The sequence below is a fragment of the Aeromonas sp. QDB54 genome (genome assembly GCF_027707385.1).
In the GTDB taxonomy this organism is placed as follows: domain Bacteria; phylum Pseudomonadota; class Gammaproteobacteria; order Enterobacterales; family Aeromonadaceae; genus Aeromonas; species Aeromonas hydrophila.
This window is the reverse complement of sequence record NZ_JAPCIT010000010.1, coordinates 57,672-115,342: the sequence shown is the minus strand read 5'-3', so window position 1 is coordinate 115,342 and position 57,671 is coordinate 57,672. Positions and strand designations below refer to the sequence as shown.

General features: G+C 61.2%; 52 protein-coding genes, 1 tRNA gene and 1 riboswitch (1 of these 54 only partly in view). Of the genes, 17 read left to right on the top strand and 36 right to left on the bottom strand.

The features are described from left to right. Positions 1-62 precede the first annotated feature (62 nt). A complete protein-coding gene (locus tag PG881_RS12155; protein ID WP_162901866.1) occupies positions 63-902 on the top strand; it encodes a sterol desaturase family protein in 840 nt (279 codons plus the stop codon). An 87-nt stretch (positions 903-989) separates the two neighbouring features. Here the strand turns inward: PG881_RS12155 and PG881_RS12150 are convergent, their stop codons facing one another. The 9 genes from PG881_RS12150 to tadA form a co-directional block, all read right to left on the bottom strand. Beyond that, positions 990-2,390 (bottom strand): basic amino acid/polyamine antiporter, encoded by a 1,401-nt coding sequence (locus PG881_RS12150; protein WP_118880864.1) that lies wholly within the window; start codon positions 2,388-2,390, stop codon positions 990-992. Positions 2,391-2,399: 9 nt separating this feature from the next. Next, positions 2,400-3,302 (bottom strand): homocysteine S-methyltransferase family protein, encoded by a 903-nt coding sequence (locus PG881_RS12145; protein WP_118880863.1) that lies wholly within the window; start codon positions 3,300-3,302, stop codon positions 2,400-2,402. A 269-nt stretch (positions 3,303-3,571) separates the two neighbouring features. Continuing rightward, positions 3,572-4,114 carry a hypothetical protein gene (locus PG881_RS12140; RefSeq protein WP_017409856.1) on the bottom strand — a complete coding sequence of 181 codons (543 nt, stop codon included), beginning with the start codon at positions 4,112-4,114 and terminating at the stop codon, positions 3,572-3,574. 19 nt (positions 4,115-4,133) lie between these two features. Continuing rightward, positions 4,134-5,453: a hemolysin family protein gene (locus PG881_RS12135; protein ID WP_011706614.1), complete on the bottom strand. Its 1,320-nt coding sequence runs from the start codon at positions 5,451-5,453 to the stop codon at positions 4,134-4,136. Positions 5,454-5,645: 192 nt separating this feature from the next. Further along, positions 5,646-6,356: a phosphate signaling complex protein PhoU gene (gene phoU / locus PG881_RS12130; protein ID WP_005334097.1), complete on the bottom strand. Its 711-nt coding sequence runs from the start codon at positions 6,354-6,356 to the stop codon at positions 5,646-5,648. 179 nt (positions 6,357-6,535) lie between these two features. Continuing rightward, positions 6,536-7,354 (bottom strand): phosphate ABC transporter ATP-binding protein PstB, encoded by an 819-nt coding sequence (pstB, locus tag PG881_RS12125; protein WP_011706615.1) that lies wholly within the window; start codon positions 7,352-7,354, stop codon positions 6,536-6,538. A gap of 109 nt (positions 7,355-7,463) precedes the next feature. Continuing rightward, a complete protein-coding gene (gene pstA / locus PG881_RS12120; protein WP_077095386.1) occupies positions 7,464-9,113 on the bottom strand; it encodes a phosphate ABC transporter permease PstA in 1,650 nt (549 codons plus the stop codon). Positions 9,114-9,145: 32 nt separating this feature from the next. Then, positions 9,146-11,383, bottom strand: a complete 2,238-nt coding sequence (locus tag PG881_RS12115; RefSeq protein ID WP_118880862.1) for an ABC transporter permease subunit — start codon at positions 11,381-11,383, stop codon at positions 9,146-9,148. Positions 11,384-11,589: 206 nt separating this feature from the next. Further along, the gene (gene tadA / locus PG881_RS12110; RefSeq protein WP_017409854.1) at positions 11,590-12,129 is read right to left on the bottom strand and encodes a tRNA adenosine(34) deaminase TadA; all 540 of its coding nucleotides are present in this window, start codon (positions 12,127-12,129) and stop codon (positions 11,590-11,592) included. 273 nt (positions 12,130-12,402) lie between these two features. Between tadA and PG881_RS12105 the strand changes: the two genes are divergently transcribed. The 4 genes from PG881_RS12105 to aceA all read left to right on the top strand — a co-directional run bounded on the left by PG881_RS12105 (position 12,403) and on the right by aceA (position 16,626). Next, positions 12,403-12,479, top strand: a tRNA-Pro gene (locus PG881_RS12105). Between the two features lie 286 nt (positions 12,480-12,765). Further along, a complete protein-coding gene (locus tag PG881_RS12100) occupies positions 12,766-12,912 on the top strand; it encodes a hypothetical protein (RefSeq protein ID WP_162901865.1) in 147 nt (48 codons plus the stop codon). 717 nt (positions 12,913-13,629) lie between these two features. Beyond that, entirely contained in the window at positions 13,630-15,237 is a 1,608-nt protein-coding gene (aceB, locus tag PG881_RS12095) for a malate synthase A (RefSeq protein ID WP_011706619.1), read from the top strand. Positions 15,238-15,312: 75 nt separating this feature from the next. Next, positions 15,313-16,626 (top strand): isocitrate lyase, encoded by a 1,314-nt coding sequence (aceA, locus tag PG881_RS12090; protein ID WP_011706620.1) that lies wholly within the window; start codon positions 15,313-15,315, stop codon positions 16,624-16,626. A 249-nt stretch (positions 16,627-16,875) separates the two neighbouring features. On the opposite strand, the gene hda is transcribed toward aceA, so the two are convergent. The 3 genes from hda to upp form a co-directional block, all read right to left on the bottom strand. Further along, complete coding sequence (hda, locus tag PG881_RS12085; protein ID WP_005320168.1) at positions 16,876-17,577, bottom strand: DnaA inactivator Hda; 702 nt, start codon at positions 17,575-17,577, stop codon at positions 16,876-16,878. Positions 17,578-17,792: 215 nt separating this feature from the next. Next, positions 17,793-18,821: a DUF2066 domain-containing protein gene (locus tag PG881_RS12080; protein WP_270800240.1), complete on the bottom strand. Its 1,029-nt coding sequence runs from the start codon at positions 18,819-18,821 to the stop codon at positions 17,793-17,795. A 143-nt stretch (positions 18,822-18,964) separates the two neighbouring features. Next, complete coding sequence (upp, locus tag PG881_RS12075; RefSeq protein WP_005302745.1) at positions 18,965-19,591, bottom strand: uracil phosphoribosyltransferase; 627 nt, start codon at positions 19,589-19,591, stop codon at positions 18,965-18,967. 175 nt (positions 19,592-19,766) lie between these two features. Between upp and purM the strand changes: the two genes are divergently transcribed. Together purM and purN are read left to right on the top strand one after the other, a co-directional pair. Next, positions 19,767-20,804, top strand: coding sequence for a phosphoribosylformylglycinamidine cyclo-ligase (purM, locus tag PG881_RS12070; RefSeq protein WP_073350871.1), 1,038 nt, complete (start codon positions 19,767-19,769; stop codon positions 20,802-20,804). A 32-nt stretch (positions 20,805-20,836) separates the two neighbouring features. After that, positions 20,837-21,475: a phosphoribosylglycinamide formyltransferase gene (gene purN / locus PG881_RS12065; RefSeq protein WP_162901864.1), complete on the top strand. Its 639-nt coding sequence runs from the start codon at positions 20,837-20,839 to the stop codon at positions 21,473-21,475. A gap of 117 nt (positions 21,476-21,592) precedes the next feature. Here purN and PG881_RS12060 read toward each other — a convergent pair whose 3' ends face one another. The 5 genes from PG881_RS12060 to PG881_RS12040 all read right to left on the bottom strand — a co-directional run bounded on the left by PG881_RS12060 (position 21,593) and on the right by PG881_RS12040 (position 27,618). Next, complete coding sequence (locus PG881_RS12060) at positions 21,593-22,354, bottom strand: Nif3-like dinuclear metal center hexameric protein (RefSeq protein ID WP_016351311.1); 762 nt, start codon at positions 22,352-22,354, stop codon at positions 21,593-21,595. A gap of 147 nt (positions 22,355-22,501) precedes the next feature. Beyond that, the gene (locus tag PG881_RS12055; RefSeq protein WP_264098286.1) at positions 22,502-23,845 is read right to left on the bottom strand and encodes a sigma-54-dependent transcriptional regulator; all 1,344 of its coding nucleotides are present in this window, start codon (positions 23,843-23,845) and stop codon (positions 22,502-22,504) included. Positions 23,846-23,906: 61 nt separating this feature from the next. After that, entirely contained in the window at positions 23,907-24,941 is a 1,035-nt protein-coding gene (locus PG881_RS12050) for a sensor histidine kinase (RefSeq protein ID WP_264098287.1), read from the bottom strand. A 106-nt stretch (positions 24,942-25,047) separates the two neighbouring features. Next, a complete protein-coding gene (locus PG881_RS12045) occupies positions 25,048-26,469 on the bottom strand; it encodes a sigma-54 dependent transcriptional regulator (protein ID WP_017409846.1) in 1,422 nt (473 codons plus the stop codon). 279 nt (positions 26,470-26,748) lie between these two features. Continuing rightward, on the bottom strand, positions 26,749-27,618 hold the full coding sequence (locus tag PG881_RS12040; RefSeq protein ID WP_043162497.1) for a DUF2726 domain-containing protein: 870 nt from the start codon (positions 27,616-27,618) through the stop codon (positions 26,749-26,751). 211 nt (positions 27,619-27,829) lie between these two features. Here PG881_RS12040 and PG881_RS12035 point away from each other — a divergent pair, with 211 nt between their 5' ends. The 3 genes from PG881_RS12035 to ppx all read left to right on the top strand — a co-directional run bounded on the left by PG881_RS12035 (position 27,830) and on the right by ppx (position 31,967). Then, complete coding sequence (locus tag PG881_RS12035; protein ID WP_016351315.1) at positions 27,830-28,342, top strand: glycine cleavage system protein R; 513 nt, start codon at positions 27,830-27,832, stop codon at positions 28,340-28,342. Between the two features lie 75 nt (positions 28,343-28,417). Beyond that, positions 28,418-30,487 (top strand): polyphosphate kinase 1, encoded by a 2,070-nt coding sequence (gene ppk1, locus PG881_RS12030; RefSeq protein ID WP_219253510.1) that lies wholly within the window; start codon positions 28,418-28,420, stop codon positions 30,485-30,487. Then, positions 30,477-31,967 (top strand): exopolyphosphatase, encoded by a 1,491-nt coding sequence (ppx, locus tag PG881_RS12025; protein ID WP_270800228.1) that lies wholly within the window; start codon positions 30,477-30,479, stop codon positions 31,965-31,967. The genes ppk1 and ppx overlap by 11 nt, the downstream gene beginning before the upstream one ends. A gap of 77 nt (positions 31,968-32,044) precedes the next feature. Here ppx and mgtE read toward each other — a convergent pair whose 3' ends face one another. From mgtE to PG881_RS11955, 14 genes are all read right to left on the bottom strand, one after another. Next, complete coding sequence (gene mgtE, locus PG881_RS12020) at positions 32,045-33,388, bottom strand: magnesium transporter (protein ID WP_270800226.1); 1,344 nt, start codon at positions 33,386-33,388, stop codon at positions 32,045-32,047. Between the two features lie 120 nt (positions 33,389-33,508). Beyond that, a riboswitch (M-box (ykoK) riboswitch) is annotated at positions 33,509-33,678 on the bottom strand. A 214-nt stretch (positions 33,679-33,892) separates the two neighbouring features. Beyond that, positions 33,893-35,101, bottom strand: a complete 1,209-nt coding sequence (gene flgL / locus PG881_RS12015) for a flagellar hook-associated protein FlgL (protein ID WP_270800224.1) — start codon at positions 35,099-35,101, stop codon at positions 33,893-33,895. A gap of 4 nt (positions 35,102-35,105) precedes the next feature. Further along, on the bottom strand, positions 35,106-37,106 hold the full coding sequence (locus PG881_RS12010) for a FlgK family flagellar hook-associated protein (protein WP_270800222.1): 2,001 nt from the start codon (positions 37,104-37,106) through the stop codon (positions 35,106-35,108). Positions 37,107-37,109: 3 nt separating this feature from the next. Then, positions 37,110-38,201 (bottom strand): flagellar assembly peptidoglycan hydrolase FlgJ, encoded by a 1,092-nt coding sequence (gene flgJ / locus PG881_RS12005; RefSeq protein ID WP_024944830.1) that lies wholly within the window; start codon positions 38,199-38,201, stop codon positions 37,110-37,112. A gap of 44 nt (positions 38,202-38,245) precedes the next feature. Further along, entirely contained in the window at positions 38,246-39,343 is a 1,098-nt protein-coding gene (locus PG881_RS12000) for a flagellar basal body P-ring protein FlgI (protein ID WP_043163375.1), read from the bottom strand. Positions 39,344-39,351: 8 nt separating this feature from the next. Then, positions 39,352-40,023, bottom strand: coding sequence for a flagellar basal body L-ring protein FlgH (gene flgH, locus PG881_RS11995; RefSeq protein WP_011706638.1), 672 nt, complete (start codon positions 40,021-40,023; stop codon positions 39,352-39,354). Between the two features lie 14 nt (positions 40,024-40,037). Beyond that, positions 40,038-40,826 carry a flagellar basal-body rod protein FlgG gene (gene flgG, locus PG881_RS11990; RefSeq protein WP_270800220.1) on the bottom strand — a complete coding sequence of 263 codons (789 nt, stop codon included), beginning with the start codon at positions 40,824-40,826 and terminating at the stop codon, positions 40,038-40,040. Between the two features lie 14 nt (positions 40,827-40,840). Continuing rightward, on the bottom strand, positions 40,841-41,587 hold the full coding sequence (gene flgF, locus PG881_RS11985) for a flagellar basal-body rod protein FlgF (RefSeq protein WP_011706640.1): 747 nt from the start codon (positions 41,585-41,587) through the stop codon (positions 40,841-40,843). Positions 41,588-41,722: 135 nt separating this feature from the next. Next, complete coding sequence (gene flgE, locus PG881_RS11980) at positions 41,723-43,057, bottom strand: flagellar hook protein FlgE (protein WP_016351321.1); 1,335 nt, start codon at positions 43,055-43,057, stop codon at positions 41,723-41,725. 10 nt (positions 43,058-43,067) lie between these two features. Then, positions 43,068-43,796: a flagellar hook assembly protein FlgD gene (locus PG881_RS11975; RefSeq protein ID WP_011706642.1), complete on the bottom strand. Its 729-nt coding sequence runs from the start codon at positions 43,794-43,796 to the stop codon at positions 43,068-43,070. 15 nt (positions 43,797-43,811) lie between these two features. Next, complete coding sequence (gene flgC, locus PG881_RS11970) at positions 43,812-44,231, bottom strand: flagellar basal body rod protein FlgC (RefSeq protein WP_011706643.1); 420 nt, start codon at positions 44,229-44,231, stop codon at positions 43,812-43,814. Then, a complete protein-coding gene (gene flgB / locus PG881_RS11965; protein WP_011706644.1) occupies positions 44,231-44,629 on the bottom strand; it encodes a flagellar basal body rod protein FlgB in 399 nt (132 codons plus the stop codon). The genes flgC and flgB overlap by 1 nt, the downstream gene beginning before the upstream one ends. Before the next feature lie 63 nt (positions 44,630-44,692). Next, complete coding sequence (locus PG881_RS11960) at positions 44,693-45,517, bottom strand: CheR family methyltransferase (protein ID WP_011706645.1); 825 nt, start codon at positions 45,515-45,517, stop codon at positions 44,693-44,695. A gap of 18 nt (positions 45,518-45,535) precedes the next feature. Beyond that, the gene (locus PG881_RS11955; RefSeq protein WP_011706646.1) at positions 45,536-46,447 is read right to left on the bottom strand and encodes a chemotaxis protein CheV; all 912 of its coding nucleotides are present in this window, start codon (positions 46,445-46,447) and stop codon (positions 45,536-45,538) included. A gap of 222 nt (positions 46,448-46,669) precedes the next feature. On the opposite strand from PG881_RS11955, the gene flgA reads away from it, so the two are divergent. The 3 genes from flgA (at position 46,670) to PG881_RS11940 (ending at position 48,099) form a co-directional block, all read left to right on the top strand. Beyond that, complete coding sequence (gene flgA / locus PG881_RS11950; RefSeq protein WP_016351323.1) at positions 46,670-47,275, top strand: flagellar basal body P-ring formation chaperone FlgA; 606 nt, start codon at positions 46,670-46,672, stop codon at positions 47,273-47,275. A 90-nt stretch (positions 47,276-47,365) separates the two neighbouring features. Then, on the top strand, positions 47,366-47,686 hold the full coding sequence (gene flgM, locus PG881_RS11945; RefSeq protein WP_011706648.1) for a flagellar biosynthesis anti-sigma factor FlgM: 321 nt from the start codon (positions 47,366-47,368) through the stop codon (positions 47,684-47,686). Continuing rightward, on the top strand, positions 47,686-48,099 hold the full coding sequence (locus tag PG881_RS11940; protein WP_011706649.1) for a flagella synthesis protein FlgN: 414 nt from the start codon (positions 47,686-47,688) through the stop codon (positions 48,097-48,099). The genes flgM and PG881_RS11940 overlap by 1 nt, the downstream gene beginning before the upstream one ends. 57 nt (positions 48,100-48,156) lie before the next feature. On the opposite strand, the gene yfcE is transcribed toward PG881_RS11940, so the two are convergent. Next, positions 48,157-48,699, bottom strand: coding sequence for a phosphodiesterase (gene yfcE, locus PG881_RS11935; protein WP_247141211.1), 543 nt, complete (start codon positions 48,697-48,699; stop codon positions 48,157-48,159). 10 nt (positions 48,700-48,709) lie between these two features. After that, complete coding sequence (locus PG881_RS11930) at positions 48,710-50,347, bottom strand: peptide ABC transporter substrate-binding protein (protein WP_270800216.1); 1,638 nt, start codon at positions 50,345-50,347, stop codon at positions 48,710-48,712. A gap of 225 nt (positions 50,348-50,572) precedes the next feature. Here PG881_RS11930 and PG881_RS11925 point away from each other — a divergent pair, with 225 nt between their 5' ends. After that, positions 50,573-51,478: a DMT family transporter gene (locus PG881_RS11925; protein ID WP_029299790.1), complete on the top strand. Its 906-nt coding sequence runs from the start codon at positions 50,573-50,575 to the stop codon at positions 51,476-51,478. 11 nt (positions 51,479-51,489) lie between these two features. Here PG881_RS11925 and rsuA read toward each other — a convergent pair whose 3' ends face one another. Continuing rightward, positions 51,490-52,182 carry a 16S rRNA pseudouridine(516) synthase RsuA gene (gene rsuA, locus PG881_RS11920; RefSeq protein WP_016351327.1) on the bottom strand — a complete coding sequence of 231 codons (693 nt, stop codon included), beginning with the start codon at positions 52,180-52,182 and terminating at the stop codon, positions 51,490-51,492. A 174-nt stretch (positions 52,183-52,356) separates the two neighbouring features. Here rsuA and PG881_RS11915 point away from each other — a divergent pair, with 174 nt between their 5' ends. Further along, positions 52,357-53,553 carry an HD-GYP domain-containing protein gene (locus PG881_RS11915; protein ID WP_041217325.1) on the top strand — a complete coding sequence of 399 codons (1,197 nt, stop codon included), beginning with the start codon at positions 52,357-52,359 and terminating at the stop codon, positions 53,551-53,553. Here the strand turns inward: PG881_RS11915 and PG881_RS11910 are convergent. Both PG881_RS11910 and fsa read right to left on the bottom strand, forming a co-directional pair. Then, complete coding sequence (locus tag PG881_RS11910; protein ID WP_024942451.1) at positions 53,550-53,738, bottom strand: hypothetical protein; 189 nt, start codon at positions 53,736-53,738, stop codon at positions 53,550-53,552. The genes PG881_RS11915 and PG881_RS11910 overlap by 4 nt on opposite strands. Before the next feature lie 99 nt (positions 53,739-53,837). Next, a complete protein-coding gene (gene fsa, locus PG881_RS11905) occupies positions 53,838-54,488 on the bottom strand; it encodes a fructose-6-phosphate aldolase (RefSeq protein ID WP_024944821.1) in 651 nt (216 codons plus the stop codon). A gap of 128 nt (positions 54,489-54,616) precedes the next feature. Between fsa and PG881_RS11900 the strand changes: the two genes are divergently transcribed. Both PG881_RS11900 and PG881_RS11895 read left to right on the top strand, forming a co-directional pair. Next, on the top strand, positions 54,617-55,513 hold the full coding sequence (locus PG881_RS11900) for a glycyl-radical enzyme activating protein (protein WP_270800207.1): 897 nt from the start codon (positions 54,617-54,619) through the stop codon (positions 55,511-55,513). Positions 55,514-55,577: 64 nt separating this feature from the next. Further along, positions 55,578-57,671: the 5' portion of a formate C-acetyltransferase/glycerol dehydratase family glycyl radical enzyme gene (locus tag PG881_RS11895; RefSeq protein ID WP_270800204.1), read on the top strand. Its footprint extends 339 nt past the window's final position; only the first 2,094 of its 2,433 coding nucleotides appear in the window; its start codon is at positions 55,578-55,580; its stop codon lies beyond the right edge, outside the window.

The window sequence follows — 57,671 nt, the reverse complement described above, 5'->3', positions numbered from 1 at the left end:
TTAATGAAAGATTAAATTCATCCTTTATGCTGGAGAGCAATTGCTCTGACTGGATACCCGACATGGATGTGCAACTGATCCTGCTCTACCTCTCGCCGCTTTTTCTGGCCTTCATCGGCTGGGAAATGCTCTACCTGCGCAAACATGGCGCCGCCTATCCCACCGCCGGCTACCAGTGGAAGGATCTCTTCGCCAACGCCACCCTGGCGCTGATGCATCAGGGGGGCGACGCGCTGACGGCCATCGCCATCGCCTATCTCTACGACGCCCTCTGGGGCTGGCGGCTGCTGGATATCGATCTCAACCTCTGGAGCCTGTTGCTGCTTTTTCTGTTGCAGGATCTCTGCTACTGGCTGTTCCACTTCGCCAGCCACCACGTGCGCTGGTTGTGGGCCTCCCACGTGGTGCACCACAGCTCGGAGCGGCTCAACCTCTCCACCGCCTTTCGCCAGAGCCTGATGTACCCGGTCTCCGGCATGTGGCTGTTCTGGATCCCGATGATCCTCATCGGCTTCCCCCCCGAGGCGGTGGTGGCCACCGTGCTCTTGAGCCTGGGTTTTCAGTTCTTCGTCCACACCCAGGTGGTGGGCAAGCTTGGCTGGCTGGAGTGGATCTTCAACACCCCCTCCCACCACAGGGTGCACCACGCCAGCAACGCCAAATATATCGATCGCAACTTCGCCGGGGTGCTCATTATCTGGGACAGGCTGTTTGGCACCTTCGTGGAAGAAGACTTAGGCGAGCCGTGTCGCTTCGGCATCACCAAGCCCGTCCACAGCTTCAACCCCCTCACCCTCACCTTCCACGAGTGGCGCGACATGCTGCGGGACGCCCGCGGCCTGCCCTGGCGGCAAAAGCTCGCGGTGCTGTTTGGCAAGCCGGCCGGTCCCGCCAGCCGCTAAGTCCTTGCCGCCGCTAAAACAAGTGCATGTCGCAGACAAAAAAAGAGCGCCCCTAGGCGCTCTCTTGCATTGCCGGTCACAACCCGGTCAGACGTGAGCAAAAGACCAGATGGCGGGGATCAGGCTCAGCAGCGTCACTCCGGCCAGCAGCCGCTCGCGCCCGCTGAGTCGCAGCTCCGCCCCCAGCTGGCGGCGGCTGTAGAGAAACAGCAGCAGACCCGGCCCGTACAGCAGCAAGGAGAGCAGCAGGTACTCCACCCCGGCGGCGTAGAGCAGCCAGAGGCCGTAACCACTCGACACCAGCGCTACCGCCCGCATCAGGCCATTGCCCTCCCCACGCAAGGAGAGCTTGAGCAGGAACAGACCGATCAACAGGTAGGGCACCAGGATCATCGAGGTAGAGATGAGCAGCAGGTTGGTGTAACCCTTGCCGAGCAGCCACACCAGCAGCAGGCAGCCCTGCACCGTCAGACTGGTGAGCCACAGCGATGCGATGGGGGTGCCGTTGCGGTTCTGGCGCTGGAAGATGGCCGGGAAGGCGCCGTGGCGCGCCGCGCTGAACGGCACCTCGGCCGAGAACAGGGTCCAGCTCACGTAGGAGGCCAGTACCGAGACGATAAGGCCGACACTGATCAGCAGCTTGCCCCAGGAGCCCGTCATCTGGGCCATCAGCCCCGCCATGGAGGGGTTGGGCAGGGCCGCGAGCTCGGGGCGGCTCAGGATCCCCAGCGCCAGCACCGAGATGAGCACATAGAGCAGCAGCGCCAGCACCACCCCAAGCACGGTAGCCGTGCCCACGTCCCGCTTGTTTCTGGCCCGGGCCGACAGCACCGCCGCCCCCTCGATGCCGGTGAAGACCCAGAGGGTGATGAGCATGGTGTTGCGTACCTGCTCGGAGACCGGCGTCGCCAGGGTGCTGCCCTGCTGATCCGCCGCGAAGGTGACCGGGTCGAACCAGTAGCAGGCAAACAGGATGAACAGCAGCAGCGGCAGGCTCTTGGCCAGGGTCGCCACCAGGTTGAACAGGGCCGCCTGTTGCACGCCGCGGGCCACCAGCAGGTGTACCGCCCAGAGGATGCAGGACTCGCCGATGAAGGCCGCCAGGGTGTTGCCCTCGCCAAACCAGACCTGCTGCGGGGTGTCGGCGAAGCTGCCCAGCGCCGCGAAGGCGATCACCAGATAGCCCACCACGCCGATGGTGGCGCAGAGCCAATAGCCCCAGGCGGAGAAAAAACCCACCAGATCGCCGAAACCGGCGCGGGCATAGCTGTAGATGCCGCCATCGAGATCCGGCCTTAATCGCGACAGATACAGGAAACTCATGGCCAGCGCCAGTATGCCCACCCCGGTGACGCCCCAACCGATCAGCACGGCGCGCGCGCCAGCCACCTCGGCCATGTTCTGCGGCAGGCTGAAGATCCCCGCCCCCACCATGGAGCTGAACACCAGCGCGGTGAGGGACCAGAGCCCGATCTTGCTCTCTTTCATGGGCTCTCCTTAGCGCAGCCGACTGGCCAGGGCCTGAATGTGTTCCGGCCCGATGCCGCAGCAACCGCCGATAAGGTTTGCCCCGGCGGCGCGCCAGCGCTCGGCCCAGCCGAGGTAATCCAGCGGTCCCAGATCGGTGCGGATCTCGTCCAGCCCGTCGTTGGCGGTGGCCTCCTTGGGCTGGGGCGGGAAGGCGTTGGCATAGGCGCCGAGCCGAATGTCGCTGCGACCCAGCGCCTGCAAGCTAGCACCGGCCACCCTGAGCGCCCCTTCGATCACCTCGGGCTGACAGCAGTTGAACAAGATGGCGTCCACCCCGGCCGATGCCAGCGCGGTAACCGCATCGGCCACTCGCTCGCCGGAGCGCAGGGTCGGCTCGCTGCCTGGCGCCTCGTCTTCCAGGGTGAAGGAGACCCAGAACGGCTTGCCGTCCTCGGGCAGCAGGGCCCGGATGGCCAGCGGCTCGGCAATCAGGCTCATGGTCTCCGCCAGCCAGAGATCCACGTGGGGGGAGAGCGCTCGAATAAGCGGGGTCGCCAGCTCGCTCGCCCTGCCTGCGTCGAACAGGTCGGCGCGGTAGGATCCAAACAGCGGCGGCAAGGAGCCGGCCACCTGCACGCTGCCCGGTTGCTCATCGGCCACCTCGCGGGCCAGCTGACCGGCCAGCGCCGCAAGTGCCTCCCCCTGGGCGACAAAGCGCGTGTCACCGATATGAAACGGCACCAGCGCATAGCTGTTGGTGGTGATGACCCGGGCCCCACTCGCCACGTAGGCCTGATGCACCTCGCGTACCGTCTCGGGGGCCTCCATCAAGGCCAGCGCCGACCACTCCGGCTGGCGAAACGGCGCACCCCGCCGTGCCAGCTCGCGTCCCATGCCGCCATCCAGTACCCACAAATCCTTTTTATCCATCTCTGTCTCTCTGCGTGTCCCCGTCGTGACGGGTATTTATTGTGTTGAGTCAAAAAAGGCCATCAAAACATCTAGACGGCTATAACGCCTTTTCATCATGACCCAAAGTAGAACAAGAGGCAATCGGGTGCTACGAACAAATCCGAACAAGCTCAGGGAGATAACGGCAAAGGAAGGGAGGTATGGCTGTTGAAGGCTCAACACCAGGATGAGAAACGACAAGAGGCCACCCTAAGGTGGCCTCTTGTGGCGACAGGTGCACTGGCGGCTCAACGTCCGGCCAGTACCCGCTTGGTCTGCTTGACCCAGTCGGACACCCGACCCTGCTGGGGATACCCCTGCCAGATCTGCTCCCACTGGGCGGGGCTGAGCGGGCGACCCAACCGGCGTTGCACCCCGGCATAGAGGTAGTCGTGAGCCGTGGTGCGAGCCTGGGCGGAGGTAAGGAACTTGGCCACCGGATCGGTCAGGCGCACGTCCCGCATGCCGAGCAGCGGGTAGTCGCTGTGCACCGCCGCCAGCATGGTCTCGCGCATGGCCGATTCGATGTAGCCGCGGGCAAACAGGGCGGTCACCGACTCAAGCGATCCTTGATCCGGGCCGTGATATTCCTCGTCGAACACCGGACTCGGCTCCGCCACGGCGCTTTGCACCACCGCATCCGGGTCCTGCTGCGGCACCACCACGGCCGCCTTGGGGGCAACCGGTTTGGCGACTGTGGTGGCCTTGCGCGGTGCGCTCTGGCTGCAGGCACCGAGTGCCAGGGCGAGCGCCACACAGGCCAGCGCACGGGAATGAGACTGCATCTTCATGATTGCTAACTAGCTCCTTTTACGATTCCTGAGCGGGTTTCTCGGCCGGCGTGGGCTCGACCCGGGTGACCAGCAGCTGGTCAATCTTGTAGCTGTCGATGTCCACCACTTCGAACTTGTAACCGGCGTATTTGACCGAATCGGTTCGCTTGGGGATCTTGCGAAGCATGTACATGATGAAGCCGGCGATGGTTTCATAATTCTGGTTTTCCGGGAACTCCTCGATGTCGAAGGCGCGCATCACGTCGGAGATGGGGGTCACCCCGTCCACCAGCCAGGAGTTCTCGTCCCGCTGCACGATCTGCTCTTCCACCACGTGGGTAGCCCACTCGCCCATCACGGTGCTCATCAGGTCGTTCATGGTGACGATCCCCACCACCAGGGCATACTCGTTCATCACCACGGCAAAGTCGCCCCTGTGGTTCTTGAAGTACTCCATCGCCTCGTAGAGGTTGAGGGTGTCGGGGATGATGATGACGTTCTGCACCAGCGAGCCGCTGTTGAGATCGATGCTCTGGCCGCTGATGACCCGGATCAGCAGCTCCTTGGAGTCGACGAAGCCCTTGATGCTGTCGAGGTTGTGATCACACACCAAGAACTTGTTGTGGGGGTGTTCGGCAATTTTGGCCTTGATGCTCTCCTCGCCCTCTTGCAGGGTGAAGTAGATGAGGCTCTCGCGCGCGGTCATGGCGGAGGTGACGCCGAGGGATTGCAGCTCGAACACGTTCTCGATGAGCTGGTGCTCCTCGCGCTGGATGACGCCCGCTTCGGCGCCCGCATCCATCACCGCATAGATATCGTCGGAGGTGATCTCGTCGTTGCGCACCATGGAGATGCGCAGCAGGCGGAACAGGCCGTTGGCCATGCCGTTGAACAGCCACACCAGCGGCATCAGCAGGGTGACACACAGCAGCATGGGGCGCACCACCACCACGGCGATCCGCTCCGGCATGGTCATGGCGAGGCGCTTGGGCATCAGATCGGCGATCAGGATGAACATGCCGGTGACGAACACGAAGGAGGCTGCCGAGCTGATCTCGCCCAGCCAGGGCCCCTGATAGAACTCGGAGATGAACTCCTTGATGGCCGGGTTCAGGGCAGACTCGCCCAGGATACCGCCCAGGATGGCGACGGTGTTGAGCCCGATCTGCACCACGGTAAAGAAGTTGCCCGGCTGGGCCTGCAGTGCCAGTACCTTTTCGGCATGGCGGTTGCCCTCATCGGCCATCACCTGCAACTTGATCTTGCGGGAGGCGGCGAGGGAGATCTCGGAGAGAGAGAAGAACACGCTGCCGGCGACCAGCAGCATCAGGAAAAATAAACTATCGGCAAAACTCATGATTAACCTATTGCAACAGCCGCCTTAGCACAAGACGGCAAACTGGGTCCGGGAGACCGGACCGTGAGTCAATCCGGGACTCACACAGGGGGCATATTCTAGCAGAAAAGCGCCAAGCGGGTGGCGATATCTTGCACTGACTGAAAAGGCAACAAAAAAGGCGCTCAAAGCGCCTTTTTATTCATCTCAGACTCACCCTTTCCCCAGCAGGGTGCCCAGATCGTCCGCCTTGGTGTGGCGCACGTCCTTGCCCTTGACGTAATAGACGATGTACTCGCAGATGTGCTGGCAGCGATCCCCCACCCGCTCGATGGCCCGCGCCGCCCACAGCACGTTGAGTACCTGGGGTATGGTGCGCGGATCTTCCATCATGTAGGTCATCAGCTCGCGGATGATGGACTCGTACTCCCGGTCCACCTTGTCATCTTCCTTGTAGACCGCCAGTGCCGCGTCCAGATCCATGCGGGCGAAGGCGTCCAGCACGTCGTGCAGCATCTTGATGGTGCGGCGCCCCATGTTCTCCAGCGACACCAGCGGTGGCTGCGGCTTGTTGGCGTTGTCGGTCAGCATGCGGGCGATCTTGTCCGCCACATCGCCGATGCGCTCGAGATCGGTGATGGTCTTGATGATGGCCATCACCAGCCGCAGGTCGGAGGCGGTGGGCTGGCGCTTGGCGATGATGCGGGTGCACTCCTCGTCGATCGCCACTTCCATGGCGTTGACCTTGTGGTCGTTGGCGACGATCTTGCGCGCCGCGTCCAGATCCTGATCGTGGATCGCCGCGATGGCGTCGGTCAGCTGCTGCTCTACCAGCCCGCCCATTACCAGCACCTGGTTGCGCACGCTCTCGAGCTCGGCATTGAACTGACCGGAGATGTGTTTGTTGAGGTTCATATTGTCCATACAAATAATCCTTGATGCTCCGAGTATGCCTTAGTCGTTGAACTGACCGGTAATCTGTTTGTTGATGCCCATCTTGCTCATCTCAATAACCCTTGTTGCACCAACACGCCTTAATCGTTGAACTGACCGGTAATCTGTTTGTTGATGCTCATCTTGCTCATCTCCATCGCCAACATCCCTTAGCCGTAACGACCGGTGATGTAGTCTTCGGTCTTCTTCTTGGCCGGGGTGGTGAAGATGGTGTTGGTGTCCGAGTACTCGATGAGCTCGCCCATGTACATGAAGGCGGTCTGATCCGAGACCCGCGCCGCTTGCTGCATGTTGTGGGTCACGATCACCACGGTGAACTGGCTCTTGAGCTCGTTGATCAGCTCCTCGATGGTGAGGGTGGAGATGGGGTCGAGCGCCGAGGTCGGTTCATCCAGCAGCAGCACTTCCGGCTCGATGGCGATGGCACGGGCAATCACCAGTCGCTGCTGCTGACCACCGGAGAGACCGAAGGCGTTGTCGTGCAGGCGATCCTTCACCTCGTCCCACAGGGCCGCGCCGCGCAGAGAGCGCTCGGCCGCCTCGTCCAGGGTGCGACGGTCGTTGATGCCCTGCAGACGCAGGCCATAGACCACGTTCTCGTAGATGGATTTGGGGAAGGGGTTGGGACGCTGGAACACCATGCCCACCTGACGACGCAGGGCGGATACATCGACGCTCTTGTCGTAGATGTTGTGTCCGTGCAGCTGGATTTCGCCCTCGATGCGGCAGATCTCCACCAGATCGTTCATCCGGTTGATGCAGCGCAGCAGGGTGGACTTGCCGCAGCCGGAGGGGCCGATGAAGGCGGTGACCTGGCCCTTGGGGATCTTCATGTTGACGTTGAACAGCGCCTGCTTGTTGCCGTAGTACAGGTTGAGATCCTTCACTTCCAGCGCGGTCTGCTCCGGGCTCAGGTTGAGCAGGTCGGTCGCGGTGTGCTGGCTGGATGCGGTCGTTACGTTGATCATCTGTTACCTCAAAATCTGTCGGTGGCGGCGGGCACTCTCATTGCCCGCGGCCGGAACGCTTGGCTGGCAGGGAACCCCGTTCCCTACCCGTCTCTGTGGTGCTGGTCTATCAATGTTCCAGCGACCGGAATTTCTCACGCAAGTGGTTGCGGATCCCGATGGCCGTCAGGTTGAGGCCGACGATCACCGTCACCAGCAGGAAGGAGGTGGCGTAGACCAGCGGGCGCGCCGCCTCGACGTTGGGGCTCTGGAAGCCGACGTCATAGATGTGGAAGCCCAGGTGCATGAACTTGCGCTCCACGTGCAGGTACGGGAAGTTGCCATCCATCGGCAGGGTCGGCGCCAGTTTCACCACCCCCACCAGCATCAGCGGCGCCACTTCACCGGCCGCGCGGGCGATGGCCAGGATGAGGCCGGTCATGATGGCCGGGCTAGCCATCGGCAGCACGATGCGCCACAGGGTCTCGGCCTGGGTGGCCCCCAGTGCCAGCGAGCCCTGGCGGATGGTGCTCGGGATCCGGGCCAGCCCCTCTTCGGTGGAGACGATCACCACCGGCAGGGTCAGGATGGCCAGAGTCAGCGCCGACCAGATGACGCCAGGGGAGCCAAAGGTCGGGCTCGGCAGCGCTTCGGGGTAGAACAGCTGGTCCAGCGAACCACCGAGGGTGTAGACGAAGAAGCCCAGACCGAACACGCCGTACACGATGGAGGGCACACCCGCCAGGTTGATCACCGCGATGCGGATGATCTTGGTCAGGCTGTTCTTGCCCGCGTATTCGTGCAGGTAGACCGCCGCCACCACGCCGAGCGGGGTCACGATGATCGCCATCAGGAACACCATGAACACGGTACCGAAGATGGCCGGGAACACCCCGCCCTCGGTGTTGGCCTCGCGCGGATCGTCGGAGACGAACTTGCCGATCTGGTGGAACCAGTAGCCCACCTTGGCCGGCAGACTCATGTCGTTGGGCCACACCACATCCAGCACCTTGGACATGGGCATGGTCACCAGTTCGCCACGCATGTCCTTGACCGTGATGCTGTCTCTGTCCGCCTGGGCACGCAGGGAAAAGAGTTCTTTTTCCAGCACCTGATAATGGTCGTTGAGGGCCTGACGCTCGCTCGCCAGCTCGGCTTTAAGCTGATCGGTCAGCTTGTCGTCCAGCTCGGCCTTGCGCTCTTTGAGTCGCAGCCGCTCCAGCTGATAGTTGATGCTGCCGATGTCGCCTTTCTGCAGATCGTCGGCCTGCTCGGAGAGACCGTTGGCCCGTGCCAGCACCCGCTGCAGGGCAGGATGCAGGTTCTCGGTCAGCGCCTTGCCATCCTCTTTCACCCCGACGATGTAGCCGTAGAAGTTGCCGTTGGTGGCACGCTCCACCATGGCCAGCTCGGTCGGCAGGCTCTGGGACTTGATGTCGGTCTCCAGTACCCAACGGAAGTCCAGGTCGACGAACTCGCGGTTGCCGGTCTTGACCAGATAGCGGGTCAGCAGCTCGCGCTCTTCCCCCTCCAGCGGCAGGCCGGCGGCTCGCAGCCGCTCTACCGGCACCAGCTCGCGGTCGTTGATTTCGCCGATCAGCACGCTCTTGTTGCCCTGGGCGTCTTCCAGTTGCCACTCATAGATGGGATGGGGCCAGAAGTAGACCAGACCACGCCAGCCGATCAGCAGCAGCAGACCCAGTACCGCTACCAGACTCAGGCTGACGGCGCCGCCGGTCATCCAGATCCAGGGGGCCCCCGATTTAAACCACTTACCCATTGTCGATTCCTCGGTCCTTTCAGAGCAGCCCATCACAGAGAGCTGTATTTTTCACGCAACCGCTGACGGATGAACTCGGCCAGGGTATTGAACAAGAAGGTGAACACGAACAGCACGAAGGCAGCGAGGAACAGCACTCGATAGTGCGAGCTGCCCACTTCCGATTCCGGCATCTCCACCGCGATGTTGGCGGCCAGGGTGCGCAGCCCCTGGAACATGGAGAAGTCCATGATGGGCGTGTTGCCGGTGGCCATCAGCACTATCATGGTCTCGCCCACGGCGCGGCCAAGGCCCATCATCACCGCCGAGAAGATGCCCGGGCTCGCGGTGAGGATCACCACTCGGCTCAGGGTCTGCCACGGGGTGGCCCCCAGTGCCAATGAGCCCTGGGTAAGGTGCTTGGGCACCGAGAAGACCGCGTCTTCGGCGATGGAGAAGATGGTCGGAATGACCGCGAAGCCCATGGCGATGCCCACCACCAGCGAGTTGCGCTGGTCGAACTTGATGCCCATCTCGTGAGTCAGCCAGATGCGCGAATCCCCATGCATGAAGGCGTTCTCGATGAGCGGGCTCACCGCGAAGGCGCCCCAGCCAATCAGCAGCAGCACCGGGATCAGCAAGATGGCGTGCCACCCTTCCGGCAACCAGGATTTGCCGCGCTCCGGCAGGTAGTTCCAGATCAAGGCGGTCAGCAGCATTCCCATCGGCAGCAGGATCAACAGCAGCACCACCCCGGGCAGCGCCCCTTCGATGATGGGGGCCAGCCACAGACCGGCTAGGAAGCCGAGGATAACGGTCGGCAGCGCCGCCATGATCTCCACCGTCGGCTTGACGTATTTGCGCAGCCCCGCCGACATGAAGTAGGCGGTGTAGATGGCGCCAGCGACGCCGAGCGGCACCGCAAACACCATGGCATAGAAGGAGGCCTTGAGGGTGCCGAACACCAGCGGCACCAGGCTCAGCTTGGCTTCGAAGTCGTTGCTGGCGGAGGTGGACTGCCACACGTACTGGGGCTCGGGATAGCCTTCATACCACACCTGTTGCCAGAGGGCCGACCAGGTCACCTCAGGGTGCTCGTTCTCCACTGCGAACAGCTTGAAGGTATCCCCCTGCTGCATCAGCAGCACGTTGTGACGGGGGGAGATGGCCAGGGCCGACAGCGCGCCGCCCTCCACCTTCTCGCTCAGCAGCTTGGTCTCGCCGGTGGCGTGGAAGAAGCTGACGGTGCCCTCTTTGTCGGCACTGATGAAGCCCTTGCGAAAGTGCTCCGGGGTCAGCTGCGCCACGGCACCATCGCCCTTGAAGTCACGGATCTGGGTGAACTGGCGCTTGCCATCCCGGGCCACTTCGAACCACTGGGAGATGACGCCGTTGTCGTTGCCCACCAGCAGGGAGGAGGCGCCGGAGAGCAGCTCGACCCGGGTCACGTTGGCGTTGGGGGCATTGATCTCCATGACATCACGCAGGGAGATGTCATTGAGGTTGTGAATGTCATAGACGGAGAGGCGGTTGCCTTCGCGTACGAACAGAATGCGCAGGTTGGGGGTCAGCAGCATCTGATCCACATGACGCGGCAGGGACGGGATGCTGTAGTTCTGGGCGCTCCACTCGATGTCACCGGAGAGGAAGTTCTCCTCGCCGCTCATCACCGCCATCACGCCACGACCATCGGCGGTCACGGCGGCGGTGGCCATCTTGTCCTTGGTGGCTTCAAACACCATGAGCGTCAGCGCCTTGCCCTGGGGGTCCACCACTACCGGCTCTTCGCCGAAGGGGGACTGCAGGCTGGGCTCGATGACCCGCACATCGTTGGGATAGGAGACCTTGAAATAAGGCTGCACCACCTGGGCCTTGCCGTCGGCAAAACCATAGGCGATGAGCTTCTGGCCTGGCGCAGGAGGGGCGACGGCGGTGATGTCACCCTTCACCTGCGCCTGACCCAGCACCTGGCCCACCTTGACTTTGCCATCCCCCTGGACGGAGAAGAAGTTGACCTGGCCTTTGTCGCTGAAGCGATAGCCAATCTCGTTCTGCTCTTCCACCCCAAGCCAGGCGGTCTTGCCCGCCACGGGCAAGGTAAATGACGCGGTCGGCTCCATCGTGGCGCCATTGAAGATGGGTTTCACCACATAGAGCAGGTAGAAGAAAATGAGCAACAGGGCAACCAGCACCAGAGCACCACCCGTGGTGACCCCGTACTTGGCCAACTTATCCTTGATACGGCGCTTTCTGCTGCCCGCCATACCTAAGTTTATCGATTCCGATGACATGCAAAACCTCAATGTGAGCTAGGCTTGGCGGCATTATATGGCGGTTGCATGACAGTTTTGTTACATCAAGGCCCTCTGGGAAGAGGTTATTTTGAAGGGGAATTCAGACCAGAACTCGCTGGCGGACAGCATTGCCAACCATCTGTTTTACAAGAAGATACAGGAAAATATAACGCGCGAAGGCGGCCTCGTCGATTTCGCCGTTCTCAGTCGGCGGGACCGCCGCTTTGTTGCAGTGCCAATCTGGCGGCCTTTTTCTCGGCGCGCCGCCGCCGGAAGAAATCCGACAGCTGGGCCGAGCACGCATCGGCCAGCACACCGCCAGTCAGTTCAACCCCGTGGTTGTGACGCGGGTCCTGCAGGATCTCGAACACTGAGCCCGCCGCGCCGGTCTTGAGATCACGGGCGCCATAGACCACTCGTTTGACCCGGCTGTGGATGAGGGCACCGGCGCACATGCAGCAAGGCTCCAGCGTCACATAGAGGGTGGTATCGAGCAGACGGTAGTTTTGCAGCCGAACGCCGGCGGCCCGGATCGCCATCACTTCGGCATGGGCACAGGCATCGTGCTCGCTGATGGAGCGGTTCCAGCCCTCCCCCACGATCTCGTCACCCAGTACCAGCACGGCCCCGACCGGAATCTCGCCAATCCCCTCCGCCCTTTCGGCCAACGCCATGGCATGGCGCATCCAGCGTTCATCCTGCTCGCGCTGGCTCACTGATTCTGTGACGTCTGATGGTTTCACACCCTGGTTCCTCTCTGTGACGGGTTGCCGGCGATGCACTTGCAGCTTGATTGCCTGCCGCTCATTGCCCGCAACCGGGTAGCGCAGCCAAACAACATGATGACGGGCTCCCCGGCAATACGGGGCGGCGATTATGCCAAATCTGCGCCACAGCCCCAAGTCGCATCTTGCCTGCACAATAAAGAAGCAGTCAGCATCTCTCTGATAAAAAAGGAGTTGCACCCATTTGCTCAGATCATTAGACTTCCCTCCGTCAGCTCGAACTGACCTCGTCGGTGTGTAGCGCAGCCAGGTAGCGCATCTGCATGGGGTGTAGAGGGTCGGAGGTTCGAATCCTCTCACACCGACCAATTTCCCCGAAAATAGCCCAGTCTCGCGACTGGGCTATTTTTTTGCCTGCTTTATATTTATGCCGCCACTGTCGTAGCGCATCAGCAGACCGTCTGAATGCTCTTCCTGGGTGAACCTGTCGCAGAGTCACCACTCAGCTGTGGTACAAATTTCATTCAGAATCGCTTGAAACCTTTCAAGAGTCCCGCTAGGATACGCAACTTTTCCGCCGGCAGTTCAAACAGGGAGGTGGGAGCGCGGGTGATGGAGTCACCGACCGGCTTGCAATCAATGAGGCAAGCACCCATGACCAAAGCAGTTGACACACAGCCAGAGTACGTCCCCCTGCCCCAACCGGCTACCGAGTCGGCAACCAATCAGTATGCCACCGAACACGGCCCGGTGGTGCGGCTCGATGTCGTCGATCTGGCGGCACCGGACGATGATTACTGAGCCGACGGCGCAGACATGTCGCTCTTGAACTACCGGGAAAAAATGGCAGTGGCACTGAAAATGGCGCCCCGTTTTACCTCCTTTGAGGGCTAGGATGGCCCGCAGGCACAAATAACAATAAAATGCTACAAAACTAAACAACAGTAGTCATATCCACTACTACATCCCCTCCCTGCCCCCAGGCACCTCATCCACCCAAGTGATACAAACCTACGTTATTGCGCCTCACTTTCTCCTCTTCTGCCGACCAGATCCCATTCGACCCCTTTTAACCATAATTGTTTTAAACAATCGTTCTCTCCTTAACACCAGCAGGAGTTATATGCCTGCTGGGTTTACACCTTTCATTTCATACATGTGTTTTTGAGAAGCTTGGAGTTAGGTCGGGATTTGTTTTTGCATTTGTAATTTTATTACGTAATAACTTACACAACTGCGTCCCTATCCCCCCTCATCATCCGCCACCGGCAGGGGATGAAAAACAAGAGCATAACCATCTGCATAGAGTTTTTACGCTAATCACATAAATGCTTTATAAACATCAACTTAACATCATGACCAAAACGTGCGTTTTAAAAAACCTGTTGACGAATAGAGCAATATTTCGCACCTTATGAATCGTGTTACCCCGTTGTTACGGGAAGTTTGAAAAAAACAGGGATCGACTTTAGTCGTAGTTAATTAGTTCAAAATGTAATTCTCAAAGGAGTGAACCCTATGTCGGCACCGGCCCAGACCCACTGCAGCGCTCGTCTGCGCATCCAGGGCGAGACGCATCCCGATTACGCGCAAATTCTGACGCCGGATGCGGTGGCCCTGGTATCCGAACTGGTGGAACGCTTTGCTCCCCAACGGGACGAATTATTGAAACAACGTGTGGCGCGCCAGGCCCGCATCGACGGCGGCGAGCTGCCCGATTTTCTGCCTGAAACCGCCCACATCCGCGCCGGAGACTGGACGGTGCGCGGCATTCCCGCCGACCTGCAAGATCGCCGCGTGGAGATCACCGGCCCGGTCGAGCGCAAGATGGTGATCAACGCCCTCAACGCCAACGTCAAGGTGTTCATGGCGGACTTCGAGGATTCACTGGCACCGGCCTGGAACAAGGTGATCGAGGGTCAGATCAACCTGCGCGATGCGGTCAACGGCACCGTCTCCTACACCAGCCCGGAAGGTAAGGCTTATACCCTGAACGCCGATCCGGCCGTACTCATCTGCCGGGTGCGCGGTCTGCATCTGCCGGAAAAACATGTCACCTTTGATGGCGCTCCCATACCCGGCGGCCTGTTCGACTTCGCTCTCTACTTCCTGCACAACTATCAGGCGCTGCTGGCCAAGGGCTCCGGCCCCTACTTCTACGTACCCAAGCTGCAGAGCCACCTGGAAGGGCGCTGGTGGAGCGAAGTGTTCGCCTGGACCGAGGACAAATTCGGCCTGCCCCGCGGCACCATCAAGGCCACCGTGCTGATCGAAACCCTGCCGGCGGTGTTCGAGATGGACGAGCTGCTCTATCAGATGAAGGATCACATCGTCGCCCTCAACTGCGGCCGCTGGGATTACATCTTCAGCTACATCAAGACCTTGAAGAACCACCCTGATCGCGTCCTGCCGGACCGCCAGGTAGTGACCATGGACAAACCCTTCCTCTCCGCCTATTCCCGGCTGCTGATCAAGACCTGCCACAAGCGCGGCGCGCTGGCCATGGGTGGCATGGCGGCCTTTATCCCGGCGAAAGATCCTGCCGTGAATGAACAGGTATTTGCCAAGGTGAAGGCGGATAAAGAGCGTGAAGCCAACAACGGCCACGACGGTACCTGGGTGGCCCACCCCGGCCTCGCCGATACCGCCATGGCGGTGTTCAACGCCGCCATCCCGGCTGGCGCCAGCAACCAGATCGGCGTGCTGCGCGAGCAGGATGCCCCCATCACGGCCGCCGAGCTGCTGGCCCCCTGCGAGGGTGAGCGCACCGAGGCGGGCATGCGCACCAACATCCGGGTGGCGCTGCAATACCTGGAAGCCTGGATCAACGGCAACGGCTGTGTGCCCATCTACGGTCTGATGGAAGACGCCGCCACCGCCGAGATCTCCCGCACCTCCATCTGGCAGTGGATCCGACACGGCAAGAGCCTGTCGAACGGCAAGGTGGTGACCAAGGATCTGTTCCGCCAGATGCTGGCCGAGGAGCAGGAGGTGGTCAAAGCCGAAGTGGGGGCCGAGCGCTGGCAGGCAGGCCGCTTCGCCGAGGCGAGCGAGCTGATGGAACAGATCACCTGCGCCGATACACTGATCGATTTTCTGACGCTGCCCGGTTACGAGCGGCTCTGAACTAAGGGCCTCCCCAGCGGGGCTCGCCAATAACAAGTCAATGGAAACGTGAAATCAATGAAAGAGGGAACTGATATGGCACTGACCCGTGAGCAACAGATCCAGGCTATCGAGAAAGACTGGGCGGAAAACCCCCGCTGGAAAGGGATCAAGCGCGGCTACAGCGCCGAAGACGTGGTAAACCTGCGTGGCAGCCTGCAACCGGTGCACACCCTGGCCCAGCGCGGTGCCGACAAGCTGTGGGAACTGATCCACGGCGGCGCCAAGAAGGGCTATGTAAACTGCCTCGGCGCACTGACCGGCGGTCAGGCGGTGCAACAGGCCAAGGCAGGCATTGAGGCAATTTACCTCTCCGGCTGGCAGGTGGCGGCGGACAACAACCTCTCCTCCACCATGTACCCGGATCAGTCCCTCTACCCAGCCAACTCGGTGCCGTCGGTGGTCGAGCGCATCAACAACTCCTTCGCCCGTGCCGACCAGATCCAGTGGGCCAACAAGGTGGGCCCGCAGGACAAGGGCTTCATCGACTACTTCCTACCCATAGTAGCGGATGCCGAAGCCGGTTTCGGCGGCGTGCTGAACGCCTTCGAGCTGATGAAGGGGATGATTGAAGCAGGCGCCGCCGGCGTGCACTTCGAAGATCAGCTCGCTTCCGTCAAGAAGTGCGGCCACATGGGCGGCAAGGTGCTGGTGCCGAGCCAGGAAGCGGTACAGAAGCTCATCGCAGCCCGTTTGGCAGCCGATGTCTGCGGCACCACCACCCTGGTGATCGCCCGTACCGACGCCAACGCCGCCGACCTGCTGACCACGGACGCCGATCCGTACGATGCTGGCTTCCTGACCGGTGAGCGCACCTCAGAAGGCTTCTACAAGGTGCAGGCCGGTATCGAGCAAGCCATCTCCCGCGGTCTGGCCTATGCCCCTTACGCCGACATGGTGTGGTGCGAAACCGCCAAGCCGGATCTGGACGAGGCGCGCAAGTTTGCCGAGGCCATCAAGGCCCAGTACCCGGACAAGATCCTGGCCTACAACTGCTCGCCGAGCTTCAACTGGAAGAAGAACCTGGACGATGCCACCATCGCCCGCTTCCAGCAGGAGCTGTCCGACATGGGCTACAAGTACCAGTTCATCACCCTGGCGGGTATCCACAACATGTGGTTCCACATGTACGAGCTGGCCTACCAGTACGCCCGTGGCGAAGGGATGAAGCACTATGTCGAAATGGTGCAGCAGCCCGAGTTCGCCGCTGCCGAGCGGGGTTACACCTTCGTGGCACACCAGCAGGAAGTGGGTACCGGTTACTTCGACAAGGTGACCACCGTCATTCAGGGCGGCCAATCCTCGGTGACCGCGCTGACCGGCTCCACCGAAGAAGATCAGTTCCACTGATAGACGGAACTCTTTGAGAGAGTCCTTGAGATAGCAAAACCCCGGCCACTGGCCGGGGTTTCTTTTTTGAAAGGCCCTTCTCCCGAAGGGAGAAGGAACAAAGCGATAGAACCTGTTCACGGTCTGTGACGAGAGGTCGTCAGCAAGGTGAAGAGCAGTGCAGGAACCGGAGTGTATATGGATACATGAGGATTCCGAGCAGCACATGAGCCTTGCTCACGGCCTCGCAGTAAGAACGTGGCCAGGTTCTCAGAGCTCGAGGATCTCTTTGACAAAGGGAATGGTCAGCTTGCGCTTGGCACGGAAGGAGGCGTTGTCGAGCTGATTGAGAGTGGTGAGCAGAGTGCGCATGTCGCGCGAGAGACGGTTTAGCAGGAAGCGGCCCACGTCGATGGGCAGTTTGAAGCCCCGCAGCTCGGCACGCAGCTGCAGGGCACTGAGCTTGCCTTCATCGTCCAGCTCGTCGAGGTGGAAACTCACTCCCCAGTCCAGCCGGGAAGCGAGATCCGGCAGTTGCAGCCCCAGTTTGCGCGGCGCGCTGCAACCGGTCACCACCAGGGTCCCCTCGCCCTTCTCCTGCCAGCGGTTGTAAAAATCGAACAGGGCCCGCTCCCACTGCGCATTGCCGGCGATCGCCTCCAGGCTGTCGAGGCAGACCAGCGGCAGGCTTTCGAGGGCGTCGAGCATGCTGGGATCCAGCTGTTCGAACTGATCGAGGGAGAGATAAGCGGCTGCGGCGTCGCGGGCATTGACCTCGGCGCAGGTGGCGTGCAGCAGATGGGAGCGGCCCGATCCCTTGGCCCCCCAGAAATAGAGGAAAGGTGAGCCCTGACCAATGGCCGCATTTTTGAGGGCGGTGATCAGATGAGCATTGTTGCCGGGATAAAAACTGACGAAGGTTTCATCATCCGGTAGTTGTACGGCTAAAGACAGTTGGGCCGGTTGCTTCACTCGTTGGGCTTTGACTGTGACATTTGCGGGCAAGTGTATCATCGCGAAGGCGGATAGAGAACCGCCCGGACGATGCCGGGCGGTGTGGATCCTCATAAAGGATCCAGGCTGCGACCATTACTAACGAAAGCGGCTACTCCTTGGCCGGCGCGAAAAACCGCACCCTGGGCCCACGCTGGTTATGCCCGGCCAGCCGGTCAGGATCCTCGCCAGGATCAGGGCTGCGACCATTGATAGCTCAGCCCCTCGGGGGTATCCGCCAGCTGGCGCAGTCGGCTCTCCAGCTGCAGCCCGCGGATGAGCTCGGCCTTGTCCCCTTGCAGGCTCAGGTTGAAGGTCACCTTGTCCCCCTCCAGTTTGCCAATCTCCACCTTGGTGACGCTGGCCATCCCCTGCAACATCTTCTGCACCGTGATCATGCCATCGATGCCGGACAACCCCTCCACCACCAGTGTCTGGCTGGAGGCGACACCGGAGATACGCGCCCCGTAGTTCTGCACCAGCCAGCCTGCCAGGGCATCGGCGAACGTCTGCGCCACCTCGGCCTGGGTGCCGGCGCCCTCTCCCTTGGTCAGTTCGCTCAGCTCACCGCCCGCTTTGGGACCGTAGAGACCCCAGTCGATGCTCCACTTGCCCTCCTCCTTGCCATCGGGCGTCAGCTTGCCCAGCACCACCATCTCGGCGCCGTAACGCTGGCTCGCCTTGAGGATGGGATCGGCGAAGCGGCCCCAGACGTCGGTAGCGTTGACCGCCATGTTGTCGTCCAAGTCCATCAGCGGAATGCTGACCGGCAGCCCCATGGCCTGGGCCTGGGTACGCAGGGCGGCAGCCCAGCCATCATTGGACTGATCCGGCAGAATGCGCCGCTCCCCTTCATTGATCACCAGCCAGATGGCGACCTGCGGCCGGGCCGGGCCCAGCAGGGCGAACTTGCTCTCGGCCACCAGGGCATTGACCTTGGCCACATCGAAATCGGCCTTGAGAAACTTCACCGGCCCCACATCCTGATAACCGTAGTGCTGCACGAACTCGCCGGGGGCCGTCAGTGCCTTGACCACCGCCGGCTGGGTCAGGATGTCGCGCTTGCCGGTCACCTTGATCAGCACCTCGCCCAGGGCCTGGGACTGAGCCGCCGCCATGTCGCCGCTGGTGGGCGCCTTGCCCTGATAGAGATCGGTCACCTGGGCGGCCGACACCATGAATGACAAGCCGCAGCAGAGGGCGGTCACAACACGTTTGAGCATGAGAGGAGTCTCGAAATGGGAGATGGTGCTTATGGTAGCGGCAAGGCGCGCATGGCAGCAAGCCGGGGCGGGAGAAACAGCGGAGCCGGCGGGGTGCCGGCTCCGTTTGCGCGCCTGCTGGCGCGCGATGAGGCGATCGAGGCTTACTTGGTGCCGAAGATCTTGTCGCCGGCATCGCCCAGACCCGGGACAATGTAGCCCTTCTCGTTCAGGCCCTGGTCGATGGAGGCGCAGAACAGCTCCACGTCCGGGTGAGCGGCTTCCAGCGCCTTGATGCCTTCCGGTGCGGCAACCAGCACCAGCACCTTGATGGACTGGCAGCCCTTCTTCTTGAGCAGGTCGATGGTGGCGATCATGGAGCCGCCGGTAGCCAGCATGGGGTCGATGACCAGCGCCAGACGCTCTTCGATGTTGCTGACGATCTTCTCGAAGTAGGGAACCGGTTGCAGGGTCTCTTCGTCGCGGTAGATACCGACTACGCTGACGCGGGCGCTCGGCATGTGCTCCAGCACGCCATCCATCATGCCCAGACCGGCACGCAGGATGGGCACCACGGTGACCTTCTTGCCCTTGATCTGGTCAACTTCCACTGGCCCATTCCAGCCATCGATGGTAACCTTCTCGGTTTCGAAGTCAGAGGTCGCTTCGTAGGTCAACAAACTGCCCACTTCCTTGGCCAGTTCACGGAAACGCTTGGTGCTGATATCGCCTTCACGCATCAGACCGATCTTGTGCTTGACCAGGGGGTGTTTGACTTCAACGACTTTCATTATTATCTCCTCTAACTGCCGCAAAAAAATCGCGGAATCATACAACAAAAGCCGCCGCTTGTAGAGCATTTCCGTGCAAAAACGCGCAAACGATTTCCTTTCTGGTTTTTCACCGCCACTGTTAGAATACGCCCCGAATTTTACCCTCCACTTCTTTATATGACGGGGAATACGCGTGACTGACAAAACCTCACTGAGCTACAAGGATGCTGGCGTGGATATCGATGCCGGCAATGCACTGGTTGAACGTATCAAGGGCGTGTCAAAGCGCACTCGTCGTCCTGAAGTCCTTGGTGGTCTTGGCGGCTTTGGGGCCTTGTGTCAAATCCCTGCGGGCTACAAGGAGCCGGTGCTGGTCTCCGGTACCGACGGGGTGGGCACCAAGCTGCGCCTCGCCATCGATCTGAAAAAGCACGATACCGTCGGCATCGACCTGGTGGCCATGTGCGTCAATGACCTCATCGTGCAAGGCGCCGAGCCCCTCTTCTTCCTCGACTACTATGCCACCGGCAAACTGGACGTCGACACCGCCGCGGCCGTGGTCACCGGCATCGGTGCCGGCTGCGAGCAGTCCGGTTGCGCCCTGGTGGGCGGCGAGACCGCCGAGATGCCGGGCATGTATGAAGGGGAAGACTACGACATCGCCGGTTTCTGCGTCGGTGTGGTGGAGAAGAGCGAGATCATCGACGGCAGCAAGGTCGGCGAAGGGGATGCCCTGATCGCCCTGGCCGCCAGCGGCCCCCACTCCAACGGTTTCTCGCTGGTACGCAAGATCCTGGAAGTCTCCAAGGCCGACGTGCAGCAGCCGCTGGGTGACACCACCCTGGCCAACGCCCTGCTGGAACCGACCCGCATCTACGTGAAACCCGTGCTCAAGCTCATCAAGGAGTGCGAGATCCACGCCCTGTCCCACATCACAGGTGGCGGCTTCTGGGAGAACATCCCGCGCGTGCTGCCCGCCAACACCAAGGCGGTGATCGACGAGCAGAGCTGGCAGTGGCCGGCGGTGTTCAGCTGGCTGCAGCAAGCCGGCAACGTCACCCGCCACGAGATGTACCGCACCTTCAACTGCGGCGTCGGCATGATCATCGCCCTGCCGGCAGATCAGCTGGAAAAAGCCCTGACCCTGCTCAAGGCCGAAGGCGAGAACGCCTGGCATATCGGCCATATCGCCAAGGCGGCCGATGGTGAGGAGCAGGTCATCATTCAATGAATGACCGGATCAACAGCCAAATGACCTCCCCCATGAAACGCATCCTGGTGCTGATCTCCGGCAACGGCAGCAACCTGCAGACCATCCTCGACGGCTGTGCCGGCGGCAAGATTGCCGGTCAGGTGGTCGGCGTCATCAGCAACAAGGCCGATGCCTATGGTCTGGTGCGTGCCAAAGAGGCGGGGGTGGCCACCGCCATCCTCGCCCAGCAGCAGTTTGCCAGCCGGGAGGAGTATGACGCAGCCCTGCTGGCGCTGATGGTGGGCTATCAGCCCGATCTGGTGGTACTGGCCGGGTTTATGCGGATCCTGAGTGCCGACCTGGTGCGGCACTTTGCCGGGCGGATGATCAACATCCACCCCTCCCTGCTACCGAAATATCAGGGGCTGCACACCCACCAGCGCGCCATCGACGCCGGTGACGACGAGCATGGCGCCAGCGTCCACTTCGTCACCGAAGAGCTGGATGGCGGCCCGGTGATCCTGCAGGCGCGCGTCCCCATCTTCGCAGAGGATGATGCCGGCGAGGTGGCGGCCCGGGTACAGGTGCAGGAACACAGCATCTACCCGCTGGTGGTGCAGTGGTTCTGTGAAGGGCGCTTGCAGATGCGGGCAGGGTCTGCCTTGCTCGATGGCATGCAGCTTGGCCCGGCAGGCTATGCCAGCGAGTAACCGCTAACCGCAGTAATAAAATGCAACAAGGGAGGCCCAGGCCTCCCTTGTCATTTCTATCTACCAGCGCAATTGCTGTCATCACGTCCGATTACGCCGCTGCGCGGCTAATCGGCCCTAGACCGGATTGTCGATATCGATAAAGGTCACATCCAGCCCGTGCACCGTCGCCAGCCACTCCCCTAGCGCCTTGACGCCGTAACGCTCGGTGGCATGGTGGCCGGCAGCGTAGAAGTGCATCCCCATCTCGCGGGCGGTGTGGATGGTCTGCTCGGAGGCTTCGCCGGAGATGAAGGCATCGATGCCCTGCTCTGCCGCCAGATTGATGTAGCTCTGACCGCCGCCGGTGCACCAGGCCACCGAGCGGATAAGCTCGGGGCCGCTGTCGCCGCAATGGAGTGGTTCACGGCCGAGCCGCTCGGCAATCAGCTTGGCAAAATCGCTGCCGCTCATGGGCTCTTCCAGCTTGCCCACCATGGCGACGCTCTTGCTGTTCCAGGGCTCGAGGCCGCGGCGCACCTTGATGTCGAGCAGCTTGGCGAGCTGGGCGTTGTTGCCCACCTCGGGATGCACGTCCAGCGGCAGGTGGTAGGCAAACAGGTTGATGTCGTGGGTCAAGAGGGTCTTGATGCGGCGCTGTTTCATGCCGGTGATCTGGGCCGGTTCACCGCTCCAGAAGTAGCCGTGATGGACCAGGATGGCGTCAGCATCGGCGGCCACGGCCGCATCGATCAGGGCCTGGCTGGCGGTGACACCGGTCACCACCTTGCGAATGCGTTCACGCCCCTCCACCTGCAGGCCATTGGGGCAGTAATCCTTGATGGCGTGCGGTTCGAGCAGATGGTTGAGTACGGTTTCGAGTTTTCGATGAGAGATCATAGGGGTCCCTTATAAAGGCGCCGACCCCTGTGCGGCGATGCAGACAGGAATCGGGCTCATAACGCCGAGGCCCCATGATAATCGAGGCTGGCCGCCAAGACCATGATGCCTCCCGCACTGTGGCCCATGGCAGGGCCTGGAATGGCTTCAGGCCGGCAGGTCGATCCCCGCCTCGCGCATCTGGGCCAGCTTGTAACGCAGGGTGCGCGGGCTGATGCCGAGCCGGTCGGCCACCGCCTTGCGGCTACCGTTGCAATCCTGCAGGGTGTCGAGAATGATCTGGTGCTCCTGCTGCTTGAGCTCGCTGCCCAGGTGCTCGCTGCCGCTGCTGCGCTCACTGCCGACAAGGCGGATCTCTTCTTCCTCCACCTCTTCCAGGATCAGGTGCTCGCAGCCGATGAGGCCGTCGGGGCTCAGAATCAGGGCCCGCTGCACCACGTTGTCGAGCTCGCGCACGTTGCCGGGCCAGGGGTGAGCCAGCAGCCGCTCGCGCGCGGGTTCTGTGAGCTGCGGCGTCGGCAATCCCTGCTGACCGGCATGCAACACCAGCAGGTGCTCCGCCAGCGGCAGTATGTCGCCGGGACGCTCCCACAGCGCCGTCCAGCGCAGCGGGAAGACATTGAGCCGGTAGTAGAGATCCTCGCGAAACAGGCCGTCCTGCACCGCTTTTTTCAGATCCCGGTTGCTGGTTGCGATGACCCGCACGTCGAGCGGGATCATCTTGCGGCTGCCGAGCCGCTCCACCTCTTTCTCCTGCAACACCCGCAGCAGCTTGGCCTGCAGCCCCAGATCCATCTCGGTGATCTCGTCGAGCAGCAGGGTCCCACCCTGCGCCTGCTCGAACTTGCCGGGGCAGCCCTGTACCGCACCGGTAAAGGCCCCCTTCTCATAGCCGAACAGGGTCGCCTCCAGCATGTTTTCCGGAATGGCGGCGCAGTTGATGGCGACGAACGTCTGCTCGGCACGGCTGGAGTTGTCGTGGATGTAGCGGGCCAGCACCTCTTTGCCCGTCCCGCTCGGACCGGTCACCATCACGGTGGCCTCGCTTCTGGCCACCCGGGTCGCCAGCTGGAACAGCTCGGCGGTCTTGGGATCGCCATAGACCACGGCCCGCTTCTCCACCTTCTGGGCCGGCACATAGCGGCTGACCTGGTTGAGCAGCACCTCGGGCGAGAAGGGCTTGGCCAGGTAATCGATGGCGCCTTCGCGCATGGCGCGCACCGCACCGTCGATGTTGGCGTAGGCGGTCATCAACAGCACCGGCACTTGGGGATATTGCTGACGAATGTTGGCCAGCAGGGTCAGGCCATCCATGCCCCCCATCTGGATATCCGAGATCACCATGTCGAAGCTCTGGCGTGACAGGGCCAGCAAAGCCCGCTCCCCACTGTCCACCTCGCGGCACTCATAGCCGCCGAGCAACAGGGTGTCCACCAGCGCTTCGCGCAGGCCATTGTCATCTTCCACTACCAGGATCCGGGCCTGAGTCATGCTACACCTCCCACCACAGCCAACCTGGCCGCTGCAATATTCATTTCCACGAGCCTGACGCTCATGCTACACCCCCCAGCTGCGCCGCTTGCTGGTGCAGGGGGAACGACAGGGTAAAACAGGTCCCCTCGCCGGGTACCGAGGCCACGCTGACCTCGCCCTGATGGGCACGGACCACGGACTGCACCACCGCCAGCCCAAGGCCGGTGCCCTGGGCGCGGGTGGTGAAGAAGGGTTCAAAAATCTGGCTCAGCAGGTGAGCGGGCATCCCCTTGCCGTTGTCGAGAATGCGCAGCTCCACCCGGGCGCCGCTGCGCACCGCGCTCACCAGCAGCGACGTGGCGCCGGCCTGCTGGGCATTGGCGATGAGGTTGTTGACCGCCCCCGCCAGCGCGCTGCTGTTGGCCAGCAGGCAGAGATCGGGCTCCGGCGCCTCTATGTGCAGCTCACAGCCCTGCTGGCTGCAAAATGCCTCGGCGCCGGCCTGCACCTCGGCCAGCAACCCCTGCACCGACGTCGGGGTCACCACCTGGTTGTCGCCGTTGCGGGCAAACAGCAGGATGTCGCTGATCTGTTTCTCAAGATCCTGCAGGCGCGCCATCAGCTTTTGCTGGAACTGGCTGCGGGATTCAGGTTTGAGGGTGCGGTTGGCTAGGTTGGCGGCATAGAGCATGGCGGCGGAGAGCGGGGTGCGGATCTGGTGGGCCAGCGAGGCGGCCATGTTGCCAAGGGCGGACAACCGCTTCATGTGGTTGATGCGATCTTGCAGCTGGCGGGTTTCGGTCAGATCGTTGATGAATACCAGCTGGCCCGGCTGATCCGGCAGCGGCTGGGTCGACAGCTGGACCCGGCGCCCATCGCGCAGGGAAATCTCGTGGCCGTCATCCTCGCGGGGCTGGAAACAGCGGTCGATGATCTGGCGCCAGGCCTGGCCTTCCAGCGGCTCTCCCAGCAGCGCCTTGGCGGCCGGGTTGGCGCGGGTGATCCGGCCCTCGCCGTCGAGCAGCAAGACACCGGTGGGCAGCGCCGTGAAGATGGCGTAAAGCTGGCTCACCTCGTGAGACTGGAGCGGGGTATCCTGCGGCTGGGCTGTCATAAAGCTGACCTCAAACTGGCGACTGAGTCAGCTTATTCAATTTCCATGCCACTAAAATTTACATATAAAATCAAAGCCTTAAAGCTAGGCGTCAAGGCTTTGACCCTTATGCTTCCTTGCTCATCCCGTATTTTTTCATCTTCTCTACCAGGGTGGTACGGCGCATGCCGAGCAGGTCGGCAGCGCGGGCCACCACCCCATCCTGGGACTCCAGCGCCTGGCGGATCAGCTCCACCTCCAGATCGGCCAGCATCTCCTTGAGGTTGACCCCCTCCTCCGGCAGTTGCATGGCGCGGGCGTGGCTGGCGGGCAGATCCAGCTCGGGCGGATCCTGGAACACCGCGGCCAGTGCATCGCGCTCGTCCATCTCGGTCAGCCGCTCGTCCCGCGGCTCGCACGGCAGCAGACGATAGCGGCTCGGCAAGTCAGCCACGTCGACGATCTGTTGCGGGTAGAGGATGAGCAGCCGCTCCAGCAGGTTGGAGAGCTCGCGCACGTTGCCGGGCCAGGGGTACTGCATCAGGGACTCCATGGCGCGCTGGGTCAGGCGGATCATCCCCTGATGCAGCTCGGCATGGCGGTTGAGCAGCTCCTGCAGCAGCAGCGGGATGTCGTCGGCCCGATCCCGCAGCGGTGGGGTCTCGATGGGGAAGACATTGAGGCGATAGTAGAGATCTTCGCGAAAACCCTGGGTACGGATCATGGCTTCCAGATCCCGGTGGGTGGCCGCGATGATGCGCACATCCGCCTGGATGGGCTTGCCGCCGCCAACCCGATCAAACAACCGCTCCTGCAGCACCCGCAGCAGTTTGACCTGCATCGGCAGCGGCATGTCGCCGATCTCGTCGAGAAACAGGGTGCCCCCCTGTGCCAGCTCAAAGCGCCCGCGCCGGGCCGCGATGGCACCGGTGAAGGCCCCCTTCTCGTGGCCGAACAGTTCGCTTTCCAGCAGCTCAGCCGGAATGGCGCCGCAGTTGATGGGCACGAAGGGGCCCTGGCTTCGGCCGGACAGTTCATGAATGGCACGGGCCACCACCTCCTTGCCGGTACCCGATTCGCCGAGGATCAGCACGTTGGCATCGGTCTCGGCCACCTGGCTGATGAGCCGACGCACCTCCTGGATCCCCTTGCCCTTGCCCACCAGCAGGCGCAGCAGCGCCTGTCCCTTGTCGTGGGTCTGCTGACGAGGATGGAGGGAGACGAAGGCCTGGCAAAAGTGCAGATGGCGGGTCAGGGATTCGTAGGTGAAGGGCGCCTCGGCCACCCCGATGAAGTTGCTGTTGGGGAAATCGGCCTCCACCAGCGACAGGAAAGGCACCCGGGGGAATCCGGTCAGCAGCTCGCCCAGCGGGCGGCCGTTGAGGGAACCGGTCAGCACCCCCTGCAGCGGGCCGGATGACTCGATGGCCACATCCAGATCGCCCTCGGCAACGTCCTGCCAGGGGATCCCCATGAACGAGAGAACTGTCCCCAACTGTTGGCGCCGCTGCGCATCGGCGTCAACAATCAACACTCCCATTGCCATCATATCCATCCCTCTTATTCTCGACGTAACTTATTGTTTTATTGTGCTTATGTGGTCAAACCACGCACTTTATGCAGGATGCACAAAGTGCCAAAATTCCGACGCATTGTCAAAATTTGTCGCATTTCACCTAAGTTTATCGACCCAACGGCGCAACAAGATAAATTTTGTCGCCTCTTTTTTTAGGTACGGTGGGCAGGCAGCGGGCAAGCAAGAGAGGCAGGAACACGAGCAGGTGCGCCTGTTTGCGGCCAATAGCAAGCCGCAAACAGGCGGTGAGGATCAATGGCGGGCGTGAGTATGGGGGGCGGCGTAGCGACACTCGGGGAAGCGGCTGCAGGCCAGGAACAGCCGGCCGGCATGGGGGCCCTTCTTGGCTTCCCGTTCCACCAGCGGCGCATCACAGCGCGGACAGTGCGGCACCTGATGGGGATACTCTTCTTCCTCATCCTCTACCTCGGCAAACAGATTCTCCACCAGCTCGGCGTCAGCCGCCGGCAGCGGCGCGCTGCGTGGCGATACGATCGCCTTGATGGGGGCCACGGCCGGGGCACGACCGCCATGACGAGGCTCTTCCACCTCGACCCGATCCAGTTGCAGGGGACTGAAGGTGGGCTCGCGGCGATCCCCTGGCAGCAGATCCTCATCCGGAGCTCTGCGGGGGCCGCTTAGCAGCGGCAGGATCTGTTCGCGCAGCTCCTCGACCTGATAATGGCTGCTTGCCGGGATCTGCAGCAGCGGCAGACCGGCGCTGTCAAAGGCGGCCTTGAGGAAACTGTCGCGCACCTTGCGCTTCTGGTGGCGATGGGAGCTGTCATCGAGCTCGATGGCGCAGATGAAGGAGAGATCGGAGGGGTGGCAGAGCAGATAGTCCACGTGCTTGGCGCTGATCTTGTTGAACGCCTGCTGCCACTTGCTCTTGCCCATGCCCGTCTCCGGCGTCAGCACGTCCGCGACCCGCACCTTGGCAAAGACCCGGGCCTGGTCGCCGACCGCCAGATCCAGCACGCCGAGGAAGGAGCGTTCGGCGGGGCTGAACAGGGTCTCCTGCAGATCATAGGGCAGCGCCTTGCCCTTCTTGCCCCTGCTCCAGAAGATCGCCAGCAGCAGCAACACCAACAACACCAATCCCGATACGACAAGGCTATTCATACGCGCACATCCCGTTCACAAGAGCTATCCGGTTCACAATACAAAACAGGGGCATCACTCTACCACGGTGCAGCGGGCGCAGGCAGTGCAGAAATGGCGCCAACCCCCTCCCGGCGGTGCTTTTTCACCATATTTGCGGTGGGCGGGGCTTCATATGGCCTGTGACAGCAGGCACAATGCTACGGAGTACCCATTTTCCAAGGAGAGCAGGATGCAAAAGCAATTGGTCGTGACCGTGATAGGCGCTGACAAGCCCGGTATCGTCGAGAGTCTGGCGGACGTCATCACCCACCAGCAGGGCAACTGGCTGGCCAGTTCCATGAGCGAGCTGGCGGGACAATTTGCCGGCATCCTGCACGTCAGCGTGCCTGACGAACACTACCGCAGCCTGTGCGAGGCGCTGGTGATGCTGCCCGGTCTCACCGTCAGCTTTGCCGAAGGCCAGCTCAGCCAGGAGCCGGAACGGCAGGTGATGGTCAGCGTCACCGGCAACGACCGGGCCGGCATCGTCCACGAAGTAGCCAGCATCCTGCGTCAGCTCAACATCAACGTGGCCGACCTCACCACCGGCTGCGAACCGGCTCCCCACTCCGGCGCCCCGCTCTTCTACGCCCACGCTCTGGTGGCGCTGCCACCCCGACTCGAACTGGGGGATCTCATCAGTGCGCTGGAGTCGTTGTCGGACGATCTGGTGGTCGACATCGATCAGGCCATCATCGACTGAGCGGATGGTCATCAATCTGTCATATTTCCACGCCATAACTGCCGCGCAGACGCGACCTGACCACAGAGGCATCACATGAGCACCGACAAGCAGTATGAAGAGAAGGAGCTGAGTTGGCTCTCATTCAATGAACGGGTGTTGCAAGAGGCAATGGACAAGACGGTCCCGCTCATCGAGCGGGTCCGCTTCCTCGGGATCTTCTCCTCCAACCAGGACGAGTTCTTTAAAGTGCGGGTATCGGACGTCAAGCGCCGCATCCTGATCAACGAAGTACACGGTGGCGACGACGAGGCCAAGGTGCTGCTGCGCGCCATCCAGCAGAAGGTAATGGCGCTCGGCGAGGCGTTCGACAACACCTACAAGGAGCTGTTGATAGCGCTCGCCCGCCACAACATCTTCCTGGTCAACGAGTACCAGCTCTCCGAGTCCATCCAGCAGTGGCTGCGGGTCTTCTTCAAGGAGAAGGTGCTGCGCCACATCATCCCGATCCTGCTCAACAAGGAGGTCAACCCGGTCAAGTTCCTGAAAGACGAATACACCTATCTGGCCATCGAGATGAAGAAGAACGGTCAGGTGATCCAGTACGCGCTGGTGGAAGTACCGACCGACGATCTGCCCCGCTTCTTCCAGCTGCCGCCCGAGGGCACCCGCCGCAAGAAGCAGATCATCATCCTCGACAACGTCATCCGCTTCTGTCTCGACGAGATCTTCAAGGGCTTCTTCGACTACGACGAGATAGCCGCCTACGCGGTCAAGCTGACCCGGGATGCCGAATATGACCTCTCCGACCAGCTGGATCTGAGCCTGGTGGATAAGATGAGTGACGGCTTGAAGCAGCGTCTCACCGCCATGCCGGTGCGCTTCGTCTACGAGCGGGAGATGCCGGCGGCGATGATAAGCTTCTTGAAGCTCAAGCTGCAAATCAGCTCCTACGACGCCATCATGCCGGGCGGTCGCTATCACAATTTCAAGGATTTCATCGGCTTCCCCAACGTGGGCCGGGATTATCTGGAAAACCCCAAACTGCCGGCGCTGGATTGCCGCGATTTTGACGGCTTCGTCAATGCCTTCGACGCCATCACCAAGCAGGACATACTGCTCTACTACCCGTACCACAAGTTCCACCACTTCACCGAGCTGGTGCGCCAGGCGGCGTTCGATCCGGCGGTCAGCGCCATTCGCATCAATATCTACCGGGTGGCCAAGAAGTCGCGGATCATCCACTCCCTCATCGACGCCGCCAACAACGGCAAGAAGGTGACCGTGGTGGTGGAGCTGCGCGCCCGCTTCGACGAGGCGGCCAACATCGACTGGGCCAACATCCTGACCGATGCCGGCGTCAAGGTGGTGTTCGGGGTGCCGAGCCTCAAGATCCACTCCAAGCTCTGCCTCATCACCCGCCACGAGCAGGGTGAGGCGGTGCGCTACGCCCACATCGGCACCGGCAACTTCAACGAGAAGACCGCCAAGATCTACACCGATTTCTCCCTGCTGACCCGCCACCCGGACATCACCGCCGAGGTGGAGGGGGTGTTCGAGTACATCGAATACCCTTATCGGCGCTACAAGTTCAACCACCTGCTGGTCTCCCCCATCAACAGCCGCCGCCAGCTCTACCGGCTCATCGACAACGAACTGGCCAACGCCAAGGCGGGCCAGCCGAGCGGCATCACCCTCAAGATCAACAACCTGGTGGACAGAGACCTCATCAACCGGCTCTATGCCGCCGGTCAGGCCGGGGTGCCCATCCAGATGATCATCCGCGGCATGTGTGCCCTGCGTCCGGGTGTGCCGGGCTTGAGCGACAACATCAAAGTGATCAGCATCATCGACCGCTTCCTCGAGCACCCGCGGGTGATGGTGTTCCACAACAAGGGCAATCCCCAGCTCTATATCTCCAGCGCCGACTGGATGAGCCGCAACATCGACGGCCGCATCGAGGTGGGTACCCCCATCTATGACGAGCGGCTCAAGCAGCGCATCCTCGACATTCTCGAGCTACAACTGAGTGACACCTGCAAGGCGCGGGTCATTGATGCCGACCAGAAGAACGAGTACGTGAAGCGGGGCAACCGCCGCAAGATCCGTTCCCAGGTCGCGATTTACGACTACCTCAAACGCATAGAGTCAAACAATGGACAATAGCCTGTACGCCGCCGTGGATCTGGGCTCGAACAGCTTTCACATGGTCATCGCCCGCCTCACCGAGGGACGGCTGCAGATCGTCGATCGGATAAAAGAACGGGTGCGGCTGGCAGAGGGAATGGATAGCCAGCGCCGCATGTCTGCCGAAGCCATGACCCGGGGCCTCGACTGCCTCGCCCTGTTTGCCGAGCGGCTGACCAACATCAAGCCGGATCAGATCCGCATCGCCGGCACCTATACCCTGCGCCGTGCCAGCAACGTCCGCGAGTTCGTGAGCGAGGCGGCCAAGGTGCTCAACCACCCCATCGAGATCATCAGCGGCCAGGAAGAGGCGCGCCTCATCTATCAGGGGGTCGCCCATACCCAGCACATCGAAGGCCAGGTACTGGTGGTGGACATCGGCGGCGGCAGCACCGAGCTCATCATCGGCGAGGGCTTCGATCACAAGGCGCTCACCAGCCGCAAGATGGGGTGCGTCAGCTTCACCCAGAGCTTCTTTGCCAACGGCAAGTTGAGCGAAAAAGCCTTCAACAATGCAGTGCTGGAAGCCCAGCACCAGCTCGCCCCCATCATCAACCAGTACCGCAAGCTGGGTTGGCAGAGCTGCCTCGGCAGCTCGGGCTCGATCCGCACCGTGCGCGATGTGTTGCAGGGGGAAGAGTGGACCGATGGCGCCATCACCCTGGCCGGGCTGGAACGGCTCAAGCAGGAGATGATCCGGCACAAGCGGGTCGGCGATCTCAAGCTGGCCGGCCTCACCGAAGAACGTCAGGAGGTATTTGCCGCCGCGGTGGCCATCCTGCTCGGGCTCTTCGCCTCGCTGCCCATCGAGCGGATGGACTATTCCGATGGCGCCCTGCGTGAGGGACTGCTGTACGAGTTCGAGGAGCGCCTGCAGCACCACGACATTCGCGAACGCACTGCCCTGGCGCTCTCCACCCACTATCGCATCGACAAGCGTCAGGCTGGCCGGGTCGAACAGAGCGTGCTGACCCTGTTCGATCTGCTCAGCGGCCCCTGGGAGATGCCGGAGGAGCCCTATCGCGCCATCCTCGGCTGGGCGGCGCGGCTGCACGAAATCGGCCTTGCCATCAACTACAGCGGCATTCACAAACATTCCGCCTATATCCTGCAGCACACCGACCTGCCCGGCTTCAACCAGGACGATCAGGCCCTGCTGGCCGCGCTGGTACGCTTTCACCGCAAGGGGCTCAAGCTCTCCGAGCTCCCTTCCCTGCCCAACCACGATGAACAGACGGTGCTGCGCTGCATCCGCATCCTGCGCCTCGCAGTCGCCGCCCACCACAGGCGCCAGGACAACCTGCTACCCGATTGGCATGTGCAGGCCGCCGACGATCAGCTGGTGGTCACCCTGCCACTGGACTGGTGCGACGAGAACAAATTGCTGATGCAAAATCTGGAGAAGGAGCACCGCTACTGTCAGGAGCAGGGCTGGCCACTGTTGTTCCAGCTCGGCTGACGCCGACACAGCGAGACAAAGCGGCGAAACAAAAAAGGCAGCCCGCGGGCTGCCTTTTGCATTTTCGGGATGGCGGCTTACTGCAGCTCGGGCAGCAGCAGCTTGGCGATCTCGAAGTAGATGATAAGACCGGTACCATCCACCAGGGTAGCGATGAAGGGGGCGGATACCACGGCCGGGTCGATGCGGAAGCGACGCAGCACCATGGGGATCACAGAAGCAACGGTGGCGCTCCACAGCACGATGGCGATGATGGTCAGGGTAACGACCATGCCGATCTGGGGGCCAACGCCCAGGCTCCAGGCCCGTACCCAGGCGGCCAGCGCGATGGCGGCCGAGATGAGCAGACCGGTGGAGATCTCCTTTTTCAGCACGGTGCCGAGGTTGCGCAGGCTCACCTCCCCGACCGCCATGGCTCGCACTATGGTGGTGGTGATCTGGGTACCACTGTTGCCGCCGGTACCGATCAGGAGCGGAATGAAGAAGGCCAGCGCGATGGCCGCTTCCAGCTGCTCCTCAAACGCCCGCAGCACGGTACCGGTATAGGCTTCGGCCACGAACAGGATCAGCAGCCAGCCCACCCGCTTGCGCCACAGTTGCCAGGGAGTCGCCTGCAGATAGGGAGTGTCGAGTGGCGAGGAGCCACCCTGCATCTCCGCATCCTCGGTCGATTCGAGCTCCAGGATGTCGGCGGCATCGTCCACGTGGAAGATCCCCACCAGCTTGCCCTGATCCTCGACCGGCAGGGTAGAGATGTCGCGGTCAATCAACAGGCGGGCGGCCAGTTCCTGATCCGCCCGGGCGTTGATGCGCACCGTCTCCCGGTCCATCAACTCGCTCACCGGCAGTTGCGGGTCGGCAATCAGCAGGGATTTGAGCGAGATGCTGCCAAGCAGGCGGTGGTCGTTGTTGACCACATAGAGGTTCTGGAACAGCTGGGCGTTGTCCCAGGCATCGTGGATCAGCTGCTTGGCGCTGCCCACCGTCTCCTGATCGCCAATGGCCAGGAATTCGTGGCGCATGTTGGCGCCCACCGATTCGGTCGGCCAGTCGAGCAGGGAGTAGAAGGTGGACTGTACATGCTCCGGGAAGCGGGCAAGCAGCATGGTGCGATCACTGCTGCCCAGCCGGCGCAGAATGGCCAGCATGTCGCGACGGGGCATGGCCCCCTGCAACACGCTGACGATGCTGGCATGCAGCCGCATCAGCAGACGCCCGGCACAGTCAGCAGACAGCGAACTGAGCAGCGCCGCCCCATCGGCAGTGGGCAGGGTATCGAAGATGCAGTTGAGCTCTTCCGGACGCAGGGTCAGCAGCTGATCGGCACGCTGAACCGGATCCAGGTTGTGCTCCAGCCAGCCCTGCAGGGCAGCCAGATCGAGCAGTTGATGACGATTGAGTAGAGTCTGTGTTTTCTTCATCACAAATGACCTTATGTGATTTCAGGCAAGCCTGAGCGCGAACGGTGATCCGTCGCCGTCTGAAAGAAAACAGCAATTTGATTGACGAGTAATAGGCAGGAAATGACGCCGTCCGGCGTGTCATCATCCCCACGTACCAGCTTTAGCACTGCATAACGTATCCGGTATGCCGGAAGCCACTTGGGTTTACACCTTAATCCGATGAAAACTGTCCTGATCTTGGGCGTCTCTGGACGTCGTGAGATCAGTGGCCTGTGTTTATACAGGAGCCTCGCCTAACGAGATGCTGCAAATATGCGCACAACCCTCTGTTGTGCGGGCTGCATGATTATCGAATGCTCAATAGGAGTCAACCCGTCGCAATGCGCTAAATAGCCTGTGGCAACAGCTTGTTACAATTGGCCGGCATGGGGAGTTGAATGAGGATAAACGAGCGGGAAAAACAGGGGCCAAGCGGGTAACTATCGCTCGCAGCCATCAGGGCCGCGAGCGATGGGTGACCGGTCAACGAATGTAGTCGAACAGGGTCAGCTTGCTGATCTTGCTGAAGGAGAGCTGAGTGGCGCTCAGTGCCGCATCCTCTTTTGACAAGGTGGCAATCACCTCATAGAGATCCGCTTCGGAGACCTTGGCCCTCGCCTGCTGGTTCAAGGTGCTCAGCCCTTCGTTCGAGCCCATCACCTGCTCCAGCCCGTTCATTCTGCCGCCAATCTCCCCCAGCCCCTGATCCACGTTCAGCCGGGCATTCTTCATGTGGGCGGTGGCATCCGCCACCTTCAGCTGGAAGGTATCCGGCGTGATGTTGGGATCCCGCAGCGCCGTGATGAAGTCGGACATGCCATCGAGGATGTTGTTGTTCTGGGGCGGATCCAGCACGAAGTTTTGCGCCGCCCCCCCTGCCGGCAGCGACAGGGTCAGCTCCAGTCCGTTGAAGGGTATCTTGTTGCCTGCCATATAGTCGCCGCTTTGCAGCAAGGCACCTCCGCCATCCCTGATCTCATAGGTATCCGGCGTGCCGGCGATGGTGTTCACCGTATACTGGTTGCTGGCAAGCGAAGGGTCGTAGTTGTTGCGATAGAAGCTGTCGAAGTGGCCCTGATCGGCCACCCCTACCTGAATATTGGCGCTCCCCGCGCTGCTGGTTCTGCGGGTCGGCACAATCTCGAACAGATTGAAGCCGGAATCGTTGGCAGGGATCTGCACCGTCGGCGACACCTGAATGTTGCGCTGGCCGGTATCCCCCTGAAAGACATAATTGCCGCTGGCATCCTGAATGAAGGGCTGGGTCTTGCTCTGGTTGCCGCCGAAGATATATTCGCCCTGGGAGTTCTTGCTGTTCATCAGGTCGAACATCTGCTTTTGCAGCCCCTCCAGCTCGCTGGCAATGGCCTGGCGATCCTCATAGCCCACCGCCGAGTCGTTCGCCTTCTGGATCAGGGTCTGGGCACTGGTCATGGCGGTGTTGAGGGCGGTCAGCACCGTCTCCTCGTGGCCCAGGCTGTTTTCCAGCAGGCTGCCGTTGACCCCGTACTGCTTGAAGAGATCGATCTCCTTGGTCAGCGCCAGCTTCTGGCTCATGCCGGAGGGATCTTCCCCCGCCGTCTTGAACTTGTTGCCGGTCATCAGCTGCTCATACGCCGTGCTCAGCCGCTCGTTGGCGCCGTTCAGCGAGGAGATATTGCGGTCATAGACCATGTTGGTGGTGATACGCATCGATTTACCTCACTGATGACAACAGGGTATCGAAAATGGTCTTGGCGGTGCTGACGATCTGGGCGGAGGCGGCATAGGACTGCTGATAACGGATCAGGTTGGCCGCTTCCTCTTCCAGGCTGACGCCGGAGACACTCTCGAAAATCCCCCTGCTCTGGGTCAATTTCGTTTCGTCTGCCTTGAGCTGGCTCTTGGCCTGGCTGGCGGTATTGCCCACCCCGGTCACCAGACTGGAGTAAGCCTCGTTGAAGGTCATCTTGTCGTTGCTGGTGCCGGCGTTGCTGCTCTTGCGCACCAGATCCTTGTTCTGCAGATCCGCCAGAGCCAGCCCGTTGGCGTTGTCGGCAAAGCCGTCGGTGTTATAGCTGAGGGTAAAGCTGTCCTTGGCCTCCACCTTGCCGGTAATGCTGAACTCGTACCCCGGAGTCTGGGCCGGGGTGGCGTAGACCTTGGGCCCACCCAGTGGACTCTCGAGGGCAGCCATCAGGTTCTGTCCCTTGCTGGAAGCGGGGGCTACCCCAATCAACGTGGTACCGTCCGCCGCATAGACCTCATAGTTGCCGCTGCCGTCTATCTTCACTATCTGAGGTGAGGCCGGATTCAGACTGTTGATACCAAAGCCTGAGCCGGCACCGGTATTGGTAATGCCATTGAGCTTGATCTCGCCCGAACCGAAGTTGTTCTTGCCTTTATCGGCCTTGAGCGGCGATGCCAGCGCCAGATCTTCGGCCCGGGTAGCCAGCTGACCCAAGCCGGCGGCTGCCCGCTTGGTCGGCTGCAGCAGGATCCTATCCCCCGCCGCCGGGGTACCGGAGAGATCGATCTGGATACCGTGACCCGCCACCTGCACCGTGGCGGGCGGCGTGGTACCTGTGGTCAACGAAGTGCGGTTGCCATCCTTGTCCACCGAAAACACCTCGTAACCGGTGGCGCTGCTGAACTGCACTTCGTAATCAAAGGTAGTCACTTCCGTGCCCTTGCCGGGCACGAAGCTCACCTTGGCGGCACCACTGCCGGTGTTCTGGCTGTAGGTCAGACCATCGCTCGAGCCAAGAGAGAAGAGATCCCCCCCCAGTTCGTTGTCCAGATCCATCCCCAACCGGTTTTGCTGGTTCATGGCATCGGCCATGGCGGCTGCCAATTGACCTAGCTCGCACTTGGCCGGCTCCAGATCGTTGCGGGCGGAGAAGAGACCACCGAGACCGCCACCAATATCCTTGTTGTTCAGGGTGATCTTGTTGGGGTCCATGACCAGCTGCAACTCGGACTCACGGGCATCGGGATTGCCCGGCACCACGCTGAGCTGGGCAACGCTGCCGTTGAGCACCAAGGAGTGGCCGGTGCTCATGTTGACCAGCATGCTGCCGTTGGCCTGCGGCACGGTACGGATCTCCATCTTCTCGGAGAGCTGGCGAATGGCCTCGTCGCGCTGGTCGAACAGCATCAGGTTCTCTTCCGGCGTGCCCTGGGTGCGAATGATGGCCTGGTTCAGATCGTTGATGCTGTTGATCAGGCTGTTCACCCGCTTGGCTTCATCGCCGATGGTGGTGTTGATGGTGTCGGTCTGCTTGTCCAGCTGGGCCGACAGGGTGTGAAAGCGGTTCACCATGCCACTCAGCCCGCTCAAGGTGGTCTTGCGGCCGGAGATGTCGGCAGGCGCTTCGTTGGCAGTATGGAAGCCCTCGAAATAGGAGCTGATGGCGGCGCCGACGCTGTTGCTGGTGTCACCCAGCAGGCTGTCGGTGTTGGCGAGTTGCTGATAACGGGTGGAAGAGGCATAGAAGGCGGACGTGTCGCGTCTGACCTCTCCCTGGGCATAGGCGTTGATGACCCGCTCGGTCAGCATGTCGCCGGTACCCAGTCCGTTGGCATTGGTATAGATCAGGGTCCGTTCACGCACATAGCCTTGGCTATTGACGTTGACGATGTTGTTACTGGTGGTCTGCAGCAGTCGCTGCTGGGCCATCACACCCGAGGTACCAATTCCAAGCAGATCGCTTGCCATGACTTACAGCTCCATTTCTGTATTGTTGGTCGCGGAGTAGCCGGCAATGGCATCACTGCGCAATACCTGTTTCAGTTTCCTGGCATAGTGCGGGTCGGTGGCGTATCCAGCCTGTTGCAAGGCTTCGAAATAACGGTCCGGACTGTCCACCTTGGCCAGGGCTCCCTTGTAGCGGGAACCCGAGGTCAGGAAATCGACATAGTCGTTGAAGCTCTCCTCGAACGACTCGTAGGAGCGAAACGCCGCCTTCTGGCGCGATGCCACTCCTTTCTCGTATTCCAGAGTGCTGACCACCGTCTTGGGCCCTTCCCAGCGCGGATCGGCCTTGATGCCGAACAGGTTGTGGGTCACCTGCCCCTCCCCGTTCTTGATCACCCGCTTGCCCCAGCCGCTTTCCAGCGCCGCCTGGGCTACCAGCACTGCCGGGCTCAATCCCAGCTTGTCGGCCGCCTTCTTGGCCAACGGCATCAGCCGGTTGACAAACTCTTCAGGGGTGTCAAACACCTGTGTCGTTTCATCGAGCGCCTTGGCACCGCGAATGCCGTGTCCCACTTGCGCAGGCCCCATCGGCGGTATGGTGCGGCGACTGCGATGAGCCGTTGCCAAAGGCTGCACATCGCCACTCATCTCCTTGTCAGCAAAATCTTTGCCAACTTTTGAAGCTGAGATGAGATCGTTGGCGGCCGAGGTGGGGGGTTGATAGGGTTTATAGACCCGCTCCGTACGCTGCGGCATCTTGAGCACCCGCCCGTCGTGATGGGTAAAGGTCTCCGGCGAGAGCTGCTTGGCCACCATGGCAGCCAGACCGATGCCACCCTTGCTCGACATGTCGGCGACCCGCTGCTCATCCAGCATCCCCTCGTAGAACTGGGTGTAGCTGCTGTTGAAGGGGCTGTCCTGGGTCAATACCTGGTTGGCCTGGCGCATACTCTGGAACAGGGTCTGGGTAAAAATGGACTCAAACTGGCGAGACGCCGCCATGAGCGCATCCGCCTTGCCCTCCTTGCTCTGGCTCAGCTGGCGCAGGCGATCCAGGTTCTGGATATCCTGCACCATGCCCAGATTCACGCCGCTGTTGGTATCTAACTCTGCCATTTTGCTTACCTCATTGCCGCCCGTGGCAACCCCTTGCCGCTTTATTACAGTATGACCAGCTGGCCTTCGATGGCGCCGGCCTGTTGCAGCGCCTCCAGGATCGCCATCAGATCGCCGGGAGCCACCCCGACCTGATTCACTGCCCGCACCAGATCATCCAGGGTGGCCCCGGTATCCAGCTTGAACATGCGTCCCTGCTCCTGCTGCACGTTGATGGTGGAGTTGTTGGTGACCGCCGTCTGCCCGCCGGAGAGAGGATTGGGCTGGGACACCTGCTGATTTTCCGCGATGGTGACCGTCAAGCCGCCGTGACTGATGGCCGCCGGCTTGAGCCGCACCTGGCTGCCGATGACAATGGTGCCGGTCCGGGAGTTGACGATGATCTTGGCTGCCTCGCTGGCCGGATCCACCTCCAGGTTCTCGATGGTGGCGAGGTAGGAGACGCGCTGGCCCGGGTCCCGCGGTGCATAGACCTTGACCGAGGTAGCATCGAGCGCCTGCGCCGTGTTGGGGCCGACCAGATCGTTGACCACGTCCGCCAGCCGGCGCGCCGTGGTGAAATCGGGGCGGTTCAGGTTGAAGGTGATGGTATCCCCCTGGCTGAAGGAATTCGGGACTTCCCGCTCCACGGTCGCTCCGTTGGCGATGCGGCCCACGGTCGGGGTATTGATCACCACCTTGGAGCCGTCAGCCCCCTCGGCACCCAGCCCGCCAACCACCAGACTGCCCTGCGCCACCGCATAGACCCGGCCATCCAGCCCCTTGAGGAAGCTTTGCAGCAGGGTGCCGCCGCGCAGGCTCTTGGCCTCGCCGATAGCCGACACGGTGACGTCTATGGTCTGGCCCGGCTTGGCAAACGGCGGCAGATCCGCATGAATGGCCACCGGCGCCACGTCCTTGATCTTGGGCTTGATGTTGTCCGGCACCTTGATGCCGAAATTGTTCAGCATGGTGCGAAAGGTCTGCTCGGTGAAGGCGTTGCTCTTCTCACCCGTGCCCGGCAGACCGACCACCAGACCGTAGCCGATCAGCTGGTTGCTACGTACCCCTTCCACCGAGCTGATGTCCTTGATCCGGGAGGCATGGGCTATCCCCAGGGGTAACAGGCAGCAGAACAGGGCAACAAGACGGAGCGACTTCATAACACCTCCTAGAGCGGCCACCAGGGGCCATTGAAAAAGCTGGTGAGCCACCCCTGTTCCTGGGTATTGGCCAGATCGCCGGTGCCACCGTAATGGATGCGCGCATTGGCCACCTTCTGGGATGAGACACTGTTGTCGGTGGTCACATCCTCGGGGCGGATCATGCCGGTGATCCGGATATATTCGTTGCCGTTGTTGAGCATGATCCACTTCTCGCCGCGCACCAGCAGGTTGCCGTTGGGCAGAACCTTGGCCACGCTGACGGAGATGTTGCCCTGCAGGCTGTTGCTCTGATCCGCCTTGGCCTGCCCCTTGAAGGCGCCGTTCTGGCTGAGGGAGGCCGACAGATCATAGGGGCCGGCGGTCACCGGCACACCGCCCAACACAGCCGGATTCATGGTGAATTTATTATCCTTGCCGCTCTGGGTATTGGCCTTCTTGGAGGCGGAAGTGGACTCGGCCAGCTCGATGGTGATGATGTCGCCCACCTTGTGCGCCTTGATGTCCGAATAGATGCCGTTGACCTGATCGGGCTGGAAGATAGCACCGGTCGGTCTGACCGAAACCGGCTCCGACTCCCCGTAGACGGGGGCAAACTCGGGATCATCGGGCTTGGCGGTATTGGGCGTGCTGCTGCAGCCCCCCAACGCCAGCAGTCCCAGCATCCATATGGCTTTCATCATGCGCCTCCTACTTATGTGCGCTGGATCAGGAAGGACATCATGCCATCCACCGCCGAGAGAACCTTGGAGTTCATCTCGTACACCCGCTGGGCCTGGATCAGGTTCACCAGCTCTTCGGTCACGTTGACGTTGGAGGTCTCCAGCATGCCCTGCTTGATCACCCCCAGTCCGTCCGTCCCGGCGACACCCTGCACCGGCGCACCGCTGGACTGGGTCTCGACGAACATGTTCTCGCCCATGGGCTGCAGGCCCGAGGGGTTGACGAAGTCAGTAGTGTTGATCTGCCCCACCACCTGGGAGGCGCCATCCCCTTTGAGCTGCACCGACACCTGGCCATCCTCGCCAATCGTCACGCTCTGGGCGTTCTCCGGGATCTGGATCTCTGGCTGCAACGGATAGCCGTTGCCCGGTGTGACGATGGTCCCTTCGCTGTTGAGGGTGAACTGGCCGTTACGGGTATAGGCCGCACTGCCATCGGGCAACTGGATCTCGAAGTAGCCACGACCGCTTATCATCAGATCCAGCGAGTTGTCCGTGGTTTGCACGTTGCCCTGGCTGTGGTTCTTCTGGGTGGCCACTACCTTGGCACCCGCCCCCAGCATCAGGCCGGAAGGGCGCTCGGTGTCGGCCGATGAACGGCCACCGGGCTGGTTGATGTTTTGATAGAGCAAGTCCTCGAAGATGGCCCGGGATTTTTTGTAACCCACGGTGCTGGCGTTCGCCAGGTTGTTCGAGGTAACCGAGATGTTGGTCTGCTGTGCATCCAAGCCGGTCTTGCTGATCCAGAGTGCAGGGTTCATGTAAAACTCCTTGGTTAGCTGATACGCAGCAGCTGGGTTTGAGCCTCGTCATTCTCTTCCGCGGTCTTCATTATTTTGACCTGGGTTTCAAACTGACGTTGCAACCGAATAAGGTTGGTCATTTCATCGACCACGTTGACGTTGCTCCCCTCGAGGGAGCCGGCGATAAGGCCGACAGTGGCCGATGCCGCTTCATTCTGGCCATCCTTGCGACGGAACAGGCCGTCCTGCCCCTTCTCCACCGCATCCACCGCCGGATTGACCAGTTTGATGCGCTGGAAATTCTCCGGCAGGTTGGCGGCGGCCCCTTCCGGACGGCCACTGATGGTGCCGTCCCGGTTGATTTCAATTTTCTCCATCGGCAGCGGCAGCACGATGGGCTGACCGCCATCGTCCACCACGTTCAACCCGGTGGAGGTTTGCAGGTTGCCGGTCGCGCTCAGCTGCAGATTACCCATGCGGGTATAGGCTTCGCCGCCCTTGGGATCCTGCACCGCAATCCAGCCCTGGCCGTCGACGGCAACGTCAAGATCCCGACCCGTGGTCATCAGCATGCCATGCTGCAGGTTCTGGCCTGGCCGCTCCGCCATGGCGAACACCCGGGTGGGCAGCCCCTCGCCAAACGCCTGCATGCTGCGCGCCTGCTCGAAGTCGGACTTGAAGCCGGTGGTATTGGCGTTGGCCAGGTTGTTGCTTCGAACAGCCAGGCTGTTCATGCTCTCCTTGGCGCCCGACATGGCGATGTATAGCAGGTGATCCATGGGATCCTCCGTCAAACTGATGACTCTGACAGAGGAACTGCAATTTGAATGCCAATCCCCATTACCTCGGGTCGCCAAGGCGGCAAATACCCATGAAAAAGGGCGCCGAAGCGCCCTTTGTTAACAAGAGGATGATTAGCGGATCTGCAGTATGGTTTGCTGCAGGGAGCTGTTCACTTCCAGCGAACGGGAGTTGGCCTGGAAGTTGCGCTGCGCGGTGATGAGGTTGACCAGCTGGGAGGTCAAATCCACGTTGGATTGCTCCAGCGCAGAGGACTTGATGCTGCCCAAGGTGCCCGAGTTGGGGGTGCCGGGCAGCGCATCGCCAGACAGCAGAGACTGGCGCCAGGAGGTATCACCGACCTGGGTCAATCCTTGCGAGTTGGCGAATTTGGCAAGTGCCACCATGGCAACCTTCAACGTGGTCGCATTGCTGTAGGTCGCCGACACAATGCCGTCCGGCGTAATCTCGACCTTGGTCAGGTTACCAACGGTGGCACCATCCTGAGTCAGTTTGGTGACGTTGAAAGGCGAGCTGTATTGAGTCACATCACCGAGACGGATCTCCAATGTCTGGGTGGGATCGGCACCGTTGTTGATGATCCCGGCCGTCGTGCCAAGAGCGACGGTTTTGATCGGGTCAACTGGAACAGTCAGCGTGGGATCCAGTTTGCCACCGGAGGTAAACGTCATCTTCACGCCTGTGGGGATACCTGCAGCCGGGCTGGGTGAACCACCAGCGATATCGATGGGCTTGTTCCCTTCATACATGTACATGCTCCAGGTACCCGGTGTCAGCGGTGTTCCCGGGGCAGCCGGATCCTCATGGCGGACAAAATATTTGGTGATCACATGGGGGGCACCAAGCGAATCATATATCGTCACCGAGGTTGAATGGGCAAAGGTGGCCGAGTTGGTCGGATCAAACGCAGCCGGTGACGTTGGTTTGGTTTTCGACTCGATACTCAGGTTGAAACTGGCTTCCACCAGCTCGGTCATTTTTGGCTCACCCGCCCGATCCGGTATCTGAATCGGTTTGGTGGCGTTGATGCTGACCGCCTTGGGCGTCCCATCCGTGTTGATTTCATAACCTTGCAGATAGTTGCCCTGATTGTTGACCATATAGCTGTTTTCATTCAGCTTGAAGGCACCGGCTCGGGTAAAGGTACGATCCAGGTTGGTCAGACCGTCCGACGTCACGAAGAAGCCGTTGCCCTGAATGGACAAATCAAGGGCGTTGTTGGTGAACTGCAGCGCCCCCTGGTGGAACTGCTGTGCCACCGCCCCCGTTGCCACACCATTGCCGACCTGGGTCTTGGCATTGACGAAGATGGAGTTGGCGTATACGTCTGCAAACTCGGCACGAGACTCTTTAAAGCCCGTGGTATTGACGTTGGCAATGTTGTTGGCGGTAACGTTCAGATCTTTTTGTGCCGCGTTGACACCGCTCAAGGCATTGTTAAATGACATATCCAGCTCCTTAGATCGATGCTGTTGGCGTGGGGGTTGATGGTGTTTTCACCGTACCTGCAATCTGCAAGATACTGTTCAGGCTTGTTGTACCGAGGCCTTTCAAATTGAGTTGAGTCGGATTGCTTGCCGTACCCAGGATCACGCTGTCGACCTTGCCATAGGCAAAGATCGGGACACTCTCCGACTTCCCGTCCACGGTACCGTTTGCCTTGAGGGTGTATTTGCCCTCTTTGGCCGGGTTTCCGTCCTTGTCCTTGCCATCCCATACAATTTCGACGTTGCCCTTCTGGTCACCTTCCAGGGGAAACTCCTTGATGACCTGCCCGCTTTCGTCTTCGATGGTGATCTTGACGTTCGAATACTTGTTTTCTGTACCCACAGCGACCACGCCTGGCAAAGAACCGTCTTTTTCCAGGTAACCGACATTGCTCTGCAGCAAGACGTTTTGTCCCACCAGCGCCGAGGCTTGCAGCGCCTGACTGGAGGTCATCAGGCTATTGAGGCTGCCAATCTGGTTGGAGAGGCTGCTGATCCCCTGTGACGTCGACATGGAGGTCATCTGGGAAAGCATCTGGGCGTTGTCCACCGGTTTGAACGGATCCTGATAGGAGAGCTGCATGGTCAGCAGCTTCAGGAACGACTCCTGATCCAGCTCCTTCTTGGGCGTCGATGTCGTGCCCGTGGTCTGGGTGGTCGTGCGGCCGATGCCGTTCACGCCACTGGTTGTATCTGCCATCTATGCGTCCCCCTGTCAGGACTTGCCGAGGTTGAGCGTCTGCTGCAGCATCTTTTTGGCAGAGTCTGCAACCTGCACATTGGTTTGATAGCTGCGCGAGGCGTTGATCATGTCAGCCATCTCTTCCACCATGTTGACGTTGGGCTTGAAGATGAAGCCGTCTTTATCCGCCATGGGGTGGTTGGGGTTGTACTCCTTGAGCAAGGGGGCCTCGCTCTCGACAATCCCCTTTACTTCAACCCCGGCCGACGCCTGCTTGTCCGACATGGCCTGATCCAGCTGGGCGGCAAAAATTGGCCGCCTGGCATGGTAAGTTTTTTCCACGCTGGAGCTGACGCTGTCGGCGTTGGCCATGTTGCTGGCTACCGTGTTGAGGCGAACAGACTGTGCACTCATGGCCGAGCCTGCAATGTCAAAGACCTTGAACAAACTCATCACTGTTCTCCTTTCAAGGCCTTCAGCAGGCCGCTGATCTTGCTGTTCATAAATTCAAGGGAGGTCTGGTATTCAAGGCTGTTGCGCAAAAACTCGCTGCGCTCCTGCTGCACGTCGACCGTGTTGCCATCACCGGTATCGGGCTGCAGGGGATTGCGATATTGCGTAACACCTGGGGCATCCATCTGCAGGGCGAAATGCTTCTCACTGGTCGTGGCAAGGCCAAAGCCCTGTTGTTGCTGGGCCTCTTCCAATGCTTGCGAGAAGTTGATGTCCCGAGCCTTGAAGCCCGGCGTGTCCGCGTTGGCAATGTTGCTGGACAACACCTCTGCACGCTTGGAGCGAACGCTCAGCGTGTATTGATGAATACCAAATGCCTTGTCGAATGAAATTGCCATAGCACACCTCCTGCTTGATAAATTGTTAGCAAGAGGTGTGCCAAAGAGGGATTTAAGCGGGGATCATTTAACCTTGTAGACGATGCCGGGGTTGCACCGGATCATCTCGAACCTGTCGGTCAACCCGGCCAGCGACTCGGAAGCCCCCAGCATCAGATAGCCGCCGGGATTGAGGCTGGCAGCAAACTGGTTGAGGATCTTGGATTTCACTTCCGGTGCAAAATAGATGAGCACGTTGCGACAGAAGATGATGTCGAACTTGCCAAGCAGGCTGTAACTTTCCAGCAGGTTCAATGGCCGGAAGGTGGTCAATTTTCTGACACGCTCCACCACCCGCATCTTGTTGTCGCCGTAAGGTTCGAAGAACAGCTTCTTGCGCTCGGGCGACAGACCGCGAGCCAGCGCCAGACTGTCGTACACCCCTTCCTTGCACTGGTTCAGCATGGTGCTGGAAATATCAGTCCCGACGATCTGCACCCCACCAGGCAAGGTGCCCGGTTTTTTGACCTGCTGTTCCAGGGCCGTCATGGCAATGGAGTAGGGCTCCTGCCCAGAAGAGGAGGCAGCAGACCAGATCTTGATCGGTCGACCACTTTTGCCGAGCTCGGGAAATATCTTGTCCGTCAGCAGCTGGAAGGGGTAGGTATCGCGAAACCACAGGGTTTCATTGGTAGTCATGGCATCAACCACTGCCATTTTCAGGTCACGCTCACGCACACTCATCGCTCGAGTAACCAGATCAGACAGACTCTCAATACCAAACTGAGTCATCAAGGGTGAAAGCCGACTCTTGACCAGATACTGTTTGTTGTCACCCAGCACGATTCCGCTCTGTACCGCCAGAAAATTGCTGAATTGTTTGTATAAGTCGTCCGAAAGTGTCTTCATGCAGTTTGTTCTTCTTGATTAGAGTGCGCCTTGTACGGCCTTGGCCAATTCATCCGGCTGGAATTTGGCAATGAAATTGTTCGCACCAACTTTCTGCACCATGGCCTGATTGAACACCCCACTGAGGGATGTGTGCAGAATAACATGTAAGTCCTTGAGATTGGGATTGTTGCGGATCTCGGCGGTAAAAGTATAACCATCCATTTCCGGCATCTCGATGTCCGAAATCACCAAGGCGATCTGATCCTTGATGGGACCGTTTTTGGACATTTCCAGCAACATGTTGAGCGCTTCACGCCCATCCTTGGCCAATACGCACTGCACGCCGATGGCTTCGAGAGCACGCTGTACCTGCTTGCGAGCCACGGAAGAGTCATCAGCCACCAACACCGGACGTCCCAGAGTCGGATGTTCCACGCTGGCTTCCACCAGCTCTTTGCTGACCTCGGTCGATACCGGCGAGATTTCGTTGAGAATGCGTTCCACGTCCAGTATCTCGACCAACTCACCGTCGACCTCGGTCACTGCCGTCATATAGTTGATGCGCCCCGCCCCTTTCGGCGGCGGCAGGATGGATTCCCAGTTCATGTTGATGATGCGCTCGACCGAGTGCACCAGGAAGCCCTGAATGGAGCGGTTGTATTCGGAGATGATGATGAAGCACTTGGTCAGATCTTCGATCGGACGCTTGCCCATCGCCATGCTGAGGTCAATCACCGAGATGGTCTGGCCGCGGATATGGGCCACCCCACGAATGCAGGAGTTGAGCTTGGGCATGACAGTCAAGGGAGGACACTGCAACACTTCACGTACCTTGAATACGTTGATGCCAAATCTTTGACGTCCGTTGAGGCGAAACAACAATAACTCCAGCCGGTTTTGCCCAACTAACTGGGTACGTTGGTTGACCGAGTCCAGGATACTGGCCATAAACACTCCCTAAAAACGCTTGGCATTAATCATGCATGCGTGTTGGCTTGCGTCAGACTATCGATGTCACTGCGAACGAATTCTGAAGCAAGCATAGTTAAATATGGTGATATACGTGAACAACTTATCGGCCAGCGAGCGAAAATGATTAGTAGACTTTTCCTCACCTTACTGCTGTTTTGCGGCATTTCTCACGCCACGGCATCCGAGGTGACCAGTTACTTGCAAGAAAAGGCGCAGGATTTTGTGCTCGGCCAGCTCGATGTCCCGCTCGATGCTCAGGTACAGGTGCAGGCAGCCTCCATAGATGAACGCCTGCCTTTGAGTCGCTGCGACGAACATCTTGCCATCACGCTGCCGGCCAAGATGGAGATCCGTCGCAATACCACCGTCTACCTCAAGTGCGAGGAAGAGAAGCCCTGGGATCTCTACCTGCCGGTGCGGGTCAGCATACAGAAGCCTTATGTGACCGTCTCCACCCCGGTGGCCAAGGGCGATATTCTGAGCGAAGGCGTGCTGACACAGGCCTATCAGGATCAGACCCTGATCCGCGGCGACTATCTCAGCGATACCACGGCTCTCATTGGCGTGCGCAGCAAACGTGAGCTCAAGCCAGGCCAGCCTATCCGGCTCAGTCAGGTCTGCGTGGTCTGCAAGGGCGATCAGGTAACCCTCAGCGCAGAAAATAGCAGCATGCAAATCAAAACCATGGCCCGAGCCTTGCAAGATGGCAGCTTCGGAGACATGATCAGGCTCGTCAATATCCGCTCAGGCAAAACGGTGCAGGGTAAAGTCAACGCTGTTGGCTCCGTGGTGGTCACCTTCTGAGTGTTTTTCAGATCACTTTTTTTCTAAAGTTATGGCGATGACCACCGATAAACAGGTAAGCGAACAGCAAAGCAGACGAAGGTAAACACTATGGCTATTAACAATATCAACAACTTGGCGAACAACCGGTTGCAAAATACCGGGAGCAGCCAGGGTGCCAATACCAAACCAGCGACCTCGTCCCCCGATAACCGTGCGGCGACCGTCAAGACCGACTCCGTCTCCTTGACCAGCGAGGCGCAGCAATTGCAACAGATGCAGAAGAACCTCAATTCAGCCTCCACCGGCAATGAAAGCCGGGTCGAGAGCCTGAAGAAAGCCGTGGCCAATGGTGAATATCAGGTCAACAGCGAAGCTGTGGCCAAGAAGATGTTCAGCTTCGAATCCAACCTCGACAAGTTGCTGGGATAATGGATTTACCTTCGCTGCTGCACACTCAAGACGACTACCTCTCCCAGATGCAAGGCTTGCTGGAGGAGGAGTTCAACCTGCTCAAGCAGCACCAGGCGCTGGCGCTGCCCGAGCTGGCAGAGCGCAAGCAGAAGTTGCTTGCCGATATTGAAGAGCTGGACAAGGCCATGGCGCTGCTGCCAGACCTGAAACAGCAACTGAATGCCTACCCCGAGCAGATGCGCACCCTGCGTGAGAAACTCGATGCCTGCCAGGAACAGAACGATCTGAACGGGCGCCTGCTCGAACTCAGCATCGTCTCCAACCGCCGGCTGGCCAGCTACCTGAGCAAGCTGCGGGATCGCAACTCCCTGACCTATGACGCCAAGGGCAATACCCGCTCCGGTACCCGCTCCATTGGCATCAAGGCCTGACTTCCCCGTTATGACGGCTGGCTGCTCCGCAGTACGACCATCCCAACCCCCTCTCTTTTACAGTTCCAGCCGCAGCAACACTTCGCTGTCCGCACAGGCGTGAATACCGAGCACCCCATCCTCGTAGCGGCCGTAACTTGCCGCCAGGTTGCCGCGCGGAAAGCAGATGGATCCCGGGTTCATCAGCACCAGCTCCCCTTCACGCTGCAGCACGGGCAAATGGGTGTGACCGCTGATGAACAGGCTGCCGGCAGGCAGCGGCACCTCTGCAGGCCGATAGAGATGGCCATGACTGACGAACCAGCGCCGACCATCCACCAGCATCTGGTTGTAAGGGGCGGTGATGGGGAAATCCAGCAGCATCTGATCCACTTCCGAATCACAGTTGCCCCGTACCGCCATGATGCGGGAAGCCAGCGTATTGAGTCGCTCGGCCACGGCCGCAGGGGCATACCCCGGCGGCACCGGGTTGCGCGGGCCGTGGTTGAGCAGATCGCCGAGCAGCAGGTAGTGATCCGGCTGCCAGGGGGCAAGCTGGTCCAGCACCCGCTCCAGCGAACTCAGGCTGCCGTGCAGATCGGAAAGAATGGCAATTTTCATGGCAAGCTCCTTACTGCTGGCTGAAGTAGAGATCCTTGGTGGCGATCGCCCCCTTGAGGTTCTGCACCGGCAGGCCGCGCAGGGTGGGATCCACCAGCCGCATCTGATTGTAGTGATAGACGGGAATGGCCGGCATCTCGTCCATCAGCAGCTGCTCGGCCTGGTGGTAGAGCCCGGTCCGCGCATTGCCATCCAGGGTATCAGCCGCCTGCTGCAGCAAGCCGTCGAAGGTCGGGTTGCAGTAACCGCTCTCGTTCTGGGGATCCTGGCAGCGGAAGCTGTTGAGCATGGCGGAGGGCTCCACATAATCCCCGAACAGGAAGGAGCGGGCCAGCATGAAATCACCGCTGTCTTTGGCCACCTGATAGGCATTCCACTCCATGTTGTTGAGCGTCACTTCGACCCCCAGCGGCTTCCACATGGACGCGACCGCCAGCGCCAGCTTCTTGTGATTCTCCGAGGTGTTGTAGGTAAGCGTCAGCTTGAGAGGATGCTGACTGTCATAGCCGGCCTGGGCCAGCAGGGCTGCCGCCTTGGCCAACCGGGTCGGCTGATCCTGCAGGGCCAGGGGGGAGCTCAGCGCCTCGTAGCCCGGCATGCCGGGCAGCAGCGACCAGGCGGCCTGCTCTCCCTGCCCGCTGACCTTCTCGGTCAACAGGTGCCGATCGATGGTCATGGCCAGCGCCTGACGCACCCGCACGTCTTGCAGCTCGGGGCGACGCAGGTTGAAGGTGTAGAGGTAGGTGCCCAATAGCGGCAATCCCCAGATCCGCTCGGGGGTCGCCTCCTTGGTCTTCTGGTAATACTCCAGCGCCACCTTGTTGGTGAGCTGTATCTCCCCCGCCTCGTAGCGCAGCCGTTCGGCATGCTGGGAGGCGAGCGGCAGGTAGGTCACCCGCTGGACCCGGGTGTGGGCATCATCCCAGTACTGGACGTTGCGCTCGGCCTCGATGCGCTCATTGGGCACCCAGTTCACCAGCTTGTAGGCACCGTTGCTAACCAGCTTGCCAGGCTGGGTCCACTGCTTGCCGAACTGGCTGATCGCCTTCTGATTGACCGGCACGAAGGGGCGCTGACTTATCAGCTGCAGGAAGTAAGGCACCGGCCGCTCCAGCGTCACTTTGAGGATCTGGTCGCTTTCCGCCTCCACCCCCAGGGTGTTGAGATCGAGCGCGCCGGCGTAGATGGACTGGGCATTGTTGATGCCGGTCGCCAGCAGCAGGCCGGCTGAGGGCGAGGCCTGGGCCGGATCCAGCAGACGGCGCCAGGCATAGACGAAATCGGCAGCGGTGAGCGCGTCACCATTGGACCACTTGAGCTGGGGGCGCAGGAAGAAACGCCAGACCAGCCCGTCCTCGCTGGTCTCCCAGCGCAGGGCCTGGGCCGGTACGATCCGCCCCTGCCCATCTTCGCTCACCAGCCCCTCGAACAAGTCCACCAGCACCACTTCACCGGGAAAACCGGAGCGGATCTGGGCCGGATCGAGGGACTCGGGTTCGGCGCCATTGCCCTTGACCAGGGTCTGGCGCTCAGACAGCGCAGGCTCCTGGGATACCGTGGTAGCCTGCAGCGGCGGCGCCAGCAGCAGACCCAGCAGCAAGGGAGGGAGCCAGCGACGGGCTGGCCGGGAAGCGGGGCACAAAACCATGACATAAACCTCGTTCAAAACACTTATTTCAAGAAGGGGGAAGGCCGGCGGCACGCCTGAATACGAATGCATGATGCCGCGCTTGTTATCCCCGAAGACGCCCCGTATTGTATCGGGCTTGCCCAAGAGATGGAGTCTCTCGGGCTATTTTTTTCCGTAGTTTTTTATGAGGTGCGAGCGGTTGTCGCCTGCGTCCTGCATCTGGCTACATTTTCAGGAGTTTTTATGGGGTACGAGTGGCTGGCACTGGCAGCAGCCAGTTTATGGGCGGTCGCTGCCCTCATCTCCGTCAAACCGGCTCGCCACCTGGGGGCATTTGCCTACAGCCGCTGGCGCATGTTGCTGGTCAGCCTGATGCTGGGTTCGGCCAGTCTGGCCACCGGTGGCTGGCAGACCCTGACCCAGAGCGCCCTGCCCCTGCTGGCGCTGTCGGGGCTAATCGGCATCTTCGTCGGTGACACCGCCCTGTTTGCCTGCATGAACCGGCTGGGGCCAAGACGCAGCGGCCTGCTGTTCTCCTGCCACGCCCTCTTCTCCGCCTTGCTCGGCCTCTGGCTGTTTGGCGAGCAGCTCGGTGGCTGGCGACTGGTGGGAGCCATGCTGGTCTTTGCCGGCGTCATGCTGGCCATCCTGTTCGGCCGCCGTGGCAATGCGCAGCAGAGTGAATGGGAACAGGTGCGCGGCCATCTCGTCATCGGCATCGGCCTGGGCCTGACCGCCGCCTTCTGCCAGAGCCTGGGTGCCATCATCGCCAAACCGGTGATGATGAGTGGCACCGTGGATGCAATCAGCGCCTCCGGCATCCGCATGGGCAGCGCCCTGCTGGCCCACTGCACCCTGCGGGCGCTGAGAGTACCGCTGTCATTGCCGCACAACCCCATCAACCGCCAGGTATTAGGGATGATCGGCATCAACGGTTTTCTGGCGATGGCCATGGGCATGACGCTGATCCTGGTCGCCTTGCGCCAGGGGGACGTCGGCATGGTGGCGATCCTCTCCTCCACCACACCGGTCATCCTGTTGCCACTGCTGTGGTGGCACTCGGGGCAGCGCCCTTCCCTGGCGGCTTGGGCCGGCGCCCTGCTGGCGACCCTGGGCACCACGCTGGTGCTGGGAGCCAGCGGACACTGACTCCCGCAGGGTCAGAACCGGGCGATCTCGTCGGCGGTCAGCTCGCGATATTCGCCCGGTGCCAGCTCTTCATCCAGCGTCAGGTCGCCCACCCGCTCCCGGTGCAGTCCCACCACCTTGTTGCCGATGGCCGCAAACATCCGCTTCACCTGATGGTACTTGCCCTCGTGGATGGTCAGACGCGCCTCGCACTCTCCCAAGATCTCCAGCTGGGCCGGCCGGGTCTTCTCGGTCTCGCTGCGCAGCAACACCCCTTCGGCAAACAATGCGATGGCATCCGGGCTGACCGGGTCTGCCAGCCAGACGTGGTAGGTCTTGGCGCACTCGTGACGGGGCGAGGTGATGCGATGGGACCACTGGCCGTCGTCGGTCACCAGCACCAGGCCGGTGGTGTCGAGATCGAGCCGCCCCACCACGTGCAGCTTGCCCATGGCCGGCTCATCCATCAGGAAGAACACGGTGGGGTGATCCGGGTCTTCGTTGGAGCAGACATACCCTTCCGGCTTGTGCAGCATGAAGTAGCGGTTGCGCTGATCCAGGGTCAAGGTGACACCGTCAAATTCCACCTGGCTCTGCTCGTTGATGTGGAAGGCGGGCTGCTTGACCACGATACCGTCCACCATCACCTCTCCCTGCCGGATCAGTTTGCCCGCCAGTGAGCGGGTCAAGTCGGAACAATCGCAAAGAAATTTATCGAGCCGCATGCACAACCTCAGAGTCCATCAAGAAAGGGGCGTCATTATATCGGCCGGGGCCGACAACTCCAGCACTAAGCGCCGCGGCTGCCACGCATGTCGCCATGACGAACCGGGGCGCCGGTGTTAGACTGCCAACAGAGGGCCTAACGTTACGCATAATAATAAAGTTCAGGAAGCCGTATGAAGTCGCAAACACCTCATCCCGTTATTCCCGTCAACCAGCTGCAACCCGGCATGTACGTGATCGCCATCATCAGCCAGACCGGCGGCATGGAGATTGCCCAGATGGGGCTGGTGACCACCCGCCAGCAGATCAACGATCTGGTCAAGCGCGGCGTACTCACGGTGCGGGTCGATCTCGCCCGCAGCAAGCTGCCTGGCATCGAGCAGGTCATCTCCCCCGATCCGGCCATCTCCCCGACCAGCACCCAGCGTTCCTCCGGCAGCGGCAACGGCGAGGGGCGCGAGCTTAAGATCCGCCGGCTTTATCAGGAGGCCCGCGAGCTGCAGGGCAAGTTCATCCGCCATCTCAAGGCGGGGGAGCCCATCGACATCACGCCGCTGGCAGCGGTCGCCGAGGAGATGGTGGACACCATGTTCACCCACGGTGACGCCATGCTCTGCCTGGCCCGCATTCGCGCCAAGGATGCCTACCTGATGGAGCATTCGATGAACGTCGCCATCCTGCTGGCGAACTTCGGCCGCTATCTGGACCTGGACCGCAGCGTGCTCAAGGAGCTGACCCTGGGCGGCCTGCTGCACGACGTGGGCAAGATCATGACCCCGGACGAGGTGCTCAACAAACCGGGCAAGCTCACCGACGAGGAGTTCGCCGTTATGCGCCAGCACGTGGTGCACAGCTACGAGATCCTGAGCAATACCCCCGGCATCACCGCCACCATGCTGGAGGTGGCCGCCAACCACCACGAACGGCTCGACGGCACCGGTTACCCGCAGCGACTCAAAGGCGAGCAGCTCTCGCTCTATACCCGCATGAGCGGCATCGTCGATGTCTATGATGCCGTTACGGCGGATCGGGTCTACAAGCAGGGCATGCAGCCGACCCAGGCCTTTCGCATTCTGCTCAAGGGGATCAACCACCACTTCGATGCCGAACTGGTTACCAAGTTCATCAAGTGCATGGGGGTCTATCCGGTGGGGACGCTGGTGCAGCTCTCCAACCAGCGGCTGGCCATCGTCATGCAGCGCAATCCCCATGAGCCGCTCAAACCGGTGGTGAAGGTGATCTATCACGGGACCCAGCGCCACTACCTCGAGGTGCAGTGGCTGGATCTGGCCAAGAACGGGGTGCAGGAAACCATCGAGAGCACGGTCGATCCCAAGGAGTTCGGCATCAACCTCGCCAACTTCGTCTAGTCGGCATCCCCCTCCCGCAACCGTTCGGCGCAGTGCTGGATGAGAAACTCCTCATCCAGCGGCGACAGATCAAAACGGATGCAGGCCTCTTCGATGGCCCGGATGTCGTGTTGATGGTGCTCGCTGAGCCAGCGCACGGCACGGCGCAGATCTTCACCATGGGGCAGCAGGGTATGGTCGCTCATGGGGCACCTCCGATCAGCCATCGATAGTGGCCCGTCACAGCGGGCCCTCTCTTCTAGCTTAGCCCGCCTGCCGCCCCTTCATCCGGCCTTCAAGCAGCCTCAGGCAAACGCCCGCTGCCAATCCTCGTCAAACTTCGCCAGCGCCGCGTCCACCGCCGGCACCCGCAACAGCTGTTCGGCCACATCGAGCGGCAGCGTGATGGACTGGCAACCCGCCAGCAGGCAGTCAAGCGCCTGGCGCGGAGTGCGGAACGATGCCGCCAGCACCTTGCTGTGCGGCGCATGCAGCGCCAGCAGCTGTTGCAGCTCCTGTACTGTGGCGATGCCATCGCCCCCCTGGGCATCCAGCCGGTTGACGTAGGGCGCCACGTATTCGGCCCCCGCCACCGCCGCCAGCCAGCCCTGCAGCGGGGTATAGACCGCCGTGCCCAGGGTCGGCACCCCGTTGGCCGTCAGGGTCTTGATGGCCGCCAGCCCCTCTTCACATACCGGGATCTTAATCACCAGGTCCCGGTCCAGCTCACGCAGGGCAAATGCCTCGCGCACCATCTCGGTCTCGGTTTTGGCCATCACCTGAGCAAACAGCCGGGCCTTGGGCCCCAGCACCTCCCGCAGGGCGGGCAGCAACTCGGTCAGCGGCATACCGCCTGCCGCGGTAATGGACGGGTTGGTGGTGACGCCGGCCAGCGGCAGGATCCGTGACCAGCGGCGCACCGCAGCCACATCGGCAGTATCGAGATAAAGCTCCATCTCTGACTCCTTAATGGGATGTTCAATCTGTCGCCATTCTAGCGAGATAACATCCGCACATTGTTTGATCAAAATCAAATCAACTTTCGAACGAAAGAAAATAGAATGCAAAAACAAAAGGAGGCGGTATGATTTTCGACCTGCAACGCTATTCAACCCATGATGGCCCCGGCATTCGCACCCTGGTGTTTCTCAAGGGGTGCTCGCTGGCCTGTCGCTGGTGTCAAAACCCGGAAAGCCGCTCTCCCAAGCCGGACATACTACTCGACCGGCGCCAATGCATCGAGGGATGCCGGCTCTGCAGCGACGCCTGCCCGGCAATCTTGCGTGACAGCCAGGGTGTCCAGCTCACCCGCTCAGCCCTGCGCAATCAGGATGTGGAACGGCTGCGCGGCCTCTGCCCCAGCGAAGCGCTGCAGGTGTGCGGCCGGGAGGAGAGCCTGGACACCCTGATGGCCACCATCTTGCGGGATCGCCCCTTCTTCGAGCGCAGCGGCGGGGGGGTCACCCTCTCCGGCGGCGAGCCCTTCATGCAGCCCGAGTTTGCCGCCAGCCTGCTGGCCCGCTGCAAGGCCGAGGGGCTGCATACTGCGGTGGAAAGTTGCCTGCACGTACCCTGGCCCCAGATTGAACCTAGCCTCCCCCACCTCGACCTGCTGCTGGCGGATCTCAAGCATGTGGATGAGGAGCGCTTCTTCGACTGGACCCGTGGCAAGGTCGCCCTGCCCCTGGCCAATCTCAAGCGCCTGGCCGAGCGCGGCGTGGCCATGCAGATCCGGGTGCCGCTCATCCCCGGCTTCAATGCCGACCGCGCTTCCATCGAGGCCATCACCCGGGCCGCCGCCAGCCTTGGCACCGTGCAGGAGATCCACTTTCTCCCCTACCACACCCTGGGCGCAGGCAAGTACGCCCTGCTCGACCAACCCTATCAGGCCCCACCGCAACCGCTTGATGACCCGGCACTGCTCGCCTTTGCCCATGAGTGTGCCCGTGCGCAGGGGCTGACCCCGCTCACCCGGGGCTAGGAGCAAACCCATGACATCCGCCACTTACCGTCAACTCACCGTCCTATGACCAGAGGATAAGACCATGACCCAGCTCGACCTCACCACCCTGCCCCCGCGGATCCGTGCCCACAAGGAGAGCCTGATCCACATCGTCCAGCCGCCGGTCTGCACCGAGCGGGCCCGCCACTATACAGAGGCCTATCAGGCCCACCTGGCCCGGCCGCTGCCAGTGCGCCGCGCCCTGGCGCTGGCCCACCACCTCAAGGAGCGCACCATCTGGATCAAGCACGACGAGCTCATCGTCGGCAACCAGGCCAGCCAGGTGCGGGCGGCGCCGCTCTTTCCCGAATACACGGTGGGCTGGATCGAGAAGGAGATCGACGAGCTGGCGGATCGCCCCGGCGCCGGCTTTGCGGTGAGCGAGGCGGACAAGCTGGCCATCCACGCCCTCACCCCCTTCTGGCGCGGCCAGACGGTGCAGGATCGCTGCTACGGCCTCTTTACCGACGAGCAGAAGGGGCTGCTGGAGAGCGGCATCATCAAGGCCGAGGGCAACATGACCTCGGGGGATGCGCACCTCGCGGTCAACTACGAGCAGCTGCTTGCTCTCGGTCTCGACGGCCTCAAGGTCAAGGTGGCCGAGCGGCGCGGCCGGCTCGATCTGGCGGACTGGGCCGATCTGCAGCGCGAGCAGTTCCTGCAGGCCGTCGCCATCACCTTCGATGCCGTCAGCCAGCACATCGAGCGTTACGCCGCGCTGGCCCGCGAGCTGGCGCTGCAGGAGCCGCGTCCCGAGCGCCGCTGTGAGCTTGAGACCATCGCCCTCAACTGCGCCCACATCGCTCACCGGCCCCCCGAGACCTTCTGGCAGGCGCTGCAGCTCTGCTACTTCATCCAGCTCATCCTGCAGATCGAGTCCAACGGCCACTCGGTGTCGTTTGGCCGGATGGACCAGTACCTCTACCCCTGGTATCGCCGCGAAGTAGAGCTGTCGGAATCCCTGCCGCGCACACGCGCCATCGAGCTGCTGCAAGGGTGCTGGCTCAAGTTGCTGGAGGTGAACAAGATCCGCTCAGGCACCCACTCCAAGGCCTCCGCCGGCAGCCCGCTCTACCAGAACGTCACCATCGGCGGCCAGAACTGGCGGGATGGCAAGGCCCATGATGCGGTCAACGGCCTCTCCTACGCGATTCTGGAGTCCTGCGGCCAGCTGCGCTCCACCCAGCCCAACCTCTCGGTGCGCTACCATGCCGGCATGAGCGAGGATTTCCTCGACGCCTGCATCCAGGTGATCCGCTGCGGCTTCGGCATGCCCGCCTTCAACAACGATGAGGTGGTGATCCCCGAGTTCATCAAGCTTGGCGTAAGCGAGGAGGATGCCCACCACTACGCCGCCATCGGCTGCATCGAGACCGCGGTACCCGGCAAGTGGGGCTATCGCTGCACCGGCATGAGCTTCATCAACTTCGCCCGCATCCTGCTGGCGGCGCTCGATGGCGGCCGCGATGCCACCACCGGCAAGGTCTTCTTGCCCCAGCCCCAGTCACTGCGGCAAGGCTCGTTCGGCCACTTCGACGAGGTGATGGCCCGCTGGGACGAGCAGGTGCGCTACTTCACCCGCAAATCCATCGAGATCGACTGCGTGGTCGACAGCGTGCTGGAGGCCCAGGCCCACGACATCCTCTGCAGCGCCCTGGTGGATGACTGCATCGAGCGCGGCAAGACCATCAAGCAGGGGGGCGCCGTCTATGACTGGGTCTCCGGATTGCAGGTGGGGATCGCCAACCTGGGCAACAGCCTGGCGGCGCTGAAGACACTGGTATTCGAGCAGGGCGTGGTGGATCAGCGCGAGCTGGCCGAAGCGCTCGAGCAGGATTTTGCCGGGCTCGAGGGGGAGCAGCTGCGCCAGCGCCTCACCCACGCGGCCCCCAAATATGGCAACGATCTGGACGAGGTCGACCTGCTGCTGGTACAGGCCTACCAGAGCTACATCGACGAGCTCAAGGGACTGCACAACACCCGCTTCGGCCGTGGCCCCATCGGCGGCACCTACTATGCGGGCACCTCCTCCATCTCGGCCAACGTGCCGTTTGGGGCGGCCACCATGGCCACCCCGGATGGCCGCCACGCCCACACCCCGCTGGCGGAAGGGGCCAGCCCAGCGTCGGGATCGGAT

Coding starts and splice junctions, on each gene's coding strand:
- PG881_RS12155 (WP_162901866.1), top strand. CDS start 63: ATGGATGTGCAACTGATCCTGCTCTACCTCTCGCCGCTTTTTCTGGCC.
- PG881_RS12150 (WP_118880864.1), bottom strand. CDS start 2,390: ATGAAAGAGAGCAAGATCGGGCTCTGGTCCCTCACCGCGCTGGTGTTC.
- PG881_RS12145 (WP_118880863.1), bottom strand. CDS start 3,302: ATGGATAAAAAGGATTTGTGGGTACTGGATGGCGGCATGGGACGCGAG.
- PG881_RS12140 (WP_017409856.1), bottom strand. CDS start 4,114: ATGAAGATGCAGTCTCATTCCCGTGCGCTGGCCTGTGTGGCGCTCGCC.
- PG881_RS12135 (WP_011706614.1), bottom strand. CDS start 5,453: ATGAGTTTTGCCGATAGTTTATTTTTCCTGATGCTGCTGGTCGCCGGC.
- phoU (WP_005334097.1), bottom strand. CDS start 6,356: ATGGACAATATGAACCTCAACAAACACATCTCCGGTCAGTTCAATGCC.
- pstB (WP_011706615.1), bottom strand. CDS start 7,354: ATGATCAACGTAACGACCGCATCCAGCCAGCACACCGCGACCGACCTG.
- pstA (WP_077095386.1), bottom strand. CDS start 9,113: ATGGGTAAGTGGTTTAAATCGGGGGCCCCCTGGATCTGGATGACCGGC.
- PG881_RS12115 (WP_118880862.1), bottom strand. CDS start 11,383: ATGTCATCGGAATCGATAAACTTAGGTATGGCGGGCAGCAGAAAGCGC.
- PG881_RS12100 (WP_162901865.1), top strand. CDS start 12,766: ATGACCAAAGCAGTTGACACACAGCCAGAGTACGTCCCCCTGCCCCAA.
- aceB (WP_011706619.1), top strand. CDS start 13,630: ATGTCGGCACCGGCCCAGACCCACTGCAGCGCTCGTCTGCGCATCCAG.
- aceA (WP_011706620.1), top strand. CDS start 15,313: ATGGCACTGACCCGTGAGCAACAGATCCAGGCTATCGAGAAAGACTGG.
- PG881_RS12080 (WP_270800240.1), bottom strand. CDS start 18,821: ATGCTCAAACGTGTTGTGACCGCCCTCTGCTGCGGCTTGTCATTCATG.
- upp (WP_005302745.1), bottom strand. CDS start 19,591: ATGAAAGTCGTTGAAGTCAAACACCCCCTGGTCAAGCACAAGATCGGT.
- purN (WP_162901864.1), top strand. CDS start 20,837: ATGAAACGCATCCTGGTGCTGATCTCCGGCAACGGCAGCAACCTGCAG.
- PG881_RS12060 (WP_016351311.1), bottom strand. CDS start 22,354: ATGATCTCTCATCGAAAACTCGAAACCGTACTCAACCATCTGCTCGAA.
- PG881_RS12055 (WP_264098286.1), bottom strand. CDS start 23,845: ATGACTCAGGCCCGGATCCTGGTAGTGGAAGATGACAATGGCCTGCGC.
- PG881_RS12050 (WP_264098287.1), bottom strand. CDS start 24,941: ATGACAGCCCAGCCGCAGGATACCCCGCTCCAGTCTCACGAGGTGAGC.
- PG881_RS12045 (WP_017409846.1), bottom strand. CDS start 26,469: ATGATGGCAATGGGAGTGTTGATTGTTGACGCCGATGCGCAGCGGCGC.
- PG881_RS12040 (WP_043162497.1), bottom strand. CDS start 27,618: ATGAATAGCCTTGTCGTATCGGGATTGGTGTTGTTGGTGTTGCTGCTG.
- PG881_RS12035 (WP_016351315.1), top strand. CDS start 27,830: ATGCAAAAGCAATTGGTCGTGACCGTGATAGGCGCTGACAAGCCCGGT.
- ppk1 (WP_219253510.1), top strand. CDS start 28,418: ATGAGCACCGACAAGCAGTATGAAGAGAAGGAGCTGAGTTGGCTCTCA.
- ppx (WP_270800228.1), top strand. CDS start 30,477: ATGGACAATAGCCTGTACGCCGCCGTGGATCTGGGCTCGAACAGCTTT.
- mgtE (WP_270800226.1), bottom strand. CDS start 33,388: ATGAAGAAAACACAGACTCTACTCAATCGTCATCAACTGCTCGATCTG.
- flgL (WP_270800224.1), bottom strand. CDS start 35,101: ATGCGTATCACCACCAACATGGTCTATGACCGCAATATCTCCTCGCTG.
- PG881_RS12010 (WP_270800222.1), bottom strand. CDS start 37,106: ATGGCAAGCGATCTGCTTGGAATTGGTACCTCGGGTGTGATGGCCCAG.
- flgJ (WP_024944830.1), bottom strand. CDS start 38,201: ATGGCAGAGTTAGATACCAACAGCGGCGTGAATCTGGGCATGGTGCAG.
- PG881_RS12000 (WP_043163375.1), bottom strand. CDS start 39,343: ATGAAGTCGCTCCGTCTTGTTGCCCTGTTCTGCTGCCTGTTACCCCTG.
- flgH (WP_011706638.1), bottom strand. CDS start 40,023: ATGAAAGCCATATGGATGCTGGGACTGCTGGCGTTGGGGGGCTGCAGC.
- flgG (WP_270800220.1), bottom strand. CDS start 40,826: ATGAACCCTGCACTCTGGATCAGCAAGACCGGCTTGGATGCACAGCAG.
- flgF (WP_011706640.1), bottom strand. CDS start 41,587: ATGGATCACCTGCTATACATCGCCATGTCGGGCGCCAAGGAGAGCATG.
- flgE (WP_016351321.1), bottom strand. CDS start 43,057: ATGTCATTTAACAATGCCTTGAGCGGTGTCAACGCGGCACAAAAAGAT.
- PG881_RS11975 (WP_011706642.1), bottom strand. CDS start 43,796: ATGGCAGATACAACCAGTGGCGTGAACGGCATCGGCCGCACGACCACC.
- flgC (WP_011706643.1), bottom strand. CDS start 44,231: ATGAGTTTGTTCAAGGTCTTTGACATTGCAGGCTCGGCCATGAGTGCA.
- flgB (WP_011706644.1), bottom strand. CDS start 44,629: ATGGCAATTTCATTCGACAAGGCATTTGGTATTCATCAATACACGCTG.
- PG881_RS11960 (WP_011706645.1), bottom strand. CDS start 45,517: ATGAAGACACTTTCGGACGACTTATACAAACAATTCAGCAATTTTCTG.
- PG881_RS11955 (WP_011706646.1), bottom strand. CDS start 46,447: ATGGCCAGTATCCTGGACTCGGTCAACCAACGTACCCAGTTAGTTGGG.
- flgM (WP_011706648.1), top strand. CDS start 47,366: ATGGCTATTAACAATATCAACAACTTGGCGAACAACCGGTTGCAAAAT.
- PG881_RS11940 (WP_011706649.1), top strand. CDS start 47,686: ATGGATTTACCTTCGCTGCTGCACACTCAAGACGACTACCTCTCCCAG.
- yfcE (WP_247141211.1), bottom strand. CDS start 48,699: ATGAAAATTGCCATTCTTTCCGATCTGCACGGCAGCCTGAGTTCGCTG.
- PG881_RS11930 (WP_270800216.1), bottom strand. CDS start 50,347: ATGGTTTTGTGCCCCGCTTCCCGGCCAGCCCGTCGCTGGCTCCCTCCC.
- PG881_RS11925 (WP_029299790.1), top strand. CDS start 50,573: ATGGGGTACGAGTGGCTGGCACTGGCAGCAGCCAGTTTATGGGCGGTC.
- rsuA (WP_016351327.1), bottom strand. CDS start 52,182: ATGCGGCTCGATAAATTTCTTTGCGATTGTTCCGACTTGACCCGCTCA.
- PG881_RS11915 (WP_041217325.1), top strand. CDS start 52,357: ATGAAGTCGCAAACACCTCATCCCGTTATTCCCGTCAACCAGCTGCAA.
- PG881_RS11910 (WP_024942451.1), bottom strand. CDS start 53,738: ATGAGCGACCATACCCTGCTGCCCCATGGTGAAGATCTGCGCCGTGCC.
- fsa (WP_024944821.1), bottom strand. CDS start 54,488: ATGGAGCTTTATCTCGATACTGCCGATGTGGCTGCGGTGCGCCGCTGG.
- PG881_RS11900 (WP_270800207.1), top strand. CDS start 54,617: ATGATTTTCGACCTGCAACGCTATTCAACCCATGATGGCCCCGGCATT.